This is a genomic window from Photorhabdus heterorhabditis, from assembly GCF_001280945.1.
In the GTDB taxonomy this organism is placed as follows: domain Bacteria; phylum Pseudomonadota; class Gammaproteobacteria; order Enterobacterales; family Enterobacteriaceae; genus Photorhabdus; species Photorhabdus heterorhabditis.
Map to the genome: position 1 here is coordinate 1 of NZ_LJCS01000009.1, position 57,671 is coordinate 57,671.

A 57,671-nucleotide genomic window follows, 5' to 3' on the forward strand; every position below is an offset into this window, starting at 1 on the left:
CCTGATATTATGGGCTATTTTTAGCCTGTTATGGGTTGTCAGTCCCAATAACAGGCAATCAATCTCTGTGGGTTTATTTTCAATGCCAGTCTTTTGCGACACCCTCTTTACGGCGGGGAGCAGTCACTTTGCTTGTTTTTATACTTTGTTGCTAAATCGGCAGGCGCAGCTAACGAAAGAATATGATAGAATCCGCCCCCTGCGGATATGAACAGATAAAGGAAGGCTATGAACGTAATCAAAGGTGTTGTTGCAGCTCCACAAGCCCGTGTGGCGATTGCTATTGCACGTTTTAACCACTTCATTAATGACAGTCTGTTAGACGGCGCGGTAGATGCGCTTGAGCGTATCGGTCAGGTTGCCTCAGAAAATATTACTGTTGTCTGGGTTCCTGGTGCATATGAATTACCATTGACGGTGAAGACACTGGTTGAAACTCAAAAATATGACGCAGTTATCGCGCTGGGTACAGTTATCCGCGGTGGTACCGCTCACTTTGAATACGTTGCTGGTGAATGCAGTTCCGGTCTGTCTAATGTGGCAATGACCAGTGAAATTCCAGTGGCATTTGGTGTTCTTACTACAGAAAGCATTGAACAGGCGATTGAGCGCGCTGGAACTAAGGCGGGTAATAAAGGTGCAGAAGCTGCATTAACCGCCTTGGAAATGGTCAATGTCATTAATGCCATTAAAGGCTGATTTTAGTTTTAATTAAGGGGAATCTTGTGAAACCTGCTGCTCGTCGTCGTGCTCGTGAGTGCGCTGTTCAGGCTATATACTCATGGCAGTTATCTGGCAATGACATTGCTGATATTGAATTACAGTTTTTGTCGGAGCAGGACGTCACTGATGTTGACGTAACCTATTTTCGTGAATTGCTGTCAGGGGTAGCTGTGAATGCGGTTAAACTGGATGCTTTTATGGCTCCTTATCTTTCCCGTCAGCTCGAAGAGTTAGGTCAGGTAGAAAAAGCCATTTTACGTATCGCTATATTTGAACTAAGTTATCGTGATGATGTCCCTTATAAAGTGGCTATTAACGAAGCTATCGAATTGGCAAAAGTCTTTGGTGCTGAAGATAGTCACAAATTCGTGAACGGAGTACTGGATAAATCGGGTCCAGCAGTACGTAAGAAAAGAAAGTAACTGCTTGCCGGGTTTTTCCCACCGCAGACGATGATTTGTAAGGCCGGTTATCCCCGGCCTTATGTTCATAATCATCAGTAACTTTTTGGAATTTTATTATGGCATGTGGCGAATTTGACCTCATTGCACGTTATTTTGATCGTCAGGCAACTAATCGGCGTGATGTCAATCTTGGTATTGGTGACGACTGTGCATTGATGACGATAGCCGATAAACAGCAATTGGCTGTTAGTACGGATACCTTGGTTTCAGGCGTTCATTTCTTACCTGATATCTCTCCTGAAGATTTAGCTTATAAATCTCTTGCTGTGAATCTTAGTGATTTGGCTGCTGTTGGTGCTGATCCTGCCTGGCTTTTATTGGCGTTAACATTACCGGAAGTGGATGAAAGTTGGCTCAGAGGGTTCAGCGATAGCCTGTTTGGACAATTGAACTACTACGGTATGCAACTTATTGGTGGTGATACCACCCTCGGACCAATGAGTCTGACGTTAACGATTCATGGTTTGGTTCCCGTAGGCAGAGCATTGAGACGTACTGGCGCAAGAAATGGCGATTGGATTTATGTGAGCGGCTCGTTGGGTGATAGTTCGGCGGGTTTGGCTCTGTTACAAAACCGTTTGCAGATCGCTGATCCTGAAGCCTGTAATTGGTTAATCCAACGTCATCTCAGGCCGCAACCGCGTATTTTGCAAGGGCAGGCGCTGCGTGGGCTGGCAACATCAGCAATTGATTTATCTGATGGATTGATTTCCGATCTAGGGCACATCCTGAAAGCCAGTCGATGTGGGGCCAGAATAAATCTGGATGCGATTCCTTACTCCGATGCGATGAGCCAATATATTGAACCACAGCAGGCTCTGATGTGGGCTTTGAGTGGCGGGGAAGACTATGAATTATGTTTTACCGTCCCGGAAAGGAATCGCGGTGCTTTAGAAATCGCTTTGGCTCATACTGGGGCTAGTTTTAGTTGTATCGGGCAGATTATGCCGGAATCGGAAGGAATTCGTTACTACAGTAATAATAAAGAGATTAAATTGGATCTGAAAGGGTTTGATCATTTTATTAAGGAAGAAACTCATGGATGAAGCAAAACGTCGTTTACGGATGAGTAATCCTTGGCATTTGTTAGCGACAGGTTTTGGTAGTGGTTTATCGCCGATAATACCGGGGACAATGGGATCTGTGGCTTCTATTCCATTTTGGTTATTACTGATGCAATTTCCAGAATGGATTTGCTGGTTGGTTATTATTATCGGGATGTTGTTTGGGATAATGATTTGCCAGCGTACTTCTGATGATATGAAAGTACATGACCACGGCAGTATTGTTTGGGACGAATTTATCGGTATGTGGATCACGCTGATGGCAATTCCAGTTATTAACTGGCAGTGGGTTTTGACTGGTTTTATTGTGTTCCGTATTTTTGATATGTGGAAGCCGTGGCCAATTCGCTGGTTTGATCGCTATGTTCACGGTGGATTAGGTATCATGTTGGATGATATTATCGCGGCTATATTTTCGTTCGTGATTGTCTGGTTATTGGCGTCCTATCAGGTTTTTGCTTTCTGATGTGCGCTAATGAGGTTGATATTAAGTTTGGCGCGCTGCATGAGTGTAGCGCATATTTTTCCTTTCAATAAACTTAAAGTTTTATTTTTATTTAAATAACATAAAATACATATTTATTTTAACTTAAGTATAAATTTTAAAAAAATTAATAATGTTATTGTTTATATCATATTTATGGTTGGTAAATGGGTATTTAATTGGCCTTTTAAATTATAAAAAATACCTAATAGGTATATACCCTATTGATTTCAAGATGCATCGCGGCGGCAAGGGAACGAATCCCCGGGAGCATAGATAACTATGTGACCGGGGTGAGTGAGTGCAGCCAACAAAGAGGCAACTTGAAAGATGACGGGTATAAGTGTTAATTAATAATCTATGTTTGATAAGTGTTTTATATTTCAATTCCCTGTTTTATATGATATTTAAGTCAAACGGAAATCGATAGAAATGAGAAGTATGGCATATATCATCTGGTTTGTTTTTAAAATAATTCTTGGTGAAAATTGAAAATATATCAGAGGATAAAACCAACATAATAACAGTTCCTATGGAGCTAAGACTGGCGCTGGAGGGATAAAAATAATATTTAAATACCGAACGTAATATTATGTAAATCTTGTTGTTATTATAATATATACCCAATAGATTTCAAGCCGCAGTGCGGCGGCAAGAGAACGCATCCCCAGGAGCATAGATAACTATGTGACTGGGGTAAGTGAACGCAGCCAACAAAGCAGCAGCTTGAAAGATGAAGGGTATAAAAGAATAGATTGAATTGGTTATTTTAAATAGAGACAAAATTATGTTATTAAATATTGATTTTGATAATGCGCTACAAGGTTTTTTATATCCTAACATACATGCTTTATTAGTTTCTCAGAATGACCAAATAGTTCTGGAGAAATATTTCTCTGGAGAAGATGAATGCTGGGGTGAAAAAAACGGCAAAGTGACTTTTGACAAGGACAAATTACATGACGTAAGGTCAATTACCAAAGGCATTTTAGCTATTTTATATGGAGCGGCGATAGAATATCATCAGGCTCCAAAACTCCAGGATAGGTTAATTAACGTATATCCTGAATATAGGGAAAACAATTCATATAATGGATTGAAAGTAGAGCATATTATAACAATGACATCAGGTATGGATTGGAATGAAAACTATCCATATGATGATATAAAAAATGATGAAATCGCAATGGAACATTCACCAGACAGGTATCATTATATATTTTCCAAACCAGTTATTAGTATTCCGGGCAAGAGGTGGAACTACTCAGGAGGATGCTCAGCATTACTGGGGGGCATAATTGATCGGACTTCTGGGCATACCCTATCTAATTTTGGAGATAAAACCTTATTTACCAAGTTAGGGATAAATCAATTTCATTGGTATAAAGGAAGGGATGGTATTGACTCAGCGGCATCTGGGCTTCGCTTGACAGGTCGCGGGCTGTTAAAAATCGGGCGATTGATGCTAAATAAAGGGCGGTATAACGGTATTGATGTTATTCCTTCAGCATGGATAGAGGAGATCCTTAAAGTCCGGGTAAAAACAGATGATAGCGACTATAAGTGTTACGGATATCACTGGTTTATTGGCGGTTACTATTCTTGCCAGTTGAATAAATATTTTAAATGGTTCGCTGCCATAGGAAATGGCGGTCAGGTCCTGTTGATATGCCCGGAGTTAGACGCTGTAGTTGTCATATTCAGCGGAGAGTATAATAAAGATAGCATTTGGGATGATATTAAAAGGTTGCTCGATAACTGTATTTTTCCATTGTTATCGGCGAGATATTTTAAATAATAAATATACCCGTCATCTTTCAAGTTGCTGCTTTGTTGGCTGCGTTCACTTACCCCAGTCACATAGTTATCTATGCTCCTGGGGATGCGTTCTCTTGCCGCCGCACTGCAACTTGAAATCTATTGGGTATATCTGTAATCAGGTGCATGGTTGGTTCACTGATTAAAGTAAATTAATAACATTATTCTCTCCTGAACAATGTGCTTAAAATTGTCTGTATATATATGCTAACAGGTATGATACTGATAATGCAGGCGATATTGCCGCCTGCATTAATATTAATGATTTTTGCTTATCTGGGCTTATTATTACTAATAGTAATAATAAGCAGAAATGCCGTGTAAGTTCCTGCCATTGTCCAGTTATTCGTATGGCATAACTGGCGTATCTTCATGGTATTTAGTTTCATGTAAATAAATGGTATTCCCTTCAATTTTACTTACTCCAAAGCATGCTTTGGGTGAGTATAAAACTTCATTTTCACCACCATTGTTAAATTGCAGGCCATAATCAACACGTAAACTCCTACCACTGTTACCTTGCACAACAAATAATATCGCACGTTCTCCTCTTCCGGCAACGCTAAATCCTTCTGCTACAGATTTAGTTTTTGACGTTGAGAAAAATTGAGCAGCCTTGAATACTGGAATTTGATCTGGGTTATTCCTTTTAGTATTTTCAAAATTCCTTACTAATTTATTATAACCGGCTTCTGTAATACCTTGTCCCCGATAAGTCTTTATCATTTTTCCTTGGGGCTGATAGAGATCATCTGCCGCAGCTTGAACTATGTCTTTTGTATTTCCTTGACAACTTTGCTCTATCAATGATTTCACGTTCTGCCATTCTTTTTGTCGATAATTATCAGCATGGGCTTTGTAGTATTCATTATAGATTGCTTTACTGCTGATGCTTGGTAAATCACTAAGATTATTTTTTCGATATATTGCTCTTGCTGCTTTATTTAATACTGAGCATCCAGCATTAGAGTGGTAAATACGTCCGAATTCTAACAACCTTGCGCTGGCTTTTTTATGATACTCAACAAGCTTAGCTTCTAACTTAAGCTTTTTAGATTGAATATTATTTAACGTATTATCAACTTCTTTTAATTCCATTTCCGCCGGCTTATATTTCAATGCGGTCTTTTCTTTCAGCGAATAATCCTTTTCATCTAATACCTGCTTCTGATTTTTTAATTCATCTATTTTCTTCTGAATAGGTTTTATATCATCTTTTAATTTAGATATTTCACTTTCAAGTTTAGTAATATCTTTTTTTGTGGATTCTATTTTGTGTTTCATAAAGTTTATCGAAAGATTGTTATCCCCCGAATTATATTTATCTTTTGCTTGTGCTTTTTCTTCTGCGTAGCGATTTTTGTGAATAATATTTTTAATACATCCTGTATTGACTGGTTTTAGCTTTCCATTTTTTAGCCTTAATTCAGTTTCTCCTCCCAAATTTTTTACATTACTTAAACTTTCCATAGCTGTTGTGAGTTTAGAAATATTTTGATTATCATTTTTTACCCAACGTTGACGTTGGGTGATCTTATCTGATCTTACTCTTACATACTCTTGGAGTTCTTTTGAATCACTTTGTATAACAGATAGTTGAGAGTGAATGTTTTTACGCACCTCTAAATTTTCAGGTGTGTTTTTTATTCCGTTGATTTTTCCTAAAAGAAAAAACTGTTTTTTTTCCAGCTCACTAGCTTTTGCTGACAAGCAACTTATTTCGGAATTGATGGTATTAATATTGATACTATTTTGCATTTTCAAAACATAACTCTCCATATAAAAAATTAAAAATATTCATAAAAAACAATTGGTTAAAAGGTAATTGGTTAATTGAGTTAAATATCAGCCATTGAATTGGGTTTTACGCTATCTATAGCAAAAATTTTCAGCTATGGCTTCCCTTCTGATAAGCCTGCCTGTATATCATTTGTATGTAACAAAAACGACACAACATTATTAAAACAGGTATGATTTAAATTTTTGGTCATTTAAAATAGCTTCTTAATGGTTTTTTTCGTTACATTGTTCCTGAAACCCCAATAATGCTTTATGATTGATAAGTATGGGTTATTGTTGGCATAACGGTCCCTTAATATTATCCACTGAGATTTTAATCTCATCATTTTCATATTTCAAATTAACCTTTTTGAAAGGCTGTTGCTGGGTTTAAATTTATGTTGAAAGCATGTCCACATATCTAGGGGGCAATTTTTAATTTTTTACAAAGGTGCTCATCAATGAAATGATTACACTGTTATAATGATGAATAAAATGAAAAAAAGTGAAACTTTATTCATAATTTTCTTTTCATGATGAGTGGAGTTAATTGGTTAAAATTTTCTTATATACCCAATAGATTTCAAGATGGATCGCGACGGCAAGGGAGTGAATCTCTGAGAGCATAGATAACGATGTGACCGGGATGAGTGAATGCAGCCAACCAAGAGGCAACTTGAAAGATAACAGGTATATCCAGTGATAAAATTCGGTATGACATTACATACTTTCAAAATAAAAGCTGAACTGGTAATGAATGAAAGACATTGGGCTGATTAGATTCATATTTTAATTATGAAAAGAGTCAGATATTGAATATCTGTTTGCAAAGATAAATGAATCATCAAAAGTCAGAGCCAATGCTAGGCACTATGTTTTCGGAAACTTAATTTGTGGAACCAAAGCATTGTGTTTGAGCATACAATTGCGCCAGGCGCTGCCCGGATCTCCATTATCCAAAGTAGTCTCGGTAAAATAGGGAATTCCAGTTGTTACAGATTTGGTATAGTTACTGTTACCAAGTGGTTCAGATTGTGAACTTACATAGAAGGCAAATGTAAAAACATGTTTCCCCTCGTTCCCTGTTATTTTCTTAGAAAGCTCGGTTACACAATCTTTAGCTGAACTATTAATTTGGTTGAACTTTGTATCAGTCTGATTTTCTGTAGATATTTTTGTCGTACACCCGGTAATGAATATAGCTAGAAAAATTGAAATAATTAGACCGAATCGCATATTTTCCATCCTGGTGTTTGATTTGCTTGGAAAAATATTTTTAGAGTAACTCTTTTTAAATTTATGAGTAGAAAAATTTATCTGGGTTATTTAATGATTAAGTATACTCATGGCTCATTAGAATGAAAATCTATTTAACATGGTCGTATCTTTGTTGGCTCATATGGCACCTTGAAACACATTGATACCTATCATATGGCTCAAGAAATCTGAATTTCACATTTAGTAAGGAGAAAATTTAATTGTGGTCATTTTGAATCAATTGCAGTCGACAAAATGAATAGTTGGAAGAGGGAGAATTGAAAAATGTACGGCCAATTGGTGTTGTTAGATGCGGTTATGTCAGAGCCAGTAATAATTTTAACTGTATGTTTTTCTATATTGTTATATTAAAAGCTAAAAATTATTGTTTTCGTATTCAGTCAGTTAACAGAGAATACATGAGGGACGCTCCTGCGGCTATTTCATGTTTGTGATTTTTTCTGATTAGCCACATAAAATCAAAAAAAACTGAGTCTTTTTTTTTCACTGGTGATTTTACGATGGTATGGGTAGTCTTGTGCCTCGAATATAGGTTATTAACTGTATTCAATAATCTACTTCAGTATGAATGAGTAAAGTAGAATTCTATTTTTTATAAAGAGGTTATATCTAATGGCTGGGACAGTAAGCAAACCCAATTTAACAGATGGTCGACTGACTACGATTGATGCTGCTGGCACATTTCAGGAATTCATTAAAGTTGCAGATACAGCAATTGAAGAGTTTCTAACAGCTCATACCGAAGAAGGTGGGGCTTTAAACCTTTCATCTGCGGACTCATTAAAGCTTCAGCAATTGATGTCAGATCAAAGTATTGCCGCTCAAACAGGGACATCCACGTTAAAAGCGGTAAAAGATAATATCGTAGCGGCAGCACGTAATATCTAATATTTGCCTTGAAAAAAGGGTAGTAAAATATATTTTTAACATAGAAGAGTCTTTAATGGTACATTTGTTGAGTCCAGAAAATGCTTACTCTGGGGTGAACCTGGTAATATTGCTTTGCCTGGTGCTTCTGTCAGCTGTTTTTTTCATCTGCTTTTCGGGCTTTGTTAAGTACAATATTGTCTTGAATATTTTGAAAAATGCTATGGGGACTCAACAAATACCACCATCTATTGTTGTGAATCTATTAGCTGCCCTTTTAGCATTAAATAGTATTTGGGGAGATTTAGAGCCGGGTCTGGAAAGAATTAAGCCATATTTTACTGATACGTATGATAAATCAATACCGATAATTGATCCTATTGGCGGATTAGGGATTAGCAATAATGATCTGAGCAAATCAGGTGATGTGACTATGTATCATTTGGTTTCACGTATTGACGAATACTTCCCTGAAATAATAGCAAGGGCTGAACGCAAATCTCTGGAATTAGAAAAGTTATTTACTCTTCCCATAGAGTTTAATGATGGGAGTGGCAGTGTGCTTAAACCGTTGCTTGGGGGGCTAATACTGGATTTATACAAAGGGTTCGAATTGGGAATTAAACTCTATATGATATTTGTCAGTATAGATTTCTTGATTGCTATTATCCTTAGTGGTGTTGGTATGAGCATGCTATCGCCTACAGTCATATCAATACCGATTAAATTGGCTGTATTTTATTTTTCCGACGGCTGGACTATTTTGTTCAATACATTGGACGGATGATGGAAAATTTTCTCTTCCCCAGTTGGTTAAGCTATGCTGCTTTCTTCTTATTTCTGAAAATATATAATCCAACCCGATTGTTTCTTGACAATATAACGATCACTGCAATATCCGTATTTTTTGCTGTTTATGTGGGTTCTCAGGATTGGGGAGGAGCACCAGACTACCTTTGGGTTGTTAGGGCTGTGGTATTTGCATTGTTTGTCTCAGTTCCTTTTTGGTTGGGTAGTATGGTTGGTAGTATTATTCAGCAACTTTTGTTACTCAATGAACAATCGGTTCAGGATAAGCGGTTTACTGAAGAGTCTGAAGCATTAGCCAGGATGAGTGGTTTATTATTCATTATGTATGCTTTGGATAACGGTGCGTTATTTACACCTATTATTAACTTACTAAATGGTGACATCAGTATTGGCACTGGAGAGTACAGCGATATGGATTTTCAACGACTGTACTTTTTAATCGTTGGTTATCTGAAAATGACGGCAATAGTGGCAAGTAAATATATGATTGTCATCATATCTATTTCGATTTGTGTGGTAATGGTAGATCTATTTTTCAAAAAATCCTCATTATCAATATTTGTTACTGCCGACCTAAAAACAATACTCGTGATTATCCTTTTGAATACATGGTTTTTTAATGATCAATTGTATTTATTCCAGAAAATGACCGGGGTTTCCCATGAATGAAATATCAATTCCTTCACTTCATTTTGCTATACCAAATGAATTTTCAGATTTTCAGGAGATGATGACAAAAATGAGTCAAGAGGAGGAGTCACCAACTAAATTGGTATCAAATGAGTCGATAAAGTCTGATACAGATGATGAGATTATCCCTGATGAAGAGATGGCTGAAATTATAATTCAATATATGATAACTAATAATACAATTAAGATGTTAAAACAACATCAAGAAGCAATGAAGGAAATTTTAGATGAAGAGTAAGGTCGTATTTTTTTTCTTGCTATGCTTGATAGGCACTACAGCTAATGCACAAGTTATGCTGAAAAAAGATGAAATGAACCTCAAAGAGGCTTTAATTGCTATTGCGAAAGATGAGCAATTAAAACTGGTAGATGGTCTGGATGATAAGACAAGTCGACAGCCGTTAACTCAGGTGCTGAGAGGAGAAGGCACAGAATTATTGGCTAAACTTTCGGATGTCTATGATTTTGACTGGTATATTTATGGTGGGACGATAAGCGTACAGTCAGGGCAGTCTTATATAAATTATACCTATAAACCGAAGAATATCTCTCCCGAAGTCCTGTTAACTGAGCTTGAATATGCTTTTCAAACTAATAGTACGATAAAGATAAAATTGATAGAAAGAGGAAACTCTTTATTGTTTTCCGGGCCTCGTAATTTTATCAATGATGTTCTGTCATACTCGAGCATGACAGACAATAACGAATTTTTGGAAAACGGTAATGATCTTGAAATTGCCAGGATTGAGTTTAACTATCTATCGGTCGTTGACCGTAATATCAATACCTTTGGTGGGTCGGTTAATTTCCCTGGGGCAGGTTCACTTATTTCTGGTGCTCTTTCAAATATGGGCCAATTTAAAAATGCGGCAGATGGTGAAATGCTGGAACGTGCCTACAAGGTAAAGTTAAATGAGGGTGATAAGCAAAAATTAGAGCAGGAGGAAAAAACATCAAAAGTTCAGGTTATTCCAGGTACTAATGCCTTACTGGTACGCGGTACCCCGGACGAAATTACACTGGCAAAACGCATTGCCTCAATGATTGATGTTAAAGGAAAGCAATTGATGTTTTCCCTGAAAGTGTATGATGTCGCTGCGGACAGAACAGAGCACTTTGGTGCCGACAGCTCAATGCTGAATGGTTCTACAGGAATATATGACATATTGACTCTGCCTTATTCCGCGACCAAGGATTTTTTAAATAACTTTCAGGCCATGTATAGTAATGGATTAGCACGAAGCGTTTATTCTACTAACCTACTTATATTGGAAAACCATCAAGGGCATTTTGGTAAGAAAGATACGATAACGGTGAATCTGGTTTCTAATAAAGAGGTCGAGAGCCTGAAGATAGAGGCGGATAATAGCCTTTATGTTACCGGTCGTGTACTTCCTTCCGGTGGTGTTCAGGCTAAGCTTGAATATATCGAGGAACACTTTGATGATGATAAAAGTAGTAACCAGAATGGCGTTTCCCAGCCGCCAAAAATCAGCTCGCAATCATTATCCTCAGAAGCATTTATTAAACCAAATGAAACGATTATTTTGGGTGGTTTTGATAATATAGAAACGCTATCTTCTGAATCAGGCGTGCCAGTTTTATCGAGTATTCCGTTATTAGGTGAGATATTTAAAAATACCAAGTTAACGAAGCGTAAATACAAACGATATATTGCGGTTTCATTTCAGGTGATTGATTAATGTTGCAACGGTTTTTTAAAATCAAAGAGTCCTATCAAGATATGGTTATCTGCTATGTGAACGTTGATACGTTTGTCGGGCAGGAATGTCTGGTACATACCGTTGAGGGCGAGCGTATCCGAGGGGAAATTATGAAAATAGCCGGGCATCAGATAGAAATAAAACTGCTACAACCCGGTACTGTTCAGCGTAATGGAAAAGTTGAAATTCCATATCGTCGATTTTGTTTCCCAATGAATGAGGATGCGCTGATAGGGAAGGTTATTAATTGCTATGGTGAATCACTTTATGGTGATGCCTATCTTGAAAAGCATAAAGAATATTTTGACTTACCTATTTCGATTGAACCTATTCCTTTGAAAAATCGGGCTTCAATTGAAAAAGTATTCCCGACTAAGTTGAAAATAATTGATGGCCTTTTTACTATCGGAGAAGGGCAGCGCGTAGGGTTATTTGCCCCAGCAGGGGCAGGAAAAACCACTACCGTTTCTATTATGGCTAATAATATGGATGCAGATGTTGTAATCTTTGCCATGATTGGTGAACGCGCTCGTGAAGTCGTTGAGTTTTTGGAAGGAGAAATAGGTCCAGAAGTCATTAGGAAAGCAATAACAATTGTGTCGACGTCCGAAGCTAATCCATTAGAGAAAGTCCGTTCTGGTTTGGTTGCTGTTTCTATTGCCCGTTATTTTATGGAGCAAGGGAAAAAAGTGGTGCTCTATTTTGACTCTTTAACTCGTTTTGCCAGAGCTCAAGCAATGCTGGATGGAACCCCTATTCAGGGAGGAATACCTATCGGTGTTTCTCTCGCCTTGTCACGATTAGTCGAGAGTTGTGGTAATTCCGTTTATGGTTCGGTTACCGGTATTTTTACCGTGTTAATTGAAACTGATATTGATAGCGATCCTATTGCACATGAAGTTAAATCTTTAATTGATGGGCACCTGGTTTATTCAACGATGATTGCATCTACGGGAAGATATCCCGCAATAGATGTACTGAAAAGTAAAAGTCGATTGCAGAATAAGATTCAGGATAAACGTTATGTACAAATGTCTGAACGGATTAAAGATATGGTATATCGTTACTTTGATGTTGAATTATTGATTCGTGTAGGGGAATACGAGAAGGGTAACGATTTATTGACCGATAATGCAATAGAACTCTATCCAGAAATTATGAATTTTCTAAAGCAAGGGTATGAAGGGGTAGAGTATGAAGAAACCCTCCAAGAGATGGAAAGAATTCTGTCAGATTATTAGCATTATCGATATCGGAATTGGTAAGCAGCAAAGGAAATTAAAAAAACTTAATAAACAACATGATATGTTGAGAATGACTATTACCGATTACTGGCAAGATGTACAAACAGCGCAAAGTAAGCTGAAGATGTTAAATGTTGAAGATGAGGTTGATGCGCTAAAGTTTTTTTTTAGGCGCAGAGAGAATATTCGATCGTTAATAGAATCTTTGGTATTTGATGTATCTGTCGTTCAGCAAGAGTTAGAAAAAATAGAAATAGAAATAGCAAAAGCAGAATCGGAAAAACTGAGGTTAGAGAAGCGGAAAGATGTATTGGATGAATTAAAAAAACAATTGACTTAAGAGGCGGGAATGAAACTAGAATTAATCAGTATAGATGAGCCTGAGTCTTTGAATTCTGATGATGCAGATCAGGGTTTTAAAAGTGTTCTTAAAGAAACAATGAATGATGTTAAATTTGTTAAAGAGATGAAACGAATGTCATCGATTCATAAAGATAAAAAAAGGAAGGTGAAAAAAAAAGAACCGGATAATCTTTGTTTTTCATCTTTCCAAGCCTCATCTAATTTACAGTTTAATGCTGACAGAGCGCTAACTAATGATAACGTAAGTATAGGGGGGGAACTTTCACTGCAAGGATTAAGTGATAAGGCTAGATTGGGTCAATATAATAAAGCCTTGCTAGGCAGTACTCGAGTGCGTGAAGGTTTCCAGCCAACAGAATCTAATTTACGGTTTAATGCTGACAGAGCACTAACTAATAATAAAGTGAGCATGGAGGGGAAACTTTCACCGCAGGGGTTAAGTGATAAGGCTAGATTGGGTAAATATAATAAAACCTTGCCAGGTAATAATCGAGTTCAGCGGGAAGGTTTCCAGACAGAATCTAATTTACGGTTTAATGCTGACAGAGCACCAACTAATAATAAAGTGGGTATGGAGGGGAAACTTTCACCGCAGGGGTTAAGTGATAAGGCTAGATTGGGTCAATATAATAAAACCTTGCCAGGTAATAATCGAGTTCAGCGGGAAGGTTTCCAGACAGAATCTAATTTACGGTTTAATGCTGACAGAGCACCAACTAATAATAAAGTGGGTATGGAGGGGAAACTTTCACCGCAGGGGTTAAGTGATAAGGCTAGATTGGGTCAATATAATAAAACCTTGCCAGGTAATAATCGAGTTCAGCGGGAAGGTTTCCAGACAAAATCTAATTTACGGTTTAATGCTGACAGAGCACCAACTAATAATAAAGTGGGCATGGAGGGGAAACTTTCACCGCAGGGGTTAAGTGATAAGGCTAGATTGGGTAAGTGCAATGAAGCCTTGCCATATAACACTCAAATTCAGCAGGAAGATTTCCAGACAGAAGATGTTTCTCAATACATTCATATTTTCTCCGACATAGTAAAAGAGAATCCATTATCATTACCCTATAAGTTCCAGCAGGGATTGCAGTATCTATCTATGGTGTCGCCAGAAAGGATAGTGAATTCATACGTTCCAAAGAATAATCAAATAAAGGGTACTCAGGATTTTAACCATTGCGATAGGGCGGTTGTTGGAGCAAGATTTTCTGCTGTAGAAGTTAGTGTTGGCCCTATGTTTAAAAATACTGTCTATAAATCTAATTCATTGTATTCGAATATTTCTAATTTCGACAATAGTACTGGTTGGATTCAAAATTCATTACTAAATGAAAGTATAAAATATACCTATTTAGCTAATCTGAAAAATTCACCTGCTGATGCATTTTATCGCAACCCGGTGGCTCGTAATTATCGTGTTTTCTTTAAAGGTATGCGCTATTTATTTAAAATAACTGGAGAAAAAGCATGGTTCAATGAGGGAGGCGAGGATGACTGCTCTTGATGTTGCGGCATTGTGTTTGAGTATTTTGAAAGATGGAGTTTTCATATTTTCTATCTGGTTTGTTATTACTGGTGTGTCTGTTGGTCTGTTACAAACTATATTCAGTGTACAAGATCCAGGGTTGCCATTAACTGCAAAGTTGATTGTGCTTTTCATTCTTTTAACCCATGCAGGGAAAGATGTGTACGAACAGTTTCAATTATTATTTAGTGTTTTGTAATTTGTTATTAACAAAAGTAAATTTATAAGGATGATTACGTTGAAAAATTTTAGAAATATTATTTCCAGAGTTTTAATTGAGAAGTTAGGTTTGGATGCGGTGATGTTGTCACGGCTTGATGGCAATAAACCTGTTTGTATTGAACTAAACGGCGGGGCAGAGATATATATAACCTATGACGATGATTTTACATTACTAATTTTTATAGAAATACCAATTAAAGATTTTCGGGTTCTACAAATGAAATCATCACAAGTTATGGAGGTTTTTATAGCAGATGAGGAGTTACATATGAATGTGAAACAGAAAAAACTTGTTGTACTCACTCATCTGGATGTGGAAAGTAAAAATTTAGATGATAAATTGTTAGATAAATTAGTATCCTTTAATATTGTCTATGAAATCATTAATGGGTGAAGTAAAAGTTAAAATTGATTAATTTATTCACCCCTGAATTAACATGAATGTTAGTGAATTGAGATGGTGGAAGGTTTTATTAAAAAGACAGTTTTAATAATGGTGAATTATCTCGATAACAACTGGCCAGTAACAACAAGAAAATAATAGGTAACCTGCCTTTTGGCGGGTTATTTGACGGACTGTGAACTCTACCGTTAGTACAGTTTTTCCATGCTAAATTTTGTGGTTTTGAGTGCAACCACATTCAAATGTCAAATGATAAAAAGGAAAAATATTTTGGTTATGGCTATGACTAAGTAGAGATGTCGCATTTTCTGAGACTTCGATATAAAGCTGAATTATCTGCCGGTTTTGTAATATAAATCTATATGTTTTATTTTTTTTGAAATAAAAAACTATATTTTATGTGATTTTCAATGCAACTTCCTTTCTTCAAGGTACTTATGGCTGAATATGATGGTATGTGAAATAAAGTGCTGCTTGATGAGGTTAGTTGAATAGTATCGTTGTGTAGAAGGCTTGGGGAGACGAACGTCATCTGCTCCCATTGGGAGGGAAGATCTTATTGCTGAGATTTGTTTGAGCTCCTTATTATATTGATTAGCCAGACATTTGGTGTGAATTTTAGAGGCGTTATAAAATGAAAGATTATGTTATTGGCCGGAATGTATTTTTTAACAGCTTAACATGTAATATTTCATCTACAGTTCAGGAAATAACGTTAGGAAGTAGGGAAGCAAGCCTGTTAGAGTTATTCTGTAAAAATCCAAATGAAGTGATTAATAAGACACAGATCCATGAATCAGTGTGGGGAGCAGTGATTGTTAATGAAACGTCGTTGACTAAGGCTGTTTCTAATCTTCGGAAAGCGTTATCTGGATTTGATGATTTGACTTGTGAAATAAAAACTATACCAAAAGAAGGATATATTTTTATCATTGATGAAAAACTTGATAATTGGTGTATTAAAGAAAATTTGTTACCTAAAGAAGTTAGCTTATCTTTTAGTCGTCAAGATAAAAAAATAGATGCTGTTTCTGATGAACTGAGCCTTCAAAGTAGCATTTTTCCTGCGGTTAGTAAGTCATTTTTAAATCTAGTATATATCGTTATTCTTTCATCCTTATTTTCATCAGTGATAACGACAGGATTAATCACATTTATTAGTCAGCGCTGAGATTACAGTGGTTTTGTAATAATACAGTCCTTATCCTTCAATAGAATAAGTGCCTAATAAATCGAAATTATTTGGCTGGGAAATGTTAAATTCATGAGTGATATATGTAGACTACTTGGTAAATTCAAATTTTTGAATCAAGATGAATTCTGAAAAATTCACTATACAAGCAGTTTCAGGCTGGTACTTTGGTGGTAAGTATGGTTGTGTTGTCAGACAGAGGATAATGAGTTAAAGATGAATGATTTTGAGATTGCGAGTATACGGAACGAGCAGGCGACTGTTTTTGAAAAAACTTATAATAATGTAGGTGAAGGTTTTAAAGAGATATTTGATGTTTTGAACGAAGTTAATGCGAGTGGAGGGCATATAACAGTTACGGACACTTTCGCGCTTCAGCAAGCTGTGTTCCAGTTTTCGATGTATCAGGAAATGGTAACAAAGGTAGCCTCTAAATCTGCAACAGCTGTTAATGATGTTATGAAGGCTCAGTGATGATACGTTTGAGAAATGTGATTCGTGGTTTTCTCTTTTTTTTGTTAGTAGGATGCCATGATAGCAATGGAGTCTCTATTGCTATGTTTGAATCGGCAGATATTGCGAATAAAGTATTAGTATTATTGAATCAATCTCAGATTAACGCCGACTTGGTTTCAACAAAAAATGGTTATTCTATTTTCGTTAATGAGACTCACGTTATGGAAGCAAGGACCCTACTATCAAGGTTCAATTTTTACTTTCAGACGGAGGATCTTAATGATTTGTTGGAATCAAAGTTTGCAAGTTTAAGCAAGTTAGAAAATATTAAAAGTAATCTGTTAGAAGGGAGAGAGATATACAATAAGCTGAATGTCATACCTGATGTATTACGCTCTAATGTGATGGTTTCGGGTAGTGAAAGTAAAAGAGTCTCCGTTCTTATCATTAGTATTAAAGAATTAGATGCTACCAGTAGAAGTAGTATAGAAAAATTCTTGAAAGGCATTGTTTCTGAACGAGATATTCTAACCGTTGAATATTTAGTACAATCGATAGTTGATGAAAAAATCTAAAAGACATTACTATAAAATTCTTCATTACTATTTGGTAAAGGGTTTTTTGAATGAGGAAGCATTTAACATTATTACTGAGTTAAGTGATGAAGAAATTGTTATGTGGTTTTCTTCGTCCAGAACCAGAGTGTCTAAGGTCATTGAGTTACTTTCACTCGTGGCTCAATATCAGAGAGCGAGGTTAAATTATACTGGGTTGGATTGGTTAGGTTATAGAAAAAAACTGTCGCAGAATTATTATTTGTGGTCTGAGGCGGCTTTTTTCAGAGAAATACCTGGAGGTTATACTTCGCAAGAGCTTGGTCTTATCGTATTAGCGGCGGTTAATCGGCGTCAGGCAATTGTTTGGTCCTTAAGACTGGGTGTTAAGTTACCAGAGGGGCGGGTTATAGTGGGGCGTCCTGAATATTTAAAATCTCTTATTTTTGGGATGATTGAAAATAATGTTAAATAAAGAGAAAGAGATACTTATATGAATCATCAGTTAAATGTAAAAAAAGATAATGATGCAAGTGATGATTTTGAGGTTTTTTTGGATTCTCTTGATGGAAAAAGGATAGAGAGAGAACTTGCGACATTAGCAAAATCAAATAAAATCACAATAAATCAACTTAAATCAATATACAATTTAGGCGTTAAGTTTTATGCTAATATGCAGCTAAAGGAAGCAGAGGCAGTATTTTTATCCTATTCAGTTCTTAGTCCCTATGATCATCGGGGGCCTGGTAGCCTTGCCTCTATCTATTTAGAAAAAGAAGAGTTTAGAAAAGCGTTGGATTTATTAAGTGTGTTGAAAACATATCCAACCTGTGATTTAGATGAAGTATTGATAAATATTGCATTGTGTCACTATAAATTAAAAGAGTACGCAAATTCTAGCGCTGTATTTTATATTGTTAAACCAGAGAATTTAAGTGATTTTTATTGCAAACGTTATCAATTTTTACAGCGGCAGCTTAAGCCCTATATTGATACTTGAGAGATAAATATTTTGATTAACATCTTAAATACGCTGAGCAGATCGCCTATTGAAATAGCTCCCTTATCTCAGGATGATGGTTCTGAAGGTCAGGAGCTTTTAGTGATAAAACGCTCTGAAAACCAACTTGAAAAGATTGACCAGAGTTTGGTGACAATGCCTAATGATGCCAATGCATCGGTGCTAGCAATGATAGCCACACAGCAAAAACAGGTTGTACTGGCAATGCTAGGCGTCAATGCTGAACAGGCAATTGCTCTGGCATTAGCTAGCAGTATTGAGATTTACGCGCAAAAATTAGAGTTCATACAAGGATGGACTAATGGCGGCGTAGAAATGTTTAGATCCTGCTTAATGTTGATGTTTGAAAATAAAAAAGCTGATGGGATTCAGCCAACTGATCTGGAGGATTTATTCCAGCTGGCGTTACTCGAGATCATGTGTAATCCACAAGAGTATGGGCTGGAAAGTTGGTACGAGCAGAATAAAGTAGATATTAGCCATATATTGGAAAGTACAGGTAGTGGCAGCCATTCCTTGCATGAGACGAATTGGAACTCCCCAGAAAAGCTTGGCGCTGTGGTGGTTAAACTTTATGACAGCATCATGAGTAATGGCAATATTCCTCCTGACTCATTTCTCGGTCAAATTATGCAAGAGCTGGAGAAGGCCGGTGGGGGACAAGCAATATCCAATCAGATCGTCAGTGGATGGAAGGATGATTATGGATGGTGGGTTAATCGAGGTAAGCCTGGAAGCGCTACAGAAATCAGCCCTATGCTCAGACTGTTTCTCTTGAGTTCATTGCTGGAAAATAAAGAAATGAGCAAGGAATCTGTTGAGCTTATTCTAACGGGATCTGTGGACGAAATAGATGCATTCGTTGCTTCAGAATTTGATGGGCAAGAGGGTAAATATAAGAGTGCATCATTGCAGTGGCTTATTGATCATGCTAATTGGCAGATGCAAGATAAACATAATACCGACCAGATCGATTGGATAGGTGATGGAATCGAAATTAAAGAGCTGAAAAAATTATATAGCGAATTCCCTGGTAGAGAGTTATCGGAAGATGAATTAGAAGAAATTAACCGTATTGGTGATCAGGTGAAAATGATTCAACAAACACTCAAATATTGGCTTCAGATCTGCAAGGATGAGCAATTAGCAATAGCTCGTAATATTTGATAAAAAATTAAACAGATGAATGCTTAGACTTTCTAAAACATGACAGGGTGCTATTATTCAACACCACATTTGATAGCGTCGTTTTATGATGATAATTTAATGCTGATATTTATAAAAATGAGAATTAAGAAATAGATGAAGTGTGATGAATATTTCGAAGATCTATTCAACCAGTAGCTGGTTGTGGTTTTTATATACCCAATAGATTTCAAGATGCATCGCGACGGCAAGGGAGCGAATCCCCAGGAGCATAGATAACTATGTGACTGGGGTGAGTGAGTGCAGCCAACAAAGAGGCAATTTGAAAGATAACAGGTATATATATTTTATCACACGTTAAATGCATGCTCGGGTTTTATTTTTAAATCAAAGAGTTTAAATTGTTTTATTGTGATTTTTATCAAATTAAGTATCAGAGAATCAGAGAGTAGACTAATAGGAAAATATCAATGATTCACACTTTGTATCCTTCTAGTAGGGCGTCAAATGAAATAGTTCCCTTTGATCATAATGACGATGCTAAAGGCCAAAAGCAGTTGGCCATGAATAACATAAAAATTATAGAAGGTTCTGAAATCCAACATGAAAAGATTGACCAGCGTTTAGCGACAATGCCCAATGACGCCAATGCATCGGTGCTGGCAATGATAGCCACACAGCAAAAACAGGTTGTATTGGCAATGTTGGGCATCAATGCTGAACAGGCAATTGCTCTGGCACTAGCTAATAGTATTGAGATTTATGCGCAAAAATTAGAACGCATACAAGGGTGGACTAATGGTGGCGTAGAAATGTTTAGATCCAGCTTAATGTTGATGTTTGACAATATAAAAGCCGATGGGGTTCATCCAACTGATCTGGAAGATTTATTCCAGCTGGCATTACTTGAGATTATGTGTAATCCACAAGAGTATGGGTTAGAAAGTTGGTACGAGCAGAATAAAGTAGATATTAGTCATATATTGGAAAGTACAGGTAGTGGTAGTCATTCACTGCATGAGGAAGCATGGAATAGCCCAGAAAAGCTTGGCGCTGTGGTGGTTAAACTTTATGACGGCATCATGAAAAATGGCCAGATTCCTTCTGGCTCATTTCTCGATCAAGTTATGCAAGAGCTGGGGAAGGCCGGTGGGGGAAAAGCCATATCCGATCAGATTATTAAAGGGTGGAAAGATGAATATGGGTGGTGGCTTAACAAGGGCGGAGGAAATATAAATATTAACGATCCTACTTCTGCCACAGTAATAAGCCCTATGCTTAGATTGTTTCTTTTAAGTTCTTTGCTTGAGAATCAAAGTATGAGCAAGGAAGAAGTTGAACTGATATTGACTGGCAGTCTGGAAGACGTGGATAAATTCGTTAAAGATAAATTTGAATTAGATGATAAAGACGTCAAGTATTCCAGCGCTTCTTTAAACTGGCTTGAAGCAAATACAACCTGGCGGATGTTGCCAGACGGTCGTCTTGATTGGCTTGGTAGCGGTATAGATCTTAATGATTTGGTTAATTTATATAGTAATTTCCCTGGTAGAGAGCTATCGGAAGATGAATTAGAAGAAATTAACCGTATTGGTGATCAGGTGAAAATGATTCAGCAAACACTCAAATATTGGTTTCAGATCTGCAAGGATGAGCAGTTAGCAATAGCTCGTAATATCTGATGAGAAATTAAAAATATCACTTCTGAGATTTATTCTCAGTGTTACGGAGTTCACGTTCTTTTGGTTAAACGAACTCCATTTACCAGGCCCGTATGGAGGTTAAATGACTAGCATCAATGTTATTTCTGATGTCGGATATATCCGCACGGAAGAAAATAAAGAGCAGCAGCTTGAGCTGCAAAAATCAGGGCAAAAAGGTTTGCAACCATCAGCTTCTCCATCACAGCCTCTGCCAGGCAGCACACTATCGGAGAATGCGTTGTGGCGAATGATTGCTGAGGCGGCTAAGACATTGGCTAATGGAATGTCTGGCACAGCGAAAGAAAATTCAGAAGCTAAGAAGGCGTTGATTGCAACATTAAAGGATGCACAAATCGCACAATTGAATGAGCGTATGCAGAAATTGGAAGAGCAGGCAGCGGCCGAGAAGAAAAAAGGTTTTTGGGGCAAGCTTGGAATGGCCCTTGGCTTTATTGCTGCTATTGTCATAGCCCCGTTTAATCCGGTTATGGCCGCAGTGATGATCGGTACTATGGTCGCTGCAATCGTCGTGCCTAAGGTTGTAGATAAAATTCTTGAGGCTTGCGGTGTTGATGAAAAAATTCGCAATTGGGTAAACGTCTCATTAGAAGTGATCATTGGCATCGTGGGGGCAGTGTTGAGTTTTAACCCAGGCAATATCTTAGCTTCTGCGAGTAAAACTATCGCCAGTACGACGGCTAAAGCCGTAGAACTGGTTGAAAAAGCCATGAATGTGCTGAAATCCTTTAAAGCGTTCAACACGATTGCAGGAAAAGCGCAGAATATTATTAATAAGGCACTAAAGTTGCTGGAACCTTTATTTGCGAAAATACAAGAGCTTGCCAAAGGTGGTAAATTGGCAGCAGCGAGAATTGGTCAGGTAACATCTGCTTCATCCGATGTTGTTTCTGTGGTCGGAAGTGGTTATGCCATCAAATCAGCTTCAGTAATGAAAGATCTTGAGGTTAGTAAGGCTGAACAAGAAGAGATGGAAGCCCGCTTTCAGCAACTTCAAATTATGTTAAGTACGGCGATGAAAGCATTGACGAAATCGTTTGAATCTCTTTTCAAAATCAAGAGTGATGAACGTGAGTTTAATCAAAAGATGCTTAGTATACATTTGTAAAAAGGAAATGAGATATGTCAAACATTCAATTCAGTGCTGTATCCGCTATGACATCTCCGTTCGAAGACCAACTTAAGACCGGGGTAGAGAATAAGGAATTACAGGTAATTAGCGCAAAAATGGCGAATATTGAGCCTCTGGCTAAGTCTCTAAATCAACAGGTTGAATCGGGGACTGTTAGCATGGGCCAGCTAATGAAACTGATCGGTATGATAATCGATTCATCAAAAGAGTTGCGTTCACAGTTGCTGTTCAATCGAATTGATGAAGCGATGTCCACGTTGGAACTGGGCATTGCTCTGGCACAAAACAAAAAGGAAACTGCGCAGGTTAAATTTGGTATTAATATGGCTATATCTCTTGTTTCCATGACGATACAAACCGCATCTGCCTACCAAACCAGCAAGTTTAAGACAGTAAAAGATAAACATTTGCCGGAGGGCAAAGTTTCTGATCTTTCGGCACAACAGCGTAATGACATTTCCGCAACATTACAGCAAGCCAGAACGGCTAAATATAATAATGTTACTAACTTAACTCAAATGTCCAATAAGATTGGCTCTGATGGGGTTGAGTTCTTACATGCGGATAATGTGCGACATGATGAGGAAAATCAGGCATCAAAAGAGACGAAGCAGAAATTTGACGAGCAACTGACGCAATTCATTGAGAGTTTAGGTAATGAATTGGTGCAATTGCTAAAGATGATGGAAGCTATTCAGGGTGCAGCTTTGGTTACTAACCGTTAATTGAGGAGGAGCGAGCGCTTGTCGCTCGCACTATCAGTATATGGCGATATTACCAACTTCTTTTTCACAGTTTAGGGGAATTAGGGCTATTTCATCGCCTGAATCTCCAAGCCGAGCGACTGAACATAAACTTAATGATAAGGGTAAGATTCGCCGAGTTCGTGATATCAAATCCGCTGAGCGACTGGTTAAAAAAAGACCTAAGTTATTCCGAATTAGGTCTGTTCAATCAACGCGAAGAAATCAGCGCGATTTTGCCAGACGAGTTAATGGGGATCTTCTTAGAGCAATTAGTGACTGGCATGGCTACGTTGATCAGTTACCTGAACCAGAAGAGCTGGATGATGCTACGCTCTTTGTTGTTCAATCAGCATATCATTCTCGCTATTTATACCCCAAAGATGTTTATGAAAAATTAAGTGTGTATCTTGAGAAATTAGAGATGAATACTGATGATTTACTCGAGGTGGATGCTGAACTTATTCAAAATCTTTTAGCAAGAGACAATGTCATATCTGATTTGATGACGCTATTAAATTTATGCCGTTGTTACGAAAAGCATAAAGTTAAATTAAAGCAAAGAGGTGTTAATGAATAAAAAAATACCTTCGAAGAAAATCAGACATTCTAATACCAGCAGTTTACGTCTGGACCCTTATGAAATGCTTAAGAATAAATCAAAACGATTAAGCTGGAATGGATTGTCAAACCCAGACATTTTTCTTGATAAGGCCGCGACTATTGAGTGGTTTTCCCTGCTGCGTGATTACTCTGATGAAATGGTAAACTTAGCCATTATTGAAGGGATTTTTGATAATAAATTTCATAATATTTCATTTATCTTGAGTTTGGTTCAGTCAGAGGATTTCAGGGAAAAATCCTCTATGGAAGTTTATAATTTATTATATAATTTTGTTTGCAGTATGCCAAAAACACTCCGGGACTGGATTGATGATGAGGATTTTTCAATGAGTCAAAACGTCTTGGCTTTACTATCGAAAAACCGAGGGAGTGTTTAAATGGAAGAGAAGGAAAATTTTTTACCTTTGCTTGAATTAGATGGTGCTTTTTTTAAACAATTTAATCGGGTAGCAGGTAAACGCTTTGATAATGAAGACTTATCTATCGATTTTAATGGCTTACATAATACAGATGATTTAGAACAGGATGTTTTTCTTCTACGTATTGAACATGTAGGAATAAGTGGCGAGTTTTACCTATCCTGTTTAGAGGCACGGCGAATACTTAATGTAGATACTAAACTATTCTCCCCCTCTTATCTTGAGTATATTTTTACTCATCATATGGGAAAGTATGGCATTCAGTTTGAGCGTTATATCAGTAAGAGTGAACGGGAGCAGCAGTCTATTTTAGTCTCTGCTAAGGCTAAAATACACGATGAATACTACTCAATCCTGTGTGATTTAAACTACTTGAAGATTGATTCGGAATATCTCCGAGGGCGAAAACGTTCCTGGCCAGGAACATTGAAGTTGTCTCTGGATGTGATTTTGTTTGAAACATTACTGGAAACGCAAGAGATTCGTGATTTAAGTAATGAAGATCTTGTTTTATTATGTGATAAATAAATGACGAAAGACCATATTGAATCTTTTTTGCTGCGCCTGGAAAATAATGAAGAGCAAGTGATTGAGTTTTTTCAGGATTATTTGCTTTTTCCGATTCTTCCTTTTTTCCAGTTGGTACATATTGTTAATACTGAAGAGATCATGGAGGCGTTGGCAAACATCGATAAGACATTTGATAGCATGATGATTCGTGTAGATGGGTATTTAACGGCTGTTATTTCTGAAAATAATTATCAAGAAAAAGAGCTGATAAATATGGTCATTCACATTTTACAAATTATGAGATTTTAATATGTCAGGATCTGGAATAAGAATATCTGTTACCTCAGGTAATAATAATATCAATACCGCTTCTCCAGTAGTTGAATCTGAAATATCTCAAGTGGGTGTCATAAATTCAATTATTACAGGAGGCAGCAGCCAAAGAATACATGCGCATAATGAGCTGCCGTCTGCTGTGCATGTAGAGTCACCTTTGTTGCCGTTAGCAGATAAAGAAACAACAGCAAAAACAAAGAAACAAGCAAAATTGAGAACATCCAATTCAATCAGTAATAAGAGTAAAGCCATAGCTCATGTAGGGACCTTAACTCTCGCTTCTGTTATTGGAATTGCTTTGGCTCCATTTACCGCAGGAATCAGTTTGTTACCTACGGCATTTGTGGTGTTGTTTGGTAATGCTTCTGCTATGGCGATGTATGGGGGTTCCCAGTATTTACTAGGTAATCCTCAAGGAAATAATGAGAATAAATCGGATATAGATAAACCACGGGAGCCGTTGAATGAGCCAGACTTTCACTCCCCTAATAGGTCAGCACGTCGTTGGTCAGTGCCTGTTGTTGATGAAGAAGCTCAGCGACCTGATATTTCTGAAACTGATCATTCAGAAGAAGTAAAAATAGATAATCCAGAAAGCGAGGGTGAAAAATCTGAACGTATTGATCAAGACATGATTGATGAGAAAGCTCGCTCTGAAGATAAAAATAATGATAAGCATCAACCCACGCTTATTGATCAATTAAAAGAAAAGTTCAAAGATGTTCCGGTTATTAAATACGTTGAACACGAAAATGAAATTGATCAAGTGGACTTTACTGATCAATTGCAGGAATTGCCGAATTCAGAAAATATCATAAATTCTTCGGACATGGTGGCTGTAGCGCAGCGAATGATTCATCTTGAAAATGGGATGAAACTCTATATAGGTGAAGTAGTGCCGTTGACGGCGGAATCTGTGCCAGCGACAGAACGAATCCCTCAGGTTGCCAGCCCAACACCGGGGACTACGGCGGAGGTTGAGAAACAACCGTGGCCGCCAGTGAAGGTGGATTACGGAGTGAAAACTTCGCAGAGGGCGGTATCCGGGCGGGGCGATAATCATACCCGCGGCGTGAGGCATAACGCGCCAGCGACGGAACAAACCCCTCAGGTTGCCAGCCCAACACCGGGGACTACGGCGGCGGCTGAGAAACAAAAACAATGGCCGCCAGTGAAGGTGGATTACGGGGTGAAAACTTCGCAGGGGGCGGTATCCGGGCGGGGTGATAATCATACCCGCGGCGTGAGGCATAACGCGCCAGCGCCGGAACAAACCCCTCAGGTTGCCAGCCCAACACCGGGGACTACGGCGGAGGTTGAGAAACGACAGAGGCCGCCAGTGAAGGTGGATTACGGGGTGAAAACTTCGCAGGGGGCAATATCCGGGCGGGGTGATAATCATACCCGCGGCGTGAGGCATAACGCGCCAGCGCCGGAACAAGCCCCTCAGGTTGCCAGCCCGGCGCCGGGAATTGCGGCGGTGGCTGAGAAACAAAAACACTGGCCGCCAGTGAAGGCGTATTATGGGGTGAAAACTTCGCAGGGGGCGATATCCGGGCGGGGTGATAATTATACCGCCGGAGTGAGGAATAACGCGCCAGCGACAGAACAACCCCCTCAGGTTGCCAGCCCGGCGCCGGGAACTGCGGCGGCGGCTGAGAAACAACGGTGGCCGACCGTGAAGGCGGATTACGGGATGAAAACTTCGCAGGGGGCGATATCCGGGCGGGGTGATAATCATACCCGCGGCGTGAGGAATAACGTCAACGTTACTAATACTGGAGCGGGAGTAGCAGAGCCGGCAATTATTTCCGATCAAGGGAATAATTATACTGATAGGGTGAGGACTCAAGGATTAGATCCTGAGAAAGTGAAATTATTTTCCCAATCACATCGGGATAATATTGGGATGGACAAGCCGGTGAACTTGAATATTTGGAATCAAAAAGGTGAGGCTCGGGTGGTATCTCCATTCAGGATGAAACAGCTTAATTTTTCACATGAATGATATGTTTCGCTTTGCCTGTTCATGATATTTCACGTTGTTTCCATTGTGTGCAGGGGAGAGTAAAGTTTATTGTTGATTCTTTATTAAGAGTTACCACTGGATAGTATTTTGTTTATTGAAATAGAATCATCATATAAGGCGATTCCCCTGCTTGTATTTAAGCGTGATCATCACTCGAGTATTATTAAGAAATCGCATGTTCGCATTTATAGTGATGCTCATGCATTGCTGATGGCCATTGAAGAGCAGGTTCAGGAGTTTCAGAAACTTATTGAACAGCAAACAATTCAAATGATAGAGGATAAAGAGCGGGAGTTAAATGAACATATTAGCCATTTACAAGCGTCAGCCATTCATCAATTAACTCTTTCACAGCAGCAATGGTTTGAAAAGGCAGAAGAGCAGTTGAATAAACTGCTCGATGCACAGGAAAAAAGACTGAGTGAAGCTATTGCTGATGCCAGGAATAGCATGGCATCAGCTATTCGCAACAGACTGATAAAAATGAATCAAAGTGATAGTCTGATTGGCTATTTGAGTGATGCGCTACATGCTGAATTAAATGACGTAGAGAAGTCATTGGTGATTGTCAAATCTTACAGTGATAACGGGACCACATTAACTATTGAAAATGACGACTGTATGGTGAGTATTAACACGCAAGAATTATTATCTGAACTTAAATCTTGTTTAGAGAATATATCTGATGATTAAGCAGTTTGGGGAGTTTTCTGGTTGGTTAAAGCCAAGTAGCGTTATTATTGCCTTATTATTACCGGCTGTAATATTGTTACCACTCCCAGGATTTGTTATTGATATCTTTGTTCTGTCCAGTTTTATTATCTCGGTAATGCTGCTGGTTATTATGTTGGAGAATGACAAACCATTAAAAGTCACTTTTCTTCCTACGGTGGTGCTGTTACTGACAACTTTTCGACTATTATTATCGATTGCTACAACTAGAAATATTCTTGCAAATGATGAAGTAGGAATGGTCATTGAAATTATAGGCCATTTTGTCATGGGGGCTGGTTTGCTCTCTGGTTTGATTATTTTCGTCATCATTACCATTGTTCAGTTTCTGGTGGTGACAAAAGGCGGGGAGAGGGTCGCTGAAGTAGGGGCTCGTTTTTCTCTTGATGCGATGCCGGGACGTCAGATGACGATTGATGGCGATCTCAAAAACAATATGATTACCGGGGAGCAGGCGCAGGCATTGCGAGCAGAGTTGAGCACAGAAAATAAACTGTTTGGCTCACTGGAAGGCGCAATGAAGTTTATTAAAGGGGATGCGATAGCTGGGATATTGATCAGCCTCGTGAACTTGTTTGGCGGTATTTATGTTGGGATTAATCAATTTGATCTTTCTGTTTCTGAGAGCGTTCAGCGGTTTTCGATATTAACTATCGGCGATGGTTTGGTTTCACAAATTCCAAGTTTATTATTATCGGTAGCCTGTGGGGTGTACCTGACGAGAATTAAAGGGGTAGATGAAAAGTCTAGCTCTTTCATGGGGCAACTGACAACTCAGATTGGCGCATTTTGGAAAAACCTGGCGCTCATTGGCTTGATCATGATGTTTTTGGGGATGCTCAACACTGACTTAATGTATGTGTGTATTCCAATCTCTATTGTTTGTCTTGCAATCGCATTTTTTCTTCGGCGAGGGCAATTTCACACGACGGTTAAAATTTTGGACGGCGAGGGAAGTGGACTGTTCGAATCCCTAACTTTTCGTCTTAAAGATAGTAAACATCAATATATTATCTATGATGGTGTGGTTGGAATTGAGAATCTGCTCTGGGGACAGAGCATGGGGAAACCCTGTGTGGTAGTCGATCCTCATTTAGAAAGTGATATTGAGGTGAGTGTATTAGGGATTAAATTATATTCATTTGTACAAAATAAGGCTATTGGTGTTGACGACATTCTGGGGGATGAGATATTCATTCATTCATCAGAAATAACCAATAATTTGACAGTCATTATTAGTTATTTCTTACGTAAGCGGTTAATTGAGAAATATAATATTCAATTTACAAGTAATATCATTGATGATTTATCTAAAGCAAGCGAAGTCATGAAGAAGGAAATTGATTCTGCTATAGGTATAAATCGAGTACATGATGTTATTAAACAGATGATCAATTGCCCTGAATTTTATTTAGATTCTATTAGTTTTTTTGAATCATTGATCTATTGGTCAAGGCTGGATAGTGAACCCAAAAATTGGCTTATGAGAATACGTACCCAAGCTCGCTATGAAATTACTTCTCGTTTAGTCAATCAAGATGGTGTGATTTTTGCTGCGATATTACCTGCTGAATTAACTGAACTGATGGAGTCTTTTGTGAGTGGTCAGGAGGAAAATGTAGATATGCTGATGTCAGTGAGACAGTCTTTGCGAGATGAAATTTGTCGGTTAACTGAAAAAAATAAAGTTAAACCTGTATTGGTAGTCAGTGATGCAGAAGTTAATTTTGTGAAATCCTTTATGCATCAGGTCGTCTCTTCACTTGCGGTTTGTAGTTATAGTGACATTACTAATTCCAACCTCATTAAAGATACTGAAATGCTTCAGGTTACAATTCCGTGATAATAGGGTGTAATAGTGGAATCAACAGAACCTAAAAAATATCCGCCTACAGCAAAAAAGTTGCGAGATTTGAGAAAGAAAGGGCAGTTCCCGAAAACGGAATTGGCAGAGCCTACTTTTGCTATTATTCTATTCTTTATATCAATATCTATTTTTATTGTGTTATTGTTCAGTGATTTCAATTATTGGGTTGAATTTATTGTCTATGCGGATTTATCCTCTGGTTTTGACTCTGTTCTGGTATCTTTGACTGTTATTATGGTACTTTTTGCCATAGCGAAATTTATCTTTTTTATAGTTAATTGGGTGGTGATTAATAAGGTTGTGTTGAATACGAAAGGGATTGGTTTTAATCTTGATAAGATTAATCCGGTTAATGGATTTAAAAATACGTTAGGTTTTGATGCTATTATCAATTCATTTAGAAAAGTGCTGGAACTTGTGTTTTTGATTTTTCTACTTAAGTATGTTTTCGATACTTATGGCGTTGAATTAAATAAATTACATAAAGTCAGTAACCCGTCATTTTTTGTGTATGACTTAGTATACTATATAGGGGGAGCCTCTCTTCTGATGGTTATCTATGGCATTTGTGTCGGTGCGGTGGACTTTTTATTTGAATCCTATCGGTTTCAAAAAAAGAATCGTATGACGATGACAGAAATGAAAAATGAAATGAAGGATACAGAAGGTTCACCGCTGATAAAAATGGAAAGACGACATAAAATGCGTGAATTAATGAATGAACCTATGACAAAAGGCCGGCGTCCAACTTTTGCATTAGCAAATCCAACGCATATTTTAGTGCCAATTTGTTATGAACCGGAAATTGATCAGGCTCCTATTGTATTGAGTATTTATACTAATGATATGGCATTGGGAAAAAGGAGTTATTACGAGTCGTTAGGGGTGCCAATTATTGAGGATAAGCCATTAGCTAGAAAAATTTTGCATAAGATGAAGCGTGGGGAGAATTATATTGATAAAGAATTCTATCGCGATATTGCGTTGATTATTGTTGCATTAAATAGGAAAAAAAGTTTTGTTAAAAATTAAGTGCATATGGCTATTCTTCGGCGTAATGAGCATTAGTGCTTGCAGCAGTAAAATCAAGGATGGCAATTTATTCTTGGATATGGACTGGAAACAAGACATATATAATTTGGTTTACACTAATGTTGACGATGTTGATAATTTACGGTTCTGGGTGAGACAGCCGCCAGAATACACTGATGGTTCTCCACATCAAAGAGCCTGTGTTGAGGTGCAAGAAGCAATGAAACCATCTAGATTTTATATTGCAAACCTCAGTACCTATGGTTTTGATGAGATTTCTAATTGTGGAAAGTCTTATTTAAGTGATCCTCACTTTGTTAAAAGAAAAAATCTTCAACCTTTCAGTGATGAAAGTTGGAATAAGCGTTCAGATGTGACTGTTCAGTTTGGTAGTGATAATGGGAATAAGAGTTTAGCCGTTTCTACTCAATTTGGTGGTAGTAAATTGGTTCATCTTATTTTTTCAGAATTATTTCCGGTTAATGAATCACAGTTGACCAGTAAAGGTAAAGCTACGTTACTGGTAGTATTGAAAGAATTGTCATCAATACCCGTCTCTGAAATGACTATTTACGGTATCGCGGATTCATCAGGAAATTATCCGATGAACAAAGTATTAGCCAATAAGAGAGCTGAATCTGTTCGTCAATTCTTGATTGAGGAAGGTCTGCGAGATATTCCGATTTTGATACGAGGCAGTGTCGAGAACAGTGAAAGTACAGCATTACAACGCGTACAGCAGCGTCGTTTTATGATTGAGGTGAGGTTAGCACCATGAATAATCGAAAATTTATCTTCTTAATGCGTGATTTCATTCAGTCAGTGAAAGCTTCAGGTATAAATTTTGATGGCAATCAAGCATTAGTGGGAATGTATGGTGAGATAGAGTGTAGGATTGAAGATGGAACACATGCCGGGTTGCCGGGGCATTTGATTTTGCTTGTATCATTAAGTAAAGCCTCTTTGGAGCCTGTGAAAGCTCTCGAATTGAATGGTAATTTCCATTTGATGTTAGATAGTTACATTGCCTTAATTAATAATACAGGCTATTTTTTAGTTAGAAGTTTTCTAATACCGGAGCACACCAATCAGTTGCATGACTATCTTAATGAAACGGTTGAACTTGTTCGGAATTTGATGAAAGAGAAGTTGATATAATGTGGTTGATTGAATTCACAGAGGGGTATTTGAATGGATTGACATTGCCTATTGAACCAAGGTTATTGCTAACCGGTGAACAGGAAGTCACGGATAATAACACGTTGAGCGTTCCAGAATATCTTTCTGGTAATGTAAATCTTGTTATAAAACTTGAAGAAAAAGGGCTTTATTTAAATGGGTGGAAAAAAAGAACAATAAAATTAAAAGAAAATGTTATTTATTCAATTTCAGGTTTGAGGTTTTTCGTTTTTTCCCAGGGCAATCGTAACCCAAAGCTTAAGCGTTTCTATTTTATGCGCTATGGTACATTAGGGTCAATGACCTTTTTATTGAGTTTGTTTGTATTGATCGTGGTATTGTTTCTTATCCAACATCAGCAGGAAAAAAACATTGGTGAGTATTTCAATAAGGTGGGCAGTGGATATATAAAAGATGGAAAACTTTATGTATTTGATCAGAAAATAAAACAGCAACTCCCTGATGGCTGGCAAAATCAAACTAAAGTTATTCAGAGTGATAATTATCCGGCAGCTGCACATCTGAATGTTGGAGTTGTCTCTAATAGCAGTGGTAAACCACTCTCTTATCAGCTGATAGATAAAGAGAATTACACGCAAATTCGGGTTGATTTTCCTGAAAAGGAAATGCTGATAATGCAATTATTTGGCGAATACGGGATAACTTTTGTACGTAAAGATGATGTCTGGTTAGTGAATGACCTTGCCAAAGCAAGCCAATTGTTAAAATCTAAAGGATATAACTCTGAACTTTCTCAATTGAAATCAAATTATGATGATAGTCAAATAATTGATGCACAAGACTTCCCTTATTCAGTATTTTTTTCAACTCAGGGAGGCGGATATATATATGATCAACAAGTGCGTTATTGGGAAGGGAGCAATGTACCGGGGTTTGGGGTAATTGATTCAATTTCTGAAGAAAAGATTATTTTTAAGAAAGATAACAAAAGTAAGATTTATTTCATTCATAGATAATAGGTAACTATATGACGGATTCAATAACTTTTTCTTATGGTCATAATAATATAGTAAATTCTGAGGCATCATTTTTGAGTTTTGATGCGCTCACTCAGCGAAAAAAATTTGTTGATGATACTGTCACTGTATTGGACAGTAAAACTGTAGAAAGTACTTTCAAACAGGCCACCTCTACCCACAGAGATCCGTTGAGCTTGATTGATGCATTGCTTTCGAAATATATCATTACGCAGACTGCAAAAGCCGAAGCTTTAGCTATGGAAATATCAGAAAAGTCTAAGGCCGTAGCAGAAATAAATCGTCTTTGGGGAACGCTGATGACGGAGAATATATCTAAGTTAGACCCGACAAAAATAGATAAGACAACGAATATTTATTCTAATAGTAGCTCTGTATATAATGAAATTGATAGGTATATAAAAGAAACACTGAAAGATCCTTCAGGGATAAATGCTATTACTGGGGGTAAGACAACTGTTAACTACGATCAGTTACAGTCAATGAATGCCACTATGACCGCATATTCAGATAGCACTCAGGTGGATTTAGATAAGTTGCAGCAAGATTTTAAAAATATGATGACACAGATCACCTCAGCTCAGGAAGAAATTCGAGATGTCCGCCGAGCTGTAGTTTCTTTCGCTGAGAGGTAATAAACTATGCGCGTAAAGCTAGATGTTGTGGTGGCTAATTGTAGCATGACACTTGATGAGCTAATTCATTTGCAGAAAGGACAAGTAAAGTCATTAACGAATTTTGTTCAGTCAGAAGTAATACTAAAAAGTGGAAATGAAGTGATTGCTACAGGAATTTTAGTGAAGATTGATGAACAATTTTGTGTGGCGATTGACCAAGTAAACCAAATAGCAGAATAATAAAATTGACGTCACTGAAATAACAGTGGCGTCCGACATATCGACTAGCGTAACGTAATCCAAAAAGCGCTCGGAATTGTTTTAATTACAATAGTAATATCAATCAAGAAATAGAAACCTAAAATATTGTTTGTTACTTGCATTAAAGTTGAATGTAAAAATGGTGATTCAAATCCCTATTTTTATTTTTTTGATTTAATTCTTTAATGTCGGGTTTTAAAAGAAGTTTATTCAAATCTCTAAATTGTAAATGTTTATCTTTAATTCCTAACATGGTTTTAAAGTCATTAAGGCTAACAAGTCTATCCCCCGTTTTTTTAAATTTCATCAATAACTTATATACCCAATAGATTTCAAGATGGATCGCGACGGCAAGGGAGCTAGTCCCCGGGAGCAGAGATAACTATGTCATAGATAACACTGTGACCGGGGTGAGTGAGTGCAGCCAACAAAGAGGCAACTTGAAAGATAACAGGTATAAATTCGAATGCTATATGCTCTCTTTAGCACAGAAACATTTTTTACCGAGGGAGTCAGTCTGACTACTACTTTCAACAGTGCTGTAAAAAATCAGGAAAAAACTTTTCTTAATTATTTCGTATGATATTTGACGACTAAGCAAGTTCATTAACATGACTTATAACAACCAATCAACAAAACTGACAGTTGTGTTGGACCTGTTTTCCCACAAACCGGTTGATTAGGTAATATCATTTTGGCTAACTTAAAATATACTCCGTGACAATGCTGGACATAGAAGTGTCAATAGCCCAAGGGAACGGTTCTTCCTAAATCTGAAAACGGAATGGGTGTCATGCAATAGATACATGAGTTTTAGTGAAGCCAGCATAGAGATTATGCGTCAGGTTCAGAGACTTGTAATCATAGCTCTATCAATTGTATCAATCTCTTTCACCCTGAAAAGTTGCAACCGGCAACATCTCAGAGATTCAAATTATCCTTCATTATTTATTAAAAAAATGAAAGAACCTGTTGATATGCTATTTTGCATGTATAACAATACAAGAGATCTTGATAGGAAGAGTATGAGTTTCATGAAATATGTTATAAATATTATTGTTGTCTTTGATCCCAAAGAAAAGACATTAGCATTATTCAATAATCCATTAAACACAGTAAAACTCTCAAATCCAGCTAGCCGCCTATTTCTTGAGTTAATAAAAAATAATGGTGAAACGATCCCTAGAGAAGATTTACTGAAGAATGTTTGGGAAGATTATGGTTTTACCGGTTCAAATAGTAATTTAAATTCTTACATAAGTGAAATAAGAAAAAATCTTGCCAGCTTAAGTACCGATTTAACCATAATTAAAACAATCCCAAAAGTAGGTTTCCGACTGGAGGCAGATATACAAGTATCATTGCAGGAATCTCCCGAAGAAGAAAACAACGCAGATACAGATATCATAATATCAGAGTCAGATATTAATAGCTTGCATAGCCAAGATCGACCGAGAGTGGAGGACCCTGAAGGTGAAAATCGTGTTCTTAAAAAACACAGGAATAACCATGTAAATAAATGGTTAAAATCCCGTATTTTTTTAGGTATTGCGTTTATCTTTTTGTTACTTTCTTTTTATGTATTTTTTCTGTCGAAAAGGACAGTGGAAATATCCCAAGAACCTTATTCCTATCTTTATACAACAGGCAAATGCAAAGTGTTTTCGCTCGATTATAAACTCGGTTATTCTAAGGCAACATTAAGAGAGATGGCTAAACAAGATATTAGCAACGAAAAGATTGATTGCCAGAGCGTAAAACAGTCCATTTTCCATCGGAGAATCATGCCTGAAAATAATATTGCAAAAACGTACTTTATTGGAATTTGCTCCATAGCACCGTCAGGAAAATATAACCATTGCCTCTCTATTATAAATCACTACGGAGCATCCATATGATATATCGTAGTTTTTTTCTATTTATTCTAGCAGTAGTGCTATTTATAACCTCGCTCATCTATAAATCCTCTTACGTGAAAACCAGACCATTGAATTGTGAAACAGAGGTGATTATCAGAAAGAAGATTAAAGATGAAATGATAACTCTGCATGTGAATACTATTCATCTCTTTCATGGGAACGGAAAAGGTACTATTAGCATTTATGGTACTCTTCAGGATGAAGCAAAACATTATATTCTGGATAGAATAATTAGTTTTACTTATTCTGATGACGATAATAACGGAATTTATGTTGTAAAATATACGAATTCACAACCTAAAACTATCGATAATACGCCTATTAATTTAATGTCTTTTTTTTATGAGATTGGGGGCAATGACTATTATATAGAATTATCACGACTTAAAAAAAATACATTGCTATTTAGTCAATTATCAAAGAGTCCCATAATATGCTTAACGAATTAATATAGCATTTGATTATTCAAGAAAATGTATTTTAACTAAAGGGAGGCTATTTTAGCCTCCCTCAGATACTTAATTGAAATCGTGATTAATATAATGATAGCTGCATAAGCGATCACCTTAAACTCGGTAATAGCTGTACAGAATTACCTATCAATGTTATTAATGCGATACAACAATTTTATAATTATATAACTGACATAGCATGATTTTTTTGAAACTTAATATAACAGAAGAGATTTTTTCTGTTAATTTTTGAATTCTTATTTGGAGGTAAGTGTTTTTATATATAATACTCAACTTCTCGGTATAACCGGAACATTTAATATTTCCACTAGTCTAAAAAGACTGGCCTTATGAACTTGTTAATATGAACTTATTAAATTGTTTTCTCCCATGTTTTCGCCAAAAAATCTGATGATAAGCTTTCTTCAAATACAGCCTCAAGGATCTCGGGTTTGGTAAAAAGCTTATCGCAATCGGTGACTGGAGTGAAAAGTGCTACATATGGAAAGGGAGATAAAGAAATTGGCAGTAGCAGAAAGTACAAGGAGATCATGAGTCGTATTGAAAAATTGGAAAAAAATGTGGAAAAACGAAATTTAAAAAAAATATTAAAAGATTTAGATAAGTTAGGGAAGAACTTAAAAAAATTGAGTTATGTTATTAGTGGCGATTCTGATATTAAGGCGAAGATAGGAAATGTGCAAACCAAATATGAACATATAAGACATGATTTAAAGAATAGTAAAGTCATTGAAGAATATAAACATATCTCACCCCCAGTTACTAATTTTTTTAAAAAAATAGGCAGGATAATAATTAAAATGCCGCCCCGATAAATTCTAATAATTATATTAAACCTGAATAAGCTTGCGTGAACTCTATACCCGTTATCTTTCAAGTTGCCTCTTTGTTGGCTGCACTCACTCACCCCGGTCACATAGTTATCTATGCTCCCGGGGATTCGCTCCCTTGCCGTCGCGACGCATCTTGAAATCCATAGGGTATATGTTCACGCAATTTACTCATGGAATTTTGCTTTATTAGACTCCAGTAGCATGGGATTGATAGCGGTATATCAACCTGAACAAGCTGCTGTGATCGGCTGATCCGGGCACTGTCTGGTTCAAAGCCCTTGGAAGTTGCCCGTAAACTGAATACAGGCAATTGACCACTGGTTAGTGTTGCTATCACGATCCCGGCAGTGTGAGACTGCGTTGGAGCTTCAGCACTTGCCGGATGAGGAAGTACGCAGCACTTAATTTCCCTAAGCTGGTTATGTTGCCGCTAGTTGTTTAGGACAACAGCCTTTTGTTAATGCTATTTTTAATACCGGTAGCATCCAGTCCTAAATCAGCTCTGATTTCTTCCTGGTTGCCTTGTGGCACAAACTGGTCAGGTAGGCCGATATTTAGAATCTGCACAAGGTGACCTTCTTGCATCAGCAGTTCATTAACACCGCTTCCAGCCCCGCCCATAATGGCATTTTCTTCCAGAGTGACCAGTAAATCATGGTTGCCAGCCATTTCTAGAATCAACTCTTTATCCAGTGGCTTAACAAAGCGCATATCAACAACGGTAGCATCCAGTGATTCAGCTGCTGTTATCGCGTCGGGTAACAGGGTACCAAAGTTTAGAATAGCTACTTTTTTACCTTGACGGCGAATAACACCTTTACCAATTGACAATTGCTCAAATGGTTGAAGTTCTGCGCCAGTTCCTGTTCCTCGTGGATAACGCACGGCTACCGGACCTTGCTGATAATGATAGCCTGTGTGTAACATCTGGCGACATTCGTTCTCGTCACTTGGCGCCATAATCACTATGTTAGGAATGCAACGCAGGAATGAGAGATCGAAGGCTCCTTGGTGTGTTTGACCATCAGCACCAACGATACCGCCACGATCTATTGCAAACAGGACCGGTAAATTCTGAATTGCAACATCGTGAATGACTTGGTCATAAGCACGTTGTAGGAATGTTGAATAGATAGCGACAATAGGCTTATAACCACCAATTGCCAGACCTGCGGCAAAAGTGACGGCATGTTGCTCTGCGATAGCGACATCAAAGTATTGATCCGGATATTCGCGGGAAAAACGCACCATACCAGAGCCTTCACGCATAGCAGGTGTGATTGCCATGAGTTTTTTATCATTAGCCGCTTCTTCACATAACCACTCCCCAAAAATTTTGGAGAAAGTAGGGCGATTGTCTGAACTTTTAGGTAATGTACCCGTCGCTGGATCAAATTTAGGTACCGCATGCCAACTGATAGGATCTTTTTCTGCGGGTGCATAGCCACGGCCTTTTTTGGTCATGATGTGCAGTAGCTGTGGCCCTTTCAACTCCCGCATGTTTTTCAGAGTTTGGGTCAATGTCAGCACATCATGCCCGTCAATTGGCCCAATGTAGTTAAAGCCCAGCTCTTCAAACAAAGTGCCAGGAATGACCATTCCTTTAATATGTTCTTCTGTCTTTTTCAGTAGTTCTTTAATTGGTGGCAGGTTGGAAAAGACTTTTTTTCCGCCTTCCCGCAATGTGGTGTAGAGCTTGCCGGAAAGAAGCTGGGCCAGATGGTTATTTAACGCACCAACATTCTCTGAGATAGACATTTCGTTGTCATTAAGAATGACTAGCATATCCGGGTCGATATCCCCAGCATGGTTCATCGCTTCGAAAGCCATACCGGCAGTTATCGCGCCGTCACCGATAATGCAGACGGTACGACGGCCTTTGCCTTCGCGCTCAGCGGCAACCGCCATACCTAACCCAGCACTGATAGAGGTTGATGAATGCCCGACGCATAAGGTGTCGTATTCACTTTCGTCCCGCCATGGGAAAGGATGAAGCCCATTCTTTTGACGAATTGTGTCAATACGATCTCGACGTCCTGTCAGGATCTTATGAGGATAAGCCTGATGACCGACATCCCATACCAGCTTATCGAAAGGTGTTTTATAAACATAATGTAACGCCACAGTCAGCTCAACGGTACCAAGACCCGAGGCAAAATGACCACTAGAGCGACTGACACTGTTTAGCAGGAATTGCCGAAGTTCATCACATAACTTCGGCAGGCTCTCTTTTGGTAACATACGAAGTTCTTCAGGGTTTTCCGCTAATGCCAATGTTGGGTATTTGGCTATATCAATGCTCATTTGATGCTCGTTAAGAAGTGTTTATTAATAGAGAGTTGCCAGTGGATAAATTTACCAGCAAACCTTAGCTATTACGTTCAATGATAAAGCTGGCAAGTGTGCGCAGCGTTGTTGTGTTATAAGATTTTTCTTCCAGTTTATTCAGCGCTTTTAGTGCTTCTTGATACAGCTGGTGTGCTTTTTGCTGTGCTTGTTCTAACCCTAATAATGCGGGATAGGTGCTTTTTCCTAACTGTTGATCACTGCCTTGACGTTTTCCGATCATTTCGGTACTGCCAATAACATCAAGAATATCATCCTGAACTTGGAAAGCGAGGCCAATAGCTTGAGCATACTGATCTAATTCAGGTAAAGCGTTATGTCCACTCTGGCCTGCACCATAGGCTCCCATTCTGACAGCACAACGGATGAGAGCCCCAGTTTTATGACGATGAATTTGTTCTAGCGCATGAAGATCAATGTGTTTGCCTTCAGCTTCTAAGTCCAGGGATTGGCCGCCACACATGCCGGCTATGCCACTGGCGGTCGCCAATTCAGCTAGCATTTCAAGACGATCAGCTGTTGTAACATCTGGCATTTCTGTTTTAGATAATATTTCAAATGCCAGAGCTTGCAATGCATCTCCCGCCAGAATAGCGTGAGCTTCACCAAATTTGATATGGCAGGTTGGTTGTCCACGGCGTAAATCATCGTTATCCATGGCGGGTAAATCATCATGAATTAAGGAATAAGCGTGAATACATTCAACAGCTGCGGCTGGAGCATCCAGATTGTTGGCGGATAATCCAAACATTTTACCGACTGCATAAACTAAAAATGGGCGCAGGCGTTTGCCACCAAGTAACGTGCCATGCCGCATTGTTTGAACCAGTGGGCTATTTGAAAACGTCAGTGAAGATAATGTGTTTATCAGAACCTTATCGACCCGTTGCTGATAGGTTTTAAGCTGCTTTTCAAATTGAATGGAATTTTGTTCAGACATAGGTTTATTCAGTATCCGGGGAGAAATCACTCAGCGGAGATTGGGCATCATCGTTAAGAAGAATTTGTACCCGCTGTTCTGCTTGTTGCAAAGTTTGTTGTCCCTGACGGGCTAATTGAATACCACGCTCAAACTCGTTCAGGGCGTCTTCCAGTGCCAGTTCACCTGATTCCAGTCGGACGACAATGTGTTCTAGCTCTTTTAATGAGCGTTCAAACGTCATTGTCGGTGCCGTTTCTGGCGTACTGTTTGTATTTTCTGATGTTGCATTTTTCTTTGGCATAATCTTTTTACTATCTTATACAGAGTTCGCCTGGGGAGGCAGACTATCCTATTATGCTGGTGCAAACAAATCCTTAGCTGGTTTTGTATTTTTTACGCGCCATGTAGCGAGATGGTGTTATACTTCGCAGCTTGATTTGACTACCAGAACATGATTGTCAGTTTTATTTATCAAAACTCCTAACTACTACTATAACTCACTATGAAGTTTATTATTAAATTATTCCCAGAAATCACGATTAAGAGCCAAACTGTTCGTTTGCGCTTTATTAAAATTCTTGCCAGTAATATTCGCAATGTACTTAAGACGTTGGGCGATAATATCGCAGTGGTTCGCCATTGGGATAATATCGAAGTTCGCACTAAAGATGAAAACCTTGGCCCTCAAATTTGTGATGTGCTGACACGTATTCCTGGTATCCACCATATCCTGCAAGTAGAAGAGCGTGAGTTTCGTGACATGCATCATATCTTTGAACAAGCTTATGAGGCTTATGGCGCATTGCTCCATAACAAGACATTTTGTGTGCGGGTTAAACGCCGTGGTAAACATGAATTTACTTCCAATGAAGTAGAACGCTATGTCGGCGGTGGTTTAAACCAGCATATTGAATCAGCGAAAGTAAAACTTAATCATCCTGATGTTACCGTCAATTTGGAAATTGATCAGGATGTGCTGATTTTGGTAAAAGCCCGCTATGAGGGAATTGGTGGTTTTCCTATCGGAACGCAGGAAGATGTGTTGTCCCTGATTTCTGGGGGATTTGATTCTGGTGTTTCCAGCTATATGTTAATGCGCCGTGGCTGTCGTGTTCACTATTGCTTCTTTAATCTTGGTGGTTCTGCTCATGAAATTGGTGTGAAGCAGGTCGCTCATTATCTTTGGAACCGTTTTGGTAGCTCCCATAAGGTCCGTTTCGTTGCGGTGGATTTTGAGCCTGTGGTCGCTGAAATTCTGGAAAAAGTTGATGATGGTCAAATGGGGGTAGTGCTTAAACGGATGATGGTAAGAGCGGCCTCTAAAGTTGCAGAGCGTTATGGGGTGCAGGCTATTGTTACCGGTGAGGCTTTAGGGCAGGTTTCCAGCCAAACATTGACTAATCTGCGTTTGATTGATAATGCATCGGATACGTTGATTCTGCGGCCACTGATTTCACATGATAAAGAGCATATTATCAGGTTGGCACGTGAAATTGGCACTGAGGATTTTGCTCGTACAATGCCTGAGTTTTGTGGTGTTATTTCCAAAAGTCCGACAGTAAAAGCGGTTAAAGCCAAAATTGAAGCGGAAGAGGCTAACTTCGATTTTGACATTCTGGAAAAAGTTGTCAGTGAAGCTCAGAATGTGGATATCCGCCAGATCGCGGAACAAAGTCGTGAGCAAGTAGTTGAAGTTGAGACAGTGACTGAATTCGCTCCAACGGATGTACTACTGGATATTCGCTCACCTGATGAACAAGACGAGCGGCCATTACAGATAAATGGCATAGAGATTAAATCACTGCCATTCTATAAGTTGAGTAGCCAGTTTGGTGATTTGCCAAAGGAGAAAACTTATTTGCTCTATTGTGAACGTGGGGTAATGAGTCGTTTACAGGCCCTTTATTTAACTGAGCAGGGTTTTGATAATGTGAAGGTTTATCGGCCTTAATTGCTTTCATTAAACATTTAGGGGTTCCATACGTGAACCCCAACTAATCATATAAAGAAAGATATTTTTGGCTATTTTTTCAGTCCTGATAGGAATATACCCAATAGATTTCAAGTTGCAGTGCGGCGGCAAGTGAACGCATCCCCAAGAGCATAGATAACTATGTGACTGGGGTAAGTAAACGCAGCCAACAAAGCAGCAGCTTGAAAGATGAAGGGTATATACACCTTGTGGTAATATGAGTTGAGCCGCGACCTCTGCTGCTGTTTCTCGTCCTTTTAATAATTCAATCAGTTTTAAAGCGAAATCGAAAGCCGTTGCTGATCCCTGACTAGTCAATAGATTGACGCGATCATCAAAATAGACTCTGCAATCAATCCATTTATCGGACGAAATTTTATCTTGCAAACTGGGGTAGCCGGTCATCTTACTAGCAGGGAATAAATTGTGATGTTCAAGCACGATGGCTGGGACTGCGCAAATTGCAGCGATAATTTTCCCTTGATAATGTGCTTTGCGGATTTTTTCGATAACTAGCGGGTTGTCCCGGAAACATTCCGCGCCCTGCATACCGCCGGGTAAGACGATGGCATCAAAGGAGTCATCAATAACTTTTTCCAGAGTGATATCCGCGACCAGTTTCACGCCTCTGGAGCAGGTTAAAACCAGTTCTCCATCTCTGGCGGTGCTGGCGATTGTAACACTGATGCCAGCACGTACCAGTAAATCGATTGTTGTAACGGCTTCTATTTCTTCACTACCGTGAGCCAGGCAGATGAGTGCTGAAGTATTCATGGTTGTCCTCCTTATGTTTTATTAGGTTATAGATACGGGTATTTTCAGGAGTAGCTAGGCCATGTACATAGGAACGGCGCAATAAATAACCAGTGATATAGTCAATTTCAGTGCGGCGTTTTGCGCGGATATCCTGCAACATGGAAGAGTAATTTTTTGCTGTGCGCTCAATGACATCGTAGACATAGGCAGTCAGGTTGTCGATAGAGATAGGTATGTTTTCTCGTTGCATAACCTGAATAATTTCTTCGCACAAAAGATTCAATTGTTCCGGGTAACGAAGTAAATTTCCATTCCGGCATTCATAAAGTGCCGTTAGTGGGTTTATGACACAGTTAGCGGCAAGTTTCAGCCAGCTAATAGAGAGAATTTCATCATGCCATGTAACATTCGGCAAAGATCGATGTAATACATTAGCTAAAGAGCTGAGTCCGGTAGCATTTGGCGTTGCTGAGCCAATATATGTTAGCCCGGAAGCGGTATGATAAACCTGTTGGGCATTCTGATATGCGCCATGTGTTGTGACGCCAAGAAGTATTGGATTAGGCGCTGATAGCAATTTTTCCTGAGTACCCATACCATTGTGCAGTAATAAGATTGGACAATCAGCTGAAAGTTTGGGAAGTAAATCATTAACTGCATCAGCGACTTGCCATGCTTTCAGGCAGACAATCAATAATTCGCTGTTGGCAAGATGGTCATTGCTATTAGTTGGGATTGGTTGGTTGAAGACTTCGCCATTAATTTCGTCAATATGAACAGATAAATAAGACTGGGAAGTCTTTAGCCAACCTTGTACTTGATGTTTTTGTTGTGATAATGCTGCCAGCCACAGTTTTCCTATAGCGCCACAGCCAAGAACGGTTATCTTCATATATACCTGTTATCTTTCAAGTTGCCTCTTTGTTGGCTGCACTCACTCACCCCGGTCACATAGTTATCTATGCTCCCGGGGATTCACTCCCTTGCCGTCGCGATGCATCTTGAAATCCATAGGGTATATACCTTTTGAAAGACGCTGTCATAATGAATGGAAATAACAAGATCCCGCTAATCCGAGTATAGAGCTTTTGCTGATAATGGAAAGCGGTTATCATGCCAACTTATTGATTATCAGGAGGTCACGGATAATGCCATCTTTCGATATTGTCTCAGAAATTGATATACATGAAGTTCGCAATGCAGTAGAAAACGCACAGCGCGAACTTGCTACACGCTGGGATTTCCGTAATGTCAGCGCTAGTTTTGAATTAAATGAAAAAAGTGAATCTATCAAGATTGCCAGTGAGTCAGATTTTCAGGTAAATCAATTGGTTGATATTATACGTGAAAAGCTGGCTAAGCGCGGTATTGATGGAGCTGCATTGAATATCCCTGATGATATGTTGCACAGTGGTAAGACTTACAGCGTTGAAGCAACTTTGAAGCAGGGGATTGATACCCCTACGGCCAAAAAGATTATAAAGCTGATTAAGGATAGTAAATTAAAAGTGCAGGCACAGATTCAGGGTGAGCAGGTGCGGGTAACCGGCAAAGCTCGTGATGATTTGCAAAGTGTTATTGCATTGGTTCGCGGAGCAGAGTTAGGACAGCCATTTCAGTTTACTAATTTCCGGGATTGATTTTTTTCATATTGGCTAACTATTGCCGCTTAATGGATTGATATATTTAGCCTGATGTGGAGTGGGGTATTCCTGACCGGAAACCCCATTCCCAATTTGGCTTAATACTGAACCAGAATGAGTGGTTTTTTATTCGCTTTTTATATGTTCAGGTTTGATACTTAATCTATCGTGTCATTATTGGCTATCAATTGCTCAAGTTGTGCTCTATTTGTCTGTTTGGTATCTACCTTTATGTACGCGCTGTACTCTTCTGGCACAATAACGACTTCGCAAACACCCGGCTGAATAAGAATTTTTTGCTCCAATAATGCCTTATTGACTATATTTTTTGGCAGCGAAATTCTGATACTGCTGACATAAGGGGGTTGTTTCATTGTCGTGCTGATAATGAACCAAATGGTTGTCAGTACGATACCCGCCATAAATACTAGCGATGCTCCCTTTAGTTCATATAACCAACCACCAAGGCTACCCCCTAAAGCTACGCCTAAAAATTGGCTGGTGGAATAAATACCCATTGCCGTACCTTTATAACTTGCTGGCGCTTCCTTACTGATAAGTGATGGCAGAATAGCTTCCATGATATTGAAAGCAATAAAGAAAATTTGTATTCCAATAAAAATCACCCATAAATGGCGCCCCGCTGACCATAAAACAATTTCAGCAATAAATAGCATAGCGATACATAACAGAAACACTTGTTTCATGCGGCGCTTTTTTTCTGCGTAAATAATGAAGGGCAAAACAGATAAGAATGAAATCAGCATGGTGATCAGATAAACCTTCCAATGTTGTTGTGCTGGAAATCCTGCTTTCTGCATAGCTAAAGGTAGAGCGACAAAACTTGCCATTAGTAAAGTGTGCAAACTGAGAATGCCAAAGTTAAGTTTCAGTAACTGGCTATCAGCGAGAACTTTATGGAAGCTGTGACGAGCAATGCCCGATTCACGGTTAAGGATACGTTTGTCTGTAGAGGGAACAGCAAATAATGTTATCAGAATGCCACAGCCGGCCAGAATGGTAATTCCCCAGAATAATCCATTTAATCCAATGGCATGAGTAAGGATGGGGCCGAGTACAATTGCTATAGCAAAAGTAATTCCGAAACTAATGCCAATAAAAGCCATTGCTTTAGTTCGATTTTGTTCTCGGGTTAAATCAGAAAGCAGAGCCATAATGGCAGCAGATATGGCACCAGCTCCCTGTAGTGCTCTTCCAATTATTATGTCCCAGATGGAATCGCCGAGAGCTGCAATGATACTGCCAAGTATGAAGAGTATTAGTCCACCAACAATTAGGGGTTTACGGCCGATTTTATCTGAAAGCAGACCAAAAGGGATTTGAAAAATTGCCTGAGTTAAACCATAAATACCAATAGCAATGCCGATAAGTGCTTCGGTAGAGCCTTTTAGGTTAAGGCCATAGGTTGTTAAAACAGGAAGAACCATGAACATGCCCAGCATACGCAGAGAAAAAACTGAGCCTAAGCCCCATGTTGCTCGAAGCTCAAGTGGCGTCATTTTATTATCGTTCATGATTACCTCGAAGTATTTTGATACGTCATTGTAGATAGGTTTTTGACAAGCGGTAAATAGTTAATTGAATTAATAATATTGAATTATACCTGTTATCTTTCAAGTTGCCTCTTTGTTGGCGGCGTTCACTTACCCCAGTCACATCGTTATATATGCTCCCAGGGATGCGTTCACTTGCCGCCGCACTGCAACTTGAAATCTATTGGCTATATAAGGGTAGGGGATGAGTATGAAAGGGAAATAATGGCAGTGTGCATACCACTGCCATCAGGAAGAATTATCGGACGTAAGTTAAAAAGGTTTCTGAGGACACAGTCGGGTCAACAGACATCATGACACTTAGGGAAGTAATTGCCACAATGGAAAATATAAACAACTTACGGGCCCAAACACGGTCGTTAGCGGTTTTGTAACCGGATAACGCCATTCCCAGCCACCAGACGCTCACTGCTGCTGCAACAACCAGATACTTGTAACCCGCGTAACCGCTGATTGCTAGCATTAGGGTTGCAATCATAAATGCCAGGATATAAAGGATAATGTGGTTTTTCGCCACAGATATACCTTTAATTACCGGTAATACTGGGATGTTTGCTGCCTGATAATCTTTGAAACGAAAAATAGCAATGGCATAGGAGTGCGGCATTTGCCACAGGCTGAAAATCAGTAACAGGATCAACGCGCCCGTATCAAACTGACCCGTCACTGCACAATAACCGATAACCGGAGGTGCAGCACCGGATAAACTGCCAATCAACGTGCCATAGACAGATTTCCTTTTCATGTAAAGGCTGTAAACCCCTACATATACGACAAAACCGATAATCGCTAATTGCATTGCTAAGGCATTAGCTGCTACATAGAGCAGCACAATGCCAGCAATACCCAATATTGATGCATAAATCAGGCTGATTTTCGGATCAATAAGCCCTTTCACAAGGACCCGGTTTTTTGTTCTTTCCATGATTCGATCAATGTCACGGTCAATGTAGTTGTTAAATACACAACCAGAAGCCACGACTAATGAAACACCGAGCAGAGTCGATAAGAACAAAGGGTAATCAATCACCCCTTTCGAGGCGAGTAGAAAACCACCGATCACAGAAATTAAATTGCCGAAAATAATTCCTGGTTTAGTTACTTGCAGGTATTGCTTAATCATATATGCAGCTCTTTAATCAACCATCATATTAATGTTGAGGTTGTACATGATCCATAGCGAGCCAACAACAACAATACCGATAATCAAAATAGTGAACAGCAATGCGACTAAGTTCCAGCGCTCTTCTGACGAAGTGTTCATGTGCAGGAAGTAGATAAAATGAACAAGAATCTGCACAACAGCCAGCGCGACTACCGTTGTTAAGATAGTCGTATGGGAGGCAGAACCATCCATTACCATCCAGAATGGAATCACTGTCAGGATGACTGAAAGAACAAAGCCGATCAGATAAGATTTCAGGCTACCGTGGCTAGCTCCAGTATGAGCTGTATTCGAATGACTCATTACATAGCTCCTAACAGATAAACAACGGTAAATACGCAGATCCACACTACATCCAGGAAGTGCCAGAACAAGCTCAGGCAATTCAGACGGGTTTTGTTAACATCTGTTAGGCCGCGGCGTGTTACCTGAATTATCATGATGATAATCCAGACCAGACCACAGGTAACGTGGATACCGTGAGTAGCAACCAGTGCAAAGAATCCAGACAAGAATGCACTGCGGTCAGGGCCGTAGCCTTCTACAATTAGATGATGGAATTCATACAATTCCATCGCTACGAAGCCAAGGCCGAACAGGAAAGTCATACCGAGCCAAGTGTTAACTTGGCTGATGCTACCTTTATTCATGCCTAGCATGGCAAAACCATAAGTGATACTACTGAATAGCAGCAGGAAAGTTTCAACCAATACAAAAGAGAGGCCGAAAATTTCTTTACCAGATGGGCCACCTGCGGTTCCGTTAACCAGCACTGCATAAGTCGCAAACAGACATGCGAACAAAATACAGTCACTCATCAGGTAGATCCAGAAACCGAATACTTTGGTGGCTCCCGCATCGTGGTGCCCATGATCTTCATGGGCATGATTGTGGTTAGTCATAGTTTCAGTTGACATGGTTCAGACCTGCCTTGCTAATTTGTTCATGGTGTTGATTCTCAATTTGCTCAACTTCAGCAACGGGTACGTAGTAATCAACATCTTCATCAAAACTTTTCGCGATCCAAGTGATGATCATGCCAGCGAAGCCTACGATAGCCATCCACCAGATATGCCAAATCATAGCAAAACCGAAAATCAGGCTGAAGCCAGCAATAATCACACCGGCACCTGCATTTCTAGGCATATGAATTTCTTCATATTTAGCAGGACGTTTATAAGCTGTGCCTTTTTCTTTCATATCCCACCATGCATCACGGGTTTGAACATGTGGAACGTCAGCAAAGTTATAAAACGGCGGTGGAGAAGATGTTGCCCACTCTAAAGTACGCCCACCCCAAGGGTCACCAGTTAGGTCACGGTTTTGGTCACGGTCACGGATACTCACGTAGAATTGAATGACCTGACACAGGATACCTACTGCGATCAGTGCAACACCGATTGCGGAAACAACAAGAAGAGTATGGAATTCAGGGTTGATATCTTGGCTGATACGACGAGTCATGCCCATAAAGCCAAGCGCGTAAACAGGCATAAAGGCGATGAAGAAGCCTATGATCCAGAACCAGAATGCGCGGACGCCCCATTTTTCGTTTAGTGTGAAACCAAAGGATTTCGGGAACCAGTAAGCGGTACCAGCGAAACAACCAAAGACAACACCACCGATGATGACGTTATGGAAGTGTGCGATCAGGAACAGGCTGTTATGCAGAACGAAGTTTGCACCCGGAACGGCCAACAGAACCCCAGTCATACCACCAATAGAGAAGGTGACGATAAAGCCGACAGTCCACAACATTGGCGTTTTATATTCAATACGGCCTCGGTACATAGTGAACAGCCAGTTGAAGATCTTAACTCCCGTAGGAATCGAGATAATCATGGTAGCTATGCCGAAGAAGGCATTAACGTTCGCACCGGAACCCATCGTAAAGAAGTGGTGCAGCCATACGATGAATGACAATACGGTGATGGCAATAGTTGCCCATACCAGAGAGGTATAGCCGAACAGTCGTTTTTTCGAGAACGTCGCTGTAACTTCAGAGAAAACACCAAAGACCGGCAGCACCAGAATATAAACCTCAGGGTGGCCCCAAGCCCATATTAGGTTGATATACATCATCATGTTGCCGCCCATATCATTGGTGAAGAAATGGGTGCCCATGTAACGGTCTAAAGTCAGCAGAGCAATGGTAACAGTTAGAATCGGGAAGGCTGCGATGATCAGTACGTTAGTACACAGTGCTGCCCATGAGAATACAGGCATTTTCATCATAGACATGCCAGGAGCACGCATGCGCAGAATCGTGGCAAAGAAGTTAACGCCTGTCAGCAATGTACCGATACCGGATATCTGGAGACTCCATATCCAGTAATCGACCCCAACGCCAGGGTTATACTCTATACCTGAAAGCGGAGGATAAGCTAACCAACCGGTTTGAGCGAATTCACCAACACCCAGAGAGATATTGATCAGTGCAACACCGACGACGAAGAACCAGAAACTCAGTGAGTTCAGGAATGGGAATGCTACGTCACGGGCGCCGATCTGTAGTGGAACCACGATATTCATCAGGCCGACAACAAAAGGCGTCGCCATGAAGAAAATCATGATGACACCGTGGGCGGTGAAGATCTGGTCATAGTGGTGCGGTGGCAGGAAACCCGCTTCACCGGCAGAGGCAACAGCTTGCTGACCACGCATCATGATGGCATCAGCAAAGCCACGAAGCATCATGACCATTGCCACGATGATATACATAATACCGATTTTTTTGTGGTCAACGCTGGTTAACCACTCGCTCCACAGCCATTTCCATTTACGGAAATAGGTCAGGGCTCCGGCAATTGCTAGCCCTCCGAAGAGAATCCCTGCAAGAGTAACCATGATAATGGGCTCATGCAATGGGATTGCATCAAGTGTTAATTTTCCCAACATTACTTTATTCCTCAACTCCGGCATGAGCAGTTTCGCTCATATTCATGTTATGACCTGCAGTTGCACTATGGCCGCCATGCATATTCATGCCGTCCATAAATTTGGCAATAATATCGTGGTACAGGTTAGGCTTAACGCTTGAGAAGTATTCAACCGGATGATTTTGGCTTTGTTTGGCTAACTCATCAAACGCTTGCATGGTATCCAAGGTTTTGGGAGAAGCTTTCACTTTTTGAACCCATTGTTCAAAACCTTCACGATCTGCGGTAGCAGTGGCAGTAAATTTCATGCCAGAGAAACCGTGACCGCTGTAGCTGCTGGACAAACCTTTATAAGTGCCAGGTTCATCGGCAATTAAGTGAAGTTTCGTCTGCATACCAGCCATTGCATAGATTTGACCACCTAATTGTGGAATGAAGAATGAGTTCATCACAGAATCAGAGGTGATTTTAAAGTTAACAGGAACCCCGGCAGGGAAAGCAATTTCGTTAACTGTAGCGATGCCTTGCTCCGGGTAAACGAACAGCCATTTCCAATCAAGAGAAATCACTTCAATAGTCACTGGTTTTTCATCACTGACCAGTGGTTTATATGGGTCAAGCTCGTGGGTTGTTTTCCAAGTAATGGTTGCTAAAATAATAATGATAATGATAGGAACAGTCCACACTACCAGCTCAATTTTATTTGAGTGTGCCCAGTTAGGGCGGTAGGTAGCGTTTTTGTTGGTTTCACGATAACGCAGGGCAAATGTAAATGCCATGATGATTACCGGAATAACAATGATAAGCATCAGGCCAATAGCCGTGAGTATTAGTGTTTTTTGTTCAGCGCCGATAGCGCCCTTAGGATTCATCAATACCATATCGCAACCACTTAGCATAAGAGTGGCTGCGAGTATTGACAATATCCCAATACTTTTATTGTATTTCATAAGTCTCATCTAACGACTCCAAATAACAAAAGCTCTATTGTCGTTTCATCAGTGGGGGCATTCTACGGTAAGGCCATTGGAGTGTAAACATTTGTAATAGTTAGTTGTGGAGTTGTTGGTCCTTTATGTTAATGGGATCACATGCAAATGTAGGATTAATCAGAAGTTAGCTTGAAAAGGTTATTTAAATGTAACGAAATGGTGCCGAAATACTAATTTACACGAAAATAATTTTATATTTTTCGGCGGAAAGGAAAATAGTAAATTACTTTAAAGATTTTTGTGGCGGAATTTTATTTAAGAATTAAATTAACTGCGAGCTACAGCAAGAAGTAACTCACAGTTAAAATCAATAATTAGAAATTATATTTGATAGTGTAGACAACCCCATCCTGCCAGAATCCTTCACCTAATTTATTATCGGCATACCGATATTGAATACCCGTTGTGAAGGATTGGTGAGGTGTCCACCACAATGCTACTGCACCATTAATGCCGTCCCGACCACCATTGCCATAGCGTTCATTCCGGTTGAACTCCATTTCATTCCAGTTAGTTACACTGAATTTCTCTTGCCAGAGCTGAAAATCATAACCGGCTACCCAGCCGACAACGTAGCCGTTATTTCCGGAGTAGAAAGTTTGATCAACATAATGCAATGCAACGAATGGTTTTAACCAGACGCCAGCAAGCTCAGTATTGTAGCCAACACCATAAAGGGTATTTACCTCATGGAAATTTCCGCCATGTGCTTTACCGGGTAGGGAGTAAGTACCGTAAACATGGCCGTAGAGATTAAAACCAGTGTCAGCCAGATAGAAGCGCCCGGTTGTTTTAAAGGTATATCTTTGGTTATCGCCAGGTTGAGCATGCTTACTGTTGAAAGCATTTTCCAGGTCAAAAAAACCGTATAATTCACCCCAGTCAAACCCAGTTCCACCTTCCAATTCCAGGTAGGCAAAGTCGTCTTTATGAGTAGTTTGCCCTGACTTATGTGTAGTATGGCTAGTCCAGTCAAGATAGTTCATGCTGACATTGGCAAAGCCCCATTGATATTCAGCATAAGCTGGGACTGAGACAGTCGTAAACAAAGCAGTAGCTAGAATAGTGTTTCTCATAAATTTCTCTAACGCATCCATGAAAAGAATTTTTTGTTTTTAAAGCTAATTTATATAAGCCTTAAAATGATAGTCTGATTCTATGCGGATATGAATCTTCAATAATTAAATAGTTGCTCAAAAATAGCACTTTTCGACAAAATACTAGCTGAAATGTGATCATTGTCACTTAAATGTTTAAGGGAATATAAAAGGTTGACAATAGTCAACCTTTTAATAAATTAATTTAATATTTATATCTTTAAGCCGGTTTGTTCTTTATTAATGCGAGATAATCTAGAAAACAACCTAAGACAATGCCTGCGATACCAATCTGGACTCCCCATAATAGTAAGTGTTCGGCCAGATCAGGTGCACTAGTCCAGGTAAGAGCGTTGGTGATTATGGTAATTAACCAAAATGTAAGAAGGATGCTTGCTAATGACAATAATCCAAGAGCCAGTCGATAGAAATTTTTGAACTTAGTGCGTGGTATAAAATCATTAGTGTACTGGGTATAATCTAGAGTCTGACGGCAGATCAGTAGCAGTAATAACCCTGGGACAGAAACGGCTATGGAAAATAAGTAGAAGTTTGACCAGCCATATAATTCAACGAGCCAACCAGCAATTGGGCCGACGTATACCCGCCCAACAGCTGATAAGGCAGATAATAGCGCAAACTGTGTGGCGGAGAACGATTTGTTACATAAAGCCATAAGCAGAGCAACAAATGCAGCGGTCCCCATTCCATAACAGAGGTTTTCCAAAAAGATGGTGCTGCTCATGGTATAGATATTTTTGTCAGTAATAGATAACAGCCAGTATCCGATGTTGGAGATAGCTTGAAGAATGCCAAATATCATTAGTGAGCGGAATAAACTCCATCGTTGCATTAAATAACCGCCATATAATGTCCCAACGATGGTTGCGGCTAATCCCAGTGTTTTGTTGGCCATGCCGACTTCACCAGCATCAAAACCAATACCACGGATAAGAAACGTGGTACTTAGGCTGGCAGCAAAGGCATCTCCTAGCTTATATATGATAATCAACAACAGTATCAGCCATGCATTATTACGACTGAAAAAATCGGCTAATGGTTCTATTGCAGCTTGTTGGAGTGTTTTAGGGGGAAGAATGTCAACTTCAGGTTCTTTAGCTCTTAAAGTCGCATAGACGCCAATTAGCATCAATCCTGCCATCAACCAGTATATATGTTGCCAGCCAATATAGCGGTCTGCGATCCATAATGCTAATCCACCCGAAACTAACATTGCTAATCGATAACCCAGTACTGAAACTGCGGCACCTACCCCCCGTTCTTCGCTGTGCAGTAAATCTGCTTTATAAGCATCAAAGACGATATCTTGTGATGCGGAACAGAAAGCAACAGTTACCGCTAGTACGGCTAACCACCATAGATGTTGAGACGGTTGGAGAAAGCCCATTGCAGCGATACTGGCTATGAGTAATAACTGTGTTACAAGCAACCAGCCACGGCGACGTCCAAGAAAAGAGGGGGTAAACCGGTCCATAAAAGGGGACCAGAAAAATTTGAAAACATATGCTTGGCCAACAAGGGAAAAGAAACCTATTGTTTTAAGATCGACGTCTTCAACGGTCATCCATGCTTGCAAGGTGCTGGCAGTGAGTGCGAGAGGTAAACCAGAAGCAAAACCGAGTAAAAGTAAGATACGTGAATTATGTTGAGTAAAAACGGTGAGATAACGATAAGACATGGGCCTCCCAAACTCTACCCCTGAGGGGCAGAGTAAGCAATTAATCCTTAATTAGTGGGCATTTTGTTTGATGAAGTTGCTGACAGATGAGTCTTGGGCCATATCTGCTATAACTTCAGATAGTACAGTATTTACCGCATCAGCAATTTTTTCATTTGTTGCCCCTAAAGGGCCTTGGACATTGTAGCTGGTGCGATAGTTCTTAACTTGTTTGCTTCCATTTTGTGCAGCACTGATGATAGAAATATCGGCTTTTGTTGAAATATTATGGCGCAGGCTGCCTTCCTTAACATCTGCATACAGATTGTTCACAATAATTTGCAGATCGGCATTGGCTGGAGAGCCAATCATATAACCACGGGCGGCCATCTGTTTTTCCAGGATTTCCTGGAGCAGAAAACGTAGATCGCGGGATGGTTTCAGTACTTCCAGCTTGGCATTGCGGTTAACTTGAGCAAGTGTTTGAGACTGGCGATTGTCGGCACCGCTGATACTGATGGTGATAGCACTCATAGTTGGGTCTGCTGTTGGCAGGGTAATTTTAGGATCAATGGTCAGAGTATTGCTGGGAGCAGCGCAACTTGTAAGGAGAAAAAGAGTAATAAGCGGCAAAAAGATTCTTTTCAACATGTTGATTTTCTCATCAGTGATAAGGATGTCCAGTAATACTTATCAATAGTATAAACTGTTGCAATAATAACACCGCCTTTGATCGCGGCATATCCCCGATGGGGTAAACATATATAAAAACCTGATAATATGGGATTCGATTAAAGGTATTTTAATGTGCTGATGCTATAACTCATGAAGAATAGACTAAAATCATTAATATAGTTGATAACATGACTGCTGTGTGGTTAAGGAGAGTAATATGGTGTATCAGGATATAGAAGAGAAATTACAGACGGCATTTAACCCTTCATATTTAGAGGTTATTGATGAAAGTTATCGTCACAATGTACCCGTAGGTTCTGAAAGCCATTTTAAGGTTGTGATTATTAGTGATAAATTTGTTGGTGAACGCATGTTAAACCGTCATCGTTCCGTTTACGGAATATTGTCGGCAGAACTGGCCGCAGGTGTTCATGCTTTGGCGTTGCATACCTATACAGAAAAAGAGTGGAATGAATTACAGGATACCGTTTTAGCTTCACCAGCATGTCGGGGTGGTAATAATCAATAATATTATAGTTCGGCTTTTGTCAGCAATTCTCGACTCACACCGTCTGCATCGCTATAATGTCGCGTCTAATTTTTAGAATGGTTTCGGGACGCTTCTGACATCAGGGATTCTCGGTTTTTAAATGCGACCGCCCCGGTTCTTAGAGAGTGTTGTGATTGGTACACAGAACGTGTGCCAGCCGCATGGTCTCTGGAGTTGACCGAGCACTATGATTTTTTTGAGGTAAAAAGATGCAAGTTTCTGTTGAAACCACTCAAGGCCTTGGGCGTCGTGTGACAATCACCGTTCCTGCTGCCGATATCGAAAAAGCAGTTAGTAGTGAGTTAGTCAATGTAGCAAAAAAAGTTCGTATTGATGGTTTCCGTAAAGGCAAAGTGCCTATGAACATCATTAAACAACGTTATGGTGCTTCTGTTATCCAGGATGTTCTGGGTGATCTGATGCAACGTAATTTTATTAATGCAATCATCGAACAAAAGATCAATCCAGCTGGTGCTCCAAGCTATGCACCGGAGCAGTTCAAAGATGGTGAAGACTTCACTTTTTCTGTTGAGTTCGAAGTTTATCCAGAAGTTGAGCTGAAAGATCTGGAAAACATTGAAGTTGAAAAACCTGTTGTTGAAGTAAAAGACGAAGATGTTGACACAATGCTGGAAACTTTGCGTAAGCAGCAGGCTGAATGGAAAGAAACCGAAGAAGCTGCTAGTGCAGAAGATCGTGTTACCGTTGATTTCAATGGTTCTATTGATGATGAAGAGTTTGAAGGTGGTAAAGCTTCTGACTTTGTTCTGGCTATGGGCCAGGGCCGTATGATCCCAGGTTTTGAAGAGGGCATTGTTGGTCATAAAACGGGTGAAGAATTTACCATTGATGTGAACTTCCCAGAAGATTACCATGCTGAAAATCTGAAAGGTAAAGCGGCTAAGTTTGTTATCACTTTGAAAAAAGTGGAACAGCGTGAATTGCCAGAGTTGACTGAAGAATTCATCAAACGTTTCGGTATCGCTGATGGTACAGTTGACGGCCTGCGTGCAGAAGTACGTAAAAATATGGAACGTGAACTGAAAAATGCAGTTCGTAACCGTATTAAATCTCAGGTTATCGATGGCTTGGTTAAGGCTAATGAAATTGAAGTTCCTGCGGCAGTTGTTGATGGTGAAATTGATGTTCTGCGTCGTCAATCTGCTCAGCGTTTTGGTGGCAATGAAAAACAAGCTCTGGAATTGCCTCGTGAGCTGTTTGAAGAACAAGCTAAACGTCGTGTTGCTGTTGGCCTGTTGTTAGGCGAAGTTATCAGTAGCAATGAGCTGAAAGCTGACGAAGAGCGTGTTAAAGGACTGATTGAGGAAATGGCTTCTGCTTATGAAGATCCTCAGGAAGTGATCGAATTCTATGGTAAAAACCAAGAATTGATGGGCAATGTTCGCAATATTGCTCTGGAAGAACAAGCTGTTGAAATTCTTCTGGGTAAAGCAAAAGTTTCTGAAAAAGAAACTACTTTCAACGAGTTAATGAATCAGAATCAAATGGCATAAGTTTTGGCTTTGCCGTGAGATAATGAGTTTATCATCTTAGTGAAATGAACCCGCAGATTTATCTGCGGGTCAGATTGCAGGCAAGCCCTGCTAAAATTATGAAAATTTTGTATGGCTTTTATTCCCAATAAATTATGTCAACGAAAGAAGTTTAAGAGCTGATAAATATATTTCTTGCAATGAAAGATTATTCACATTCTCTTTATCGTATAGTGTTATGCATAGTTCATCTGAAATAAGAGGTCCCCAATTTTGAGGTTTTGTTACACCGTAAAGAGCAACTATTTTTTTATTAAGAGCTGCTGCCAAATGACAAATGCCACCATCACCAACGATAACAAGATCAACACTATTTATTAGTGATAGAAAAGATTTAAGATTTTCGCTTTCTATAATCTGTGATTTTCCCTCTATCATGGTTAATAGTTCATTAGCTTTTTCTCTATCCTTGTGGAGTGTTGAGATCAAAAAATATGCATCAGGAAAATTTTTTATAATTTCGTTCGCTATTGATGCCATTCTTTCATTTGTAATTTGACTTCTTGTCCTATTATTAGATACAGAAAATAAAATTTTAGGAAACTTACTGTTTGAGAAACCACTAAAATCTTTCATAACGATCTTTGGAGATAAATCAAATGGTATTGATTCTA

The 57,671-nt window shown here is 39.1% G+C and carries 62 protein-coding genes and 1 pseudogene (1 of these 63 running past the window's edge); 44 read left to right on the top strand and 19 right to left on the bottom strand.

The window, feature by feature from the left end:
- The first annotated feature begins 228 nt into the window (after positions 1–228).
- The 5 genes from ribH (at position 229) to AM629_RS05225 (ending at position 4,533) form a co-directional block, all read left to right on the top strand.
- The gene (gene ribH, locus AM629_RS05205) at positions 229–699 is read left to right on the top strand and encodes a 6,7-dimethyl-8-ribityllumazine synthase (protein ID WP_054476782.1); all 471 of its coding nucleotides are present in this window, start codon (positions 229–231) and stop codon (positions 697–699) included.
- 26 nt (positions 700–725) lie between these two features.
- On the top strand, positions 726–1,145 hold the full coding sequence (gene nusB / locus AM629_RS05210; RefSeq protein WP_054476784.1) for a transcription antitermination factor NusB: 420 nt from the start codon (positions 726–728) through the stop codon (positions 1,143–1,145).
- Positions 1,146–1,243: 98 nt separating this feature from the next.
- Complete coding sequence (gene thiL / locus AM629_RS05215; protein WP_054476786.1) at positions 1,244–2,233, top strand: thiamine-phosphate kinase; 990 nt, start codon at positions 1,244–1,246, stop codon at positions 2,231–2,233.
- Positions 2,226–2,717 (top strand): phosphatidylglycerophosphatase A, encoded by a 492-nt coding sequence (gene pgpA / locus AM629_RS05220; protein ID WP_054476788.1) that lies wholly within the window; start codon positions 2,226–2,228, stop codon positions 2,715–2,717. Before thiL ends, pgpA begins: the two co-directional genes overlap by 8 nt.
- An 805-nt stretch (positions 2,718–3,522) precedes the next feature.
- A complete protein-coding gene (locus AM629_RS05225; RefSeq protein WP_054476790.1) occupies positions 3,523–4,533 on the top strand; it encodes a serine hydrolase domain-containing protein in 1,011 nt (336 codons plus the stop codon).
- Positions 4,534–4,895: 362 nt separating this feature from the next.
- Here AM629_RS05225 and AM629_RS05230 read toward each other — a convergent pair whose 3' ends face one another.
- The 3 genes from AM629_RS05230 to AM629_RS05235 form a co-directional block, all read right to left on the bottom strand.
- Positions 4,896–6,317 (bottom strand): hypothetical protein, encoded by a 1,422-nt coding sequence (locus AM629_RS05230; RefSeq protein WP_149616044.1) that lies wholly within the window; start codon positions 6,315–6,317, stop codon positions 4,896–4,898.
- Positions 6,318–6,915: 598 nt separating this feature from the next.
- Positions 6,916–7,053 carry a hypothetical protein gene (locus AM629_RS23900; protein WP_161804212.1) on the bottom strand — a complete coding sequence of 46 codons (138 nt, stop codon included), beginning with the start codon at positions 7,051–7,053 and terminating at the stop codon, positions 6,916–6,918.
- Between the two features lie 149 nt (positions 7,054–7,202).
- Positions 7,203–7,568: a hypothetical protein gene (locus AM629_RS05235; RefSeq protein WP_054476794.1), complete on the bottom strand. Its 366-nt coding sequence runs from the start codon at positions 7,566–7,568 to the stop codon at positions 7,203–7,205.
- Between the two features lie 654 nt (positions 7,569–8,222).
- Here AM629_RS05235 and AM629_RS05240 point away from each other — a divergent pair.
- The 32 genes from AM629_RS05240 to AM629_RS05395 all read left to right on the top strand — a co-directional run bounded on the left by AM629_RS05240 (position 8,223) and on the right by AM629_RS05395 (position 34,009).
- On the top strand, positions 8,223–8,498 hold the full coding sequence (locus AM629_RS05240; RefSeq protein WP_015835592.1) for a hypothetical protein: 276 nt from the start codon (positions 8,223–8,225) through the stop codon (positions 8,496–8,498).
- A 55-nt stretch (positions 8,499–8,553) separates the two neighbouring features.
- Positions 8,554–9,264: an EscR/YscR/HrcR family type III secretion system export apparatus protein gene (locus AM629_RS05245; RefSeq protein ID WP_054476796.1), complete on the top strand. Its 711-nt coding sequence runs from the start codon at positions 8,554–8,556 to the stop codon at positions 9,262–9,264.
- On the top strand, positions 9,264–9,956 hold the full coding sequence (locus tag AM629_RS05250) for a hypothetical protein (RefSeq protein WP_054476798.1): 693 nt from the start codon (positions 9,264–9,266) through the stop codon (positions 9,954–9,956). The genes AM629_RS05245 and AM629_RS05250 overlap by 1 nt, the downstream gene beginning before the upstream one ends.
- Positions 9,949–10,215 carry a hypothetical protein gene (locus tag AM629_RS05255; protein WP_054476800.1) on the top strand — a complete coding sequence of 89 codons (267 nt, stop codon included), beginning with the start codon at positions 9,949–9,951 and terminating at the stop codon, positions 10,213–10,215. Before AM629_RS05250 ends, AM629_RS05255 begins: the two co-directional genes overlap by 8 nt.
- The gene (locus tag AM629_RS05260) at positions 10,205–11,680 is read left to right on the top strand and encodes a secretin GspD/PilQ domain-containing protein (protein WP_054476801.1); all 1,476 of its coding nucleotides are present in this window, start codon (positions 10,205–10,207) and stop codon (positions 11,678–11,680) included. Before AM629_RS05255 ends, AM629_RS05260 begins: the two co-directional genes overlap by 11 nt.
- Positions 11,680–12,942, top strand: a complete 1,263-nt coding sequence (gene vscN2, locus AM629_RS05265) for a type III secretion system ATPase VscN2 (RefSeq protein ID WP_054476803.1) — start codon at positions 11,680–11,682, stop codon at positions 12,940–12,942. The genes AM629_RS05260 and vscN2 overlap by 1 nt, the downstream gene beginning before the upstream one ends.
- Positions 12,896–13,285 carry a hypothetical protein gene (locus tag AM629_RS05270; protein WP_054476806.1) on the top strand — a complete coding sequence of 130 codons (390 nt, stop codon included), beginning with the start codon at positions 12,896–12,898 and terminating at the stop codon, positions 13,283–13,285. The genes vscN2 and AM629_RS05270 overlap by 47 nt, the downstream gene beginning before the upstream one ends.
- 9 nt (positions 13,286–13,294) lie before the next feature.
- The gene (locus AM629_RS05275; RefSeq protein WP_054476808.1) at positions 13,295–14,815 is read left to right on the top strand and encodes a hypothetical protein; all 1,521 of its coding nucleotides are present in this window, start codon (positions 13,295–13,297) and stop codon (positions 14,813–14,815) included.
- A complete protein-coding gene (locus AM629_RS05280) occupies positions 14,802–15,035 on the top strand; it encodes a flagellar biosynthetic protein FliQ (RefSeq protein WP_015835584.1) in 234 nt (77 codons plus the stop codon). The genes AM629_RS05275 and AM629_RS05280 overlap by 14 nt, the downstream gene beginning before the upstream one ends.
- Before the next feature lie 30 nt (positions 15,036–15,065).
- Positions 15,066–15,452, top strand: coding sequence for a hypothetical protein (locus AM629_RS05285; RefSeq protein WP_072161814.1), 387 nt, complete (start codon positions 15,066–15,068; stop codon positions 15,450–15,452).
- Positions 15,453–16,095: 643 nt separating this feature from the next.
- Positions 16,096–16,632 carry a winged helix-turn-helix domain-containing protein gene (locus AM629_RS05290; protein ID WP_054476812.1) on the top strand — a complete coding sequence of 179 codons (537 nt, stop codon included), beginning with the start codon at positions 16,096–16,098 and terminating at the stop codon, positions 16,630–16,632.
- A gap of 237 nt (positions 16,633–16,869) precedes the next feature.
- Positions 16,870–17,127, top strand: a complete 258-nt coding sequence (locus AM629_RS05295) for a hypothetical protein (protein WP_054476814.1) — start codon at positions 16,870–16,872, stop codon at positions 17,125–17,127.
- Positions 17,127–17,684 (top strand): type III secretion protein, encoded by a 558-nt coding sequence (locus AM629_RS05300; protein WP_083451877.1) that lies wholly within the window; start codon positions 17,127–17,129, stop codon positions 17,682–17,684. Before AM629_RS05295 ends, AM629_RS05300 begins: the two co-directional genes overlap by 1 nt.
- A complete protein-coding gene (locus tag AM629_RS05305; RefSeq protein ID WP_054476816.1) occupies positions 17,671–18,138 on the top strand; it encodes a hypothetical protein in 468 nt (155 codons plus the stop codon). The genes AM629_RS05300 and AM629_RS05305 overlap by 14 nt, the downstream gene beginning before the upstream one ends.
- 18 nt (positions 18,139–18,156) lie before the next feature.
- Positions 18,157–18,663 carry a hypothetical protein gene (locus AM629_RS05310; protein ID WP_054476818.1) on the top strand — a complete coding sequence of 169 codons (507 nt, stop codon included), beginning with the start codon at positions 18,157–18,159 and terminating at the stop codon, positions 18,661–18,663.
- Positions 18,664–18,765: 102 nt separating this feature from the next.
- Positions 18,766–19,851, top strand: a complete 1,086-nt coding sequence (locus AM629_RS05315; RefSeq protein WP_235525402.1) for a hypothetical protein — start codon at positions 18,766–18,768, stop codon at positions 19,849–19,851.
- Positions 19,852–20,393: 542 nt separating this feature from the next.
- The gene (locus tag AM629_RS05320) at positions 20,394–21,512 is read left to right on the top strand and encodes a hypothetical protein (protein ID WP_235525403.1); all 1,119 of its coding nucleotides are present in this window, start codon (positions 20,394–20,396) and stop codon (positions 21,510–21,512) included.
- Positions 21,513–21,615: 103 nt separating this feature from the next.
- Positions 21,616–22,659, top strand: a complete 1,044-nt coding sequence (locus AM629_RS05325) for a VspD (RefSeq protein WP_054476824.1) — start codon at positions 21,616–21,618, stop codon at positions 22,657–22,659.
- 14 nt (positions 22,660–22,673) lie between these two features.
- Positions 22,674–23,408: a hypothetical protein gene (locus AM629_RS05330; protein ID WP_054476826.1), complete on the top strand. Its 735-nt coding sequence runs from the start codon at positions 22,674–22,676 to the stop codon at positions 23,406–23,408.
- A 40-nt stretch (positions 23,409–23,448) separates the two neighbouring features.
- Positions 23,449–24,006, top strand: coding sequence for a hypothetical protein (locus AM629_RS05335; protein ID WP_054476829.1), 558 nt, complete (start codon positions 23,449–23,451; stop codon positions 24,004–24,006).
- Positions 23,999–24,427 (top strand): hypothetical protein, encoded by a 429-nt coding sequence (locus tag AM629_RS05340; RefSeq protein ID WP_036773133.1) that lies wholly within the window; start codon positions 23,999–24,001, stop codon positions 24,425–24,427. Before AM629_RS05335 ends, AM629_RS05340 begins: the two co-directional genes overlap by 8 nt.
- Positions 24,428–24,997, top strand: a complete 570-nt coding sequence (locus tag AM629_RS05345) for a hypothetical protein (protein WP_054476831.1) — start codon at positions 24,428–24,430, stop codon at positions 24,995–24,997.
- Complete coding sequence (locus AM629_RS05350) at positions 24,998–25,288, top strand: hypothetical protein (protein WP_054476833.1); 291 nt, start codon at positions 24,998–25,000, stop codon at positions 25,286–25,288.
- Position 25,289: 1 nt separating this feature from the next.
- Positions 25,290–27,323, top strand: coding sequence for a hypothetical protein (locus tag AM629_RS05355; RefSeq protein ID WP_054476835.1), 2,034 nt, complete (start codon positions 25,290–25,292; stop codon positions 27,321–27,323).
- Positions 27,324–27,431: 108 nt separating this feature from the next.
- The gene (locus tag AM629_RS05360) at positions 27,432–28,037 is read left to right on the top strand and encodes a hypothetical protein (RefSeq protein ID WP_072161815.1); all 606 of its coding nucleotides are present in this window, start codon (positions 27,432–27,434) and stop codon (positions 28,035–28,037) included.
- Positions 28,030–29,919, top strand: a complete 1,890-nt coding sequence (locus AM629_RS05365; protein ID WP_054476838.1) for an FHIPEP family type III secretion protein — start codon at positions 28,030–28,032, stop codon at positions 29,917–29,919. Before AM629_RS05360 ends, AM629_RS05365 begins: the two co-directional genes overlap by 8 nt.
- Before the next feature lie 15 nt (positions 29,920–29,934).
- The gene (locus AM629_RS05370) at positions 29,935–30,975 is read left to right on the top strand and encodes an EscU/YscU/HrcU family type III secretion system export apparatus switch protein (protein ID WP_054476840.1); all 1,041 of its coding nucleotides are present in this window, start codon (positions 29,935–29,937) and stop codon (positions 30,973–30,975) included.
- The gene (locus tag AM629_RS05375) at positions 30,962–31,753 is read left to right on the top strand and encodes an OmpA family protein (protein ID WP_200905752.1); all 792 of its coding nucleotides are present in this window, start codon (positions 30,962–30,964) and stop codon (positions 31,751–31,753) included. Before AM629_RS05370 ends, AM629_RS05375 begins: the two co-directional genes overlap by 14 nt.
- Entirely contained in the window at positions 31,750–32,133 is a 384-nt protein-coding gene (locus AM629_RS05380; RefSeq protein WP_072161816.1) for a hypothetical protein, read from the top strand. The genes AM629_RS05375 and AM629_RS05380 overlap by 4 nt, the downstream gene beginning before the upstream one ends.
- Positions 32,133–33,131 carry a hypothetical protein gene (locus AM629_RS05385; RefSeq protein ID WP_054476841.1) on the top strand — a complete coding sequence of 333 codons (999 nt, stop codon included), beginning with the start codon at positions 32,133–32,135 and terminating at the stop codon, positions 33,129–33,131. The genes AM629_RS05380 and AM629_RS05385 overlap by 1 nt, the downstream gene beginning before the upstream one ends.
- 11 nt (positions 33,132–33,142) lie before the next feature.
- Positions 33,143–33,787 (top strand): hypothetical protein, encoded by a 645-nt coding sequence (locus AM629_RS05390; RefSeq protein WP_054476843.1) that lies wholly within the window; start codon positions 33,143–33,145, stop codon positions 33,785–33,787.
- 6 nt (positions 33,788–33,793) lie between these two features.
- Positions 33,794–34,009 (top strand): FliM/FliN family flagellar motor C-terminal domain-containing protein, encoded by a 216-nt coding sequence (locus AM629_RS05395; protein ID WP_054476845.1) that lies wholly within the window; start codon positions 33,794–33,796, stop codon positions 34,007–34,009.
- A 142-nt stretch (positions 34,010–34,151) separates the two neighbouring features.
- Here the strand turns inward: AM629_RS05395 and AM629_RS25185 are convergent, their stop codons facing one another.
- The gene (locus AM629_RS25185) at positions 34,152–34,337 is read right to left on the bottom strand and encodes a replication initiation protein (RefSeq protein WP_054476847.1); all 186 of its coding nucleotides are present in this window, start codon (positions 34,335–34,337) and stop codon (positions 34,152–34,154) included.
- A 499-nt stretch (positions 34,338–34,836) separates the two neighbouring features.
- Here AM629_RS25185 and AM629_RS05405 point away from each other — a divergent pair, with 499 nt between their 5' ends.
- From AM629_RS05405 to AM629_RS05415, 3 genes are all read left to right on the top strand, one after another.
- Positions 34,837–35,928, top strand: coding sequence for a winged helix-turn-helix domain-containing protein (locus tag AM629_RS05405; protein ID WP_054476849.1), 1,092 nt, complete (start codon positions 34,837–34,839; stop codon positions 35,926–35,928).
- Between the two features lie 137 nt (positions 35,929–36,065).
- Positions 36,066–36,398 carry a FidL-like protein gene (locus AM629_RS25190; RefSeq protein ID WP_420806657.1) on the top strand — a complete coding sequence of 111 codons (333 nt, stop codon included), beginning with the start codon at positions 36,066–36,068 and terminating at the stop codon, positions 36,396–36,398.
- A gap of 488 nt (positions 36,399–36,886) precedes the next feature.
- A complete protein-coding gene (locus tag AM629_RS05415) occupies positions 36,887–37,237 on the top strand; it encodes a hypothetical protein (protein WP_161804213.1) in 351 nt (116 codons plus the stop codon).
- A gap of 456 nt (positions 37,238–37,693) precedes the next feature.
- On the opposite strand, the gene dxs is transcribed toward AM629_RS05415, so the two are convergent.
- The 3 genes from dxs to xseB form a co-directional block, all read right to left on the bottom strand.
- Positions 37,694–39,559, bottom strand: coding sequence for a 1-deoxy-D-xylulose-5-phosphate synthase (dxs, locus tag AM629_RS05420; protein ID WP_054476854.1), 1,866 nt, complete (start codon positions 39,557–39,559; stop codon positions 37,694–37,696).
- Between the two features lie 64 nt (positions 39,560–39,623).
- The gene (gene ispA / locus AM629_RS05425; protein WP_054476856.1) at positions 39,624–40,541 is read right to left on the bottom strand and encodes a (2E,6E)-farnesyl diphosphate synthase; all 918 of its coding nucleotides are present in this window, start codon (positions 40,539–40,541) and stop codon (positions 39,624–39,626) included.
- 4 nt (positions 40,542–40,545) lie between these two features.
- Positions 40,546–40,824, bottom strand: coding sequence for an exodeoxyribonuclease VII small subunit (xseB, locus tag AM629_RS05430; RefSeq protein WP_054476858.1), 279 nt, complete (start codon positions 40,822–40,824; stop codon positions 40,546–40,548).
- 201 nt (positions 40,825–41,025) lie between these two features.
- Here xseB and thiI point away from each other — a divergent pair, with 201 nt between their 5' ends.
- On the top strand, positions 41,026–42,474 hold the full coding sequence (thiI, locus tag AM629_RS05435; RefSeq protein ID WP_054476861.1) for a tRNA uracil 4-sulfurtransferase ThiI: 1,449 nt from the start codon (positions 41,026–41,028) through the stop codon (positions 42,472–42,474).
- 219 nt (positions 42,475–42,693) lie between these two features.
- Here thiI and yajL read toward each other — a convergent pair.
- Both yajL and panE read right to left on the bottom strand, forming a co-directional pair.
- Positions 42,694–43,269: pseudogene (gene yajL, locus AM629_RS05440) on the bottom strand (protein deglycase YajL); the annotation flags it as partial.
- A complete protein-coding gene (gene panE, locus AM629_RS05445) occupies positions 43,232–44,143 on the bottom strand; it encodes a 2-dehydropantoate 2-reductase (RefSeq protein ID WP_054476863.1) in 912 nt (303 codons plus the stop codon). The gene panE and the pseudogene yajL, both read right to left, overlap by 38 nt.
- A gap of 256 nt (positions 44,144–44,399) precedes the next feature.
- On the opposite strand from panE, the gene AM629_RS05450 reads away from it, so the two are divergent.
- Positions 44,400–44,891: a YajQ family cyclic di-GMP-binding protein gene (locus tag AM629_RS05450; RefSeq protein ID WP_054476864.1), complete on the top strand. Its 492-nt coding sequence runs from the start codon at positions 44,400–44,402 to the stop codon at positions 44,889–44,891.
- 161 nt (positions 44,892–45,052) lie between these two features.
- On the opposite strand, the gene AM629_RS05455 is transcribed toward AM629_RS05450, so the two are convergent.
- The 9 genes from AM629_RS05455 to AM629_RS05495 form a co-directional block, all read right to left on the bottom strand.
- Positions 45,053–46,429: an MFS transporter gene (locus AM629_RS05455; RefSeq protein WP_054476865.1), complete on the bottom strand. Its 1,377-nt coding sequence runs from the start codon at positions 46,427–46,429 to the stop codon at positions 45,053–45,055.
- A gap of 277 nt (positions 46,430–46,706) precedes the next feature.
- Positions 46,707–47,591 carry a heme o synthase gene (gene cyoE / locus AM629_RS05460; protein WP_054476866.1) on the bottom strand — a complete coding sequence of 295 codons (885 nt, stop codon included), beginning with the start codon at positions 47,589–47,591 and terminating at the stop codon, positions 46,707–46,709.
- Positions 47,592–47,603: 12 nt separating this feature from the next.
- Complete coding sequence (locus AM629_RS05465; protein WP_036772850.1) at positions 47,604–47,936, bottom strand: cytochrome o ubiquinol oxidase subunit IV; 333 nt, start codon at positions 47,934–47,936, stop codon at positions 47,604–47,606.
- On the bottom strand, positions 47,936–48,550 hold the full coding sequence (locus tag AM629_RS05470; protein WP_054476867.1) for a cytochrome o ubiquinol oxidase subunit III: 615 nt from the start codon (positions 48,548–48,550) through the stop codon (positions 47,936–47,938). Before AM629_RS05470 ends, AM629_RS05465 begins: the two co-directional genes overlap by 1 nt.
- Positions 48,540–50,531, bottom strand: coding sequence for a cytochrome o ubiquinol oxidase subunit I (cyoB, locus tag AM629_RS05475; protein WP_054476870.1), 1,992 nt, complete (start codon positions 50,529–50,531; stop codon positions 48,540–48,542). The genes AM629_RS05470 and cyoB overlap by 11 nt, the downstream gene beginning before the upstream one ends.
- A 4-nt stretch (positions 50,532–50,535) precedes the next feature.
- On the bottom strand, positions 50,536–51,471 hold the full coding sequence (gene cyoA / locus AM629_RS05480; RefSeq protein ID WP_054476872.1) for a cytochrome o ubiquinol oxidase subunit II: 936 nt from the start codon (positions 51,469–51,471) through the stop codon (positions 50,536–50,538).
- A 347-nt stretch (positions 51,472–51,818) separates the two neighbouring features.
- Positions 51,819–52,580, bottom strand: coding sequence for a nucleoside-specific channel-forming Tsx family protein (locus AM629_RS05485; protein WP_054476874.1), 762 nt, complete (start codon positions 52,578–52,580; stop codon positions 51,819–51,821).
- Between the two features lie 241 nt (positions 52,581–52,821).
- Positions 52,822–54,300, bottom strand: coding sequence for a muropeptide MFS transporter AmpG (ampG, locus tag AM629_RS05490; protein ID WP_054476876.1), 1,479 nt, complete (start codon positions 54,298–54,300; stop codon positions 52,822–52,824).
- 51 nt (positions 54,301–54,351) lie between these two features.
- Entirely contained in the window at positions 54,352–54,930 is a 579-nt protein-coding gene (locus AM629_RS05495) for a lipoprotein (protein WP_054476878.1), read from the bottom strand.
- Between the two features lie 241 nt (positions 54,931–55,171).
- Between AM629_RS05495 and bolA the strand changes: the two genes are divergently transcribed.
- On the top strand, positions 55,172–55,483 hold the full coding sequence (gene bolA / locus AM629_RS05500) for a transcriptional regulator BolA (protein WP_054476881.1): 312 nt from the start codon (positions 55,172–55,174) through the stop codon (positions 55,481–55,483).
- Positions 55,484–55,713: 230 nt separating this feature from the next.
- Positions 55,714–57,018, top strand: coding sequence for a trigger factor (gene tig / locus AM629_RS05505; protein ID WP_054476883.1), 1,305 nt, complete (start codon positions 55,714–55,716; stop codon positions 57,016–57,018).
- Between the two features lie 132 nt (positions 57,019–57,150).
- Here the strand turns inward: tig and AM629_RS05510 are convergent, their stop codons facing one another.
- Positions 57,151–57,671, bottom strand: partial view of a glycosyltransferase family 9 protein gene (locus AM629_RS05510; protein ID WP_054476885.1) — the 3' portion only. It continues 430 nt past the right edge of the window; the window shows 521 of its 951 coding nt (coding positions 431–951); its start codon lies off the right edge, out of view — the gene reads right to left on this strand; its stop codon occupies positions 57,151–57,153.

What these genes read in the sequence shown, in the direction of transcription:
- AM629_RS05395 (WP_054476845.1), top strand. Translation starts at nt 33,794, where the DNA reads ATGCGCGTAAAGCTAGATGTTGTGGTGGCTAATTGTAGCATGACACTT.
- AM629_RS05225 (WP_054476790.1), top strand. Translation starts at nt 3,523, where the DNA reads ATGTTATTAAATATTGATTTTGATAATGCGCTACAAGGTTTTTTATAT.
- AM629_RS05470 (WP_054476867.1), bottom strand. Translation starts at nt 48,550, where the DNA reads ATGTCAACTGAAACTATGACTAACCACAATCATGCCCATGAAGATCAT.
- AM629_RS25185 (WP_054476847.1), bottom strand. Translation starts at nt 34,337, where the DNA reads ATGAAATTTAAAAAAACGGGGGATAGACTTGTTAGCCTTAATGACTTT.
- bolA (WP_054476881.1), top strand. Translation starts at nt 55,172, where the DNA reads ATGGTGTATCAGGATATAGAAGAGAAATTACAGACGGCATTTAACCCT.
- cyoB (WP_054476870.1), bottom strand. Translation starts at nt 50,531, where the DNA reads ATGTTGGGAAAATTAACACTTGATGCAATCCCATTGCATGAGCCCATT.
- AM629_RS05290 (WP_054476812.1), top strand. Translation starts at nt 16,096, where the DNA reads ATGAAAGATTATGTTATTGGCCGGAATGTATTTTTTAACAGCTTAACA.
- AM629_RS05345 (WP_054476831.1), top strand. Translation starts at nt 24,428, where the DNA reads ATGGAAGAGAAGGAAAATTTTTTACCTTTGCTTGAATTAGATGGTGCT.
- AM629_RS05405 (WP_054476849.1), top strand. Translation starts at nt 34,837, where the DNA reads ATGAGTTTTAGTGAAGCCAGCATAGAGATTATGCGTCAGGTTCAGAGA.
- AM629_RS05325 (WP_054476824.1), top strand. Translation starts at nt 21,616, where the DNA reads ATGACTAGCATCAATGTTATTTCTGATGTCGGATATATCCGCACGGAA.
- AM629_RS05355 (WP_054476835.1), top strand. Translation starts at nt 25,290, where the DNA reads ATGTCAGGATCTGGAATAAGAATATCTGTTACCTCAGGTAATAATAAT.
- xseB (WP_054476858.1), bottom strand. Translation starts at nt 40,824, where the DNA reads ATGCCAAAGAAAAATGCAACATCAGAAAATACAAACAGTACGCCAGAA.
- AM629_RS05310 (WP_054476818.1), top strand. Translation starts at nt 18,157, where the DNA reads ATGAATCATCAGTTAAATGTAAAAAAAGATAATGATGCAAGTGATGAT.
- AM629_RS05320 (WP_235525403.1), top strand. Translation starts at nt 20,394, where the DNA reads ATGAATAACATAAAAATTATAGAAGGTTCTGAAATCCAACATGAAAAG.
- AM629_RS05340 (WP_036773133.1), top strand. Translation starts at nt 23,999, where the DNA reads ATGAATAAAAAAATACCTTCGAAGAAAATCAGACATTCTAATACCAGC.
- AM629_RS05495 (WP_054476878.1), bottom strand. Translation starts at nt 54,930, where the DNA reads ATGTTGAAAAGAATCTTTTTGCCGCTTATTACTCTTTTTCTCCTTACA.
- panE (WP_054476863.1), bottom strand. Translation starts at nt 44,143, where the DNA reads ATGAAGATAACCGTTCTTGGCTGTGGCGCTATAGGAAAACTGTGGCTG.
- dxs (WP_054476854.1), bottom strand. Translation starts at nt 39,559, where the DNA reads ATGAGCATTGATATAGCCAAATACCCAACATTGGCATTAGCGGAAAAC.
- AM629_RS05255 (WP_054476800.1), top strand. Translation starts at nt 9,949, where the DNA reads ATGAATGAAATATCAATTCCTTCACTTCATTTTGCTATACCAAATGAA.
- thiL (WP_054476786.1), top strand. Translation starts at nt 1,244, where the DNA reads ATGGCATGTGGCGAATTTGACCTCATTGCACGTTATTTTGATCGTCAG.
- AM629_RS05235 (WP_054476794.1), bottom strand. Translation starts at nt 7,568, where the DNA reads ATGCGATTCGGTCTAATTATTTCAATTTTTCTAGCTATATTCATTACC.
- AM629_RS05485 (WP_054476874.1), bottom strand. Translation starts at nt 52,580, where the DNA reads ATGAGAAACACTATTCTAGCTACTGCTTTGTTTACGACTGTCTCAGTC.
- AM629_RS05240 (WP_015835592.1), top strand. Translation starts at nt 8,223, where the DNA reads ATGGCTGGGACAGTAAGCAAACCCAATTTAACAGATGGTCGACTGACT.
- AM629_RS05245 (WP_054476796.1), top strand. Translation starts at nt 8,554, where the DNA reads ATGGTACATTTGTTGAGTCCAGAAAATGCTTACTCTGGGGTGAACCTG.
- AM629_RS05330 (WP_054476826.1), top strand. Translation starts at nt 22,674, where the DNA reads ATGTCAAACATTCAATTCAGTGCTGTATCCGCTATGACATCTCCGTTC.
- AM629_RS05300 (WP_083451877.1), top strand. Translation starts at nt 17,127, where the DNA reads ATGATACGTTTGAGAAATGTGATTCGTGGTTTTCTCTTTTTTTTGTTA.
- AM629_RS05455 (WP_054476865.1), bottom strand. Translation starts at nt 46,429, where the DNA reads ATGAACGATAATAAAATGACGCCACTTGAGCTTCGAGCAACATGGGGC.
- AM629_RS05335 (WP_054476829.1), top strand. Translation starts at nt 23,449, where the DNA reads ATGGCGATATTACCAACTTCTTTTTCACAGTTTAGGGGAATTAGGGCT.
- ribH (WP_054476782.1), top strand. Translation starts at nt 229, where the DNA reads ATGAACGTAATCAAAGGTGTTGTTGCAGCTCCACAAGCCCGTGTGGCG.
- tig (WP_054476883.1), top strand. Translation starts at nt 55,714, where the DNA reads ATGCAAGTTTCTGTTGAAACCACTCAAGGCCTTGGGCGTCGTGTGACA.
- AM629_RS25190 (WP_420806657.1), top strand. Translation starts at nt 36,066, where the DNA reads ATGATAACTCTGCATGTGAATACTATTCATCTCTTTCATGGGAACGGA.
- AM629_RS05280 (WP_015835584.1), top strand. Translation starts at nt 14,802, where the DNA reads ATGACTGCTCTTGATGTTGCGGCATTGTGTTTGAGTATTTTGAAAGAT.
- AM629_RS05305 (WP_054476816.1), top strand. Translation starts at nt 17,671, where the DNA reads ATGAAAAAATCTAAAAGACATTACTATAAAATTCTTCATTACTATTTG.
- AM629_RS05365 (WP_054476838.1), top strand. Translation starts at nt 28,030, where the DNA reads ATGATTAAGCAGTTTGGGGAGTTTTCTGGTTGGTTAAAGCCAAGTAGC.
- thiI (WP_054476861.1), top strand. Translation starts at nt 41,026, where the DNA reads ATGAAGTTTATTATTAAATTATTCCCAGAAATCACGATTAAGAGCCAA.
- AM629_RS05390 (WP_054476843.1), top strand. Translation starts at nt 33,143, where the DNA reads ATGACGGATTCAATAACTTTTTCTTATGGTCATAATAATATAGTAAAT.
- AM629_RS05275 (WP_054476808.1), top strand. Translation starts at nt 13,295, where the DNA reads ATGAAACTAGAATTAATCAGTATAGATGAGCCTGAGTCTTTGAATTCT.
- AM629_RS05250 (WP_054476798.1), top strand. Translation starts at nt 9,264, where the DNA reads ATGGAAAATTTTCTCTTCCCCAGTTGGTTAAGCTATGCTGCTTTCTTC.
- AM629_RS05350 (WP_054476833.1), top strand. Translation starts at nt 24,998, where the DNA reads ATGACGAAAGACCATATTGAATCTTTTTTGCTGCGCCTGGAAAATAAT.
- AM629_RS05385 (WP_054476841.1), top strand. Translation starts at nt 32,133, where the DNA reads ATGTGGTTGATTGAATTCACAGAGGGGTATTTGAATGGATTGACATTG.
- pgpA (WP_054476788.1), top strand. Translation starts at nt 2,226, where the DNA reads ATGGATGAAGCAAAACGTCGTTTACGGATGAGTAATCCTTGGCATTTG.
- AM629_RS05260 (WP_054476801.1), top strand. Translation starts at nt 10,205, where the DNA reads ATGAAGAGTAAGGTCGTATTTTTTTTCTTGCTATGCTTGATAGGCACT.
- AM629_RS23900 (WP_161804212.1), bottom strand. Translation starts at nt 7,053, where the DNA reads ATGTCATACCGAATTTTATCACTGGATATACCTGTTATCTTTCAAGTT.
- vscN2 (WP_054476803.1), top strand. Translation starts at nt 11,680, where the DNA reads ATGTTGCAACGGTTTTTTAAAATCAAAGAGTCCTATCAAGATATGGTT.
- AM629_RS05295 (WP_054476814.1), top strand. Translation starts at nt 16,870, where the DNA reads ATGAATGATTTTGAGATTGCGAGTATACGGAACGAGCAGGCGACTGTT.
- AM629_RS05465 (WP_036772850.1), bottom strand. Translation starts at nt 47,936, where the DNA reads ATGAGTCATTCGAATACAGCTCATACTGGAGCTAGCCACGGTAGCCTG.
- AM629_RS05270 (WP_054476806.1), top strand. Translation starts at nt 12,896, where the DNA reads ATGAAGAAACCCTCCAAGAGATGGAAAGAATTCTGTCAGATTATTAGC.
- AM629_RS05380 (WP_072161816.1), top strand. Translation starts at nt 31,750, where the DNA reads ATGAATAATCGAAAATTTATCTTCTTAATGCGTGATTTCATTCAGTCA.
- ampG (WP_054476876.1), bottom strand. Translation starts at nt 54,300, where the DNA reads ATGTCTTATCGTTATCTCACCGTTTTTACTCAACATAATTCACGTATC.
- ispA (WP_054476856.1), bottom strand. Translation starts at nt 40,541, where the DNA reads ATGTCTGAACAAAATTCCATTCAATTTGAAAAGCAGCTTAAAACCTAT.
- AM629_RS05285 (WP_072161814.1), top strand. Translation starts at nt 15,066, where the DNA reads ATGATTACGTTGAAAAATTTTAGAAATATTATTTCCAGAGTTTTAATT.
- AM629_RS05450 (WP_054476864.1), top strand. Translation starts at nt 44,400, where the DNA reads ATGCCATCTTTCGATATTGTCTCAGAAATTGATATACATGAAGTTCGC.
- cyoE (WP_054476866.1), bottom strand. Translation starts at nt 47,591, where the DNA reads ATGATTAAGCAATACCTGCAAGTAACTAAACCAGGAATTATTTTCGGC.
- cyoA (WP_054476872.1), bottom strand. Translation starts at nt 51,471, where the DNA reads ATGAGACTTATGAAATACAATAAAAGTATTGGGATATTGTCAATACTC.